Genomic DNA, 57671 nt, shown 5'->3' on the forward strand with positions numbered 1-57671 from the left:
CTTTACCGCCTTTGTTTTTCTCAAGGAATTGCGCACCGATTTGTGCAGCCATACGACCAGCTACTTCACTCATAGGTGCAAGTAATGGTAAAGAACGGTTTTCTAATTGTACTGTTTCATATGCGATAGCAACAACTTTCTTTTCAATTAACGCTTTTGTTAATTCTGGTTCTGGAGCTAAGTGTAAGTATGTGAATAAGATTAAACCTTCGCTGAAGTGTTTGTATTCGCTTTCAACTGGTTCCTTAACTTTCATAACCATTTCCATGTTCCAAGCTTCTTCAGCCGTATCAACAATTTTCGCTCCCGCTTCAACATACTGAGCATCTGTGAAACCAGATCCTACACCTGCGTCCTTTTGAATGAATACTTCGTGATTGTTACGAACTAAATGTACAACACCTGCTGGTGTCATTGCCACACGGTTTTCGTTGTTTTTAATTTCTGCTGGTACCCCAATACGCATAATGAAATGCCCCCTTATAATTAACAGAAAAAAGGAATTCTTTTTTCTTTTTTAAATAATTAATAACTTACGTCCTTATTCTAGCATAACTTAAAAGTTATGAAAACGCTAACATACTTTTTTTTTAAAGTTTATATATTTAGAATAGTGTAAATATATAAAACATTGATTTTATTGGGTTCTCCGTACCACTCCATCATCTATTACTCTATTTCTATTATATCCATTCAAAATGCATAGTAATTATTTATTATTTGACAATAATGTAACAATGTAAAAAAACTAAGCAATGACGTATACATATACACTTATTACTTTGTTCAATACTTTAGAAATATATTCTTTTCACAAAAAAACAGCTACTGGCATTTAGCCAGCAGCTGGATAACTTATAAATAACTTTGAAAATAGATCTTCTGTCGTCTCACTAATTTTATCAAACATATCACTTTCACGATCTTCTTGCTCTTTTAACATCTTAATTGTTTCACGTGCATCTTCAGGATAATCGGTAATGATACCATCTACGTTTAACTTATAATATCCCTTTAAACTTTCCATATCATTTACCGTCCATACGTAAATTGGCTTGTTTAACTTCCTTGCTTCTTTTACTAATTTCTTATTTAACATGTATTCTTCTGCTACATAAAAATCAGCCTTCACATTCTTTAAGTTAGCTCTACTCGCATACAGTATATATCCTACTTTTATATTTGGATTTGCACGTTTAAACTCTTTAATAAGCGGATAGTGTAACGTTTGAATGACACATTGCTTCTCAAATTCATTATCTTTAATCGCTTTTAATACTTTGTTTACGAAATCTTTTTCGCCACCATGAAGCTTCACTTCAATATTAAGTTTGATTTTTCCTTTTGCCAACTTAATGATCTCATCAAGTGTACTTATTTGTCCTGAAAAACCATCTTGACTAAGGGTAAGCTGTCTTAACTCCTCCATCGTTAAATCGGACACATGAACATTAGCATTAGCAAGACGTTTTAGCTTCAAATCATGTATAACTGCTAGTTCACCGTCTTTTGTTTGCAGTACATCAATTTCAGCGTAGTCTGCTTTGGCATCAATAGCCCCCTGCACAGCTTCTTTCGTATTCTCTACACCTTTTGAAATATAACCACGATGAGCCATAATAATTGGTTCTTTATATGAATTTGAAATAAACGTTACAATGAAGGCAACGACCATTCCGGCAGTAATAATTCCTACAATATATACACCAATAAATTTCCAACGATGTTTTTGGAAGAAACATTTATCTGCTTTTGTTTTCGAATAATCTAATCCTTCTTCTAATAAAACCTCTTCAACCGGAACCTTTTGTAAATACAATCGTGTTATTGCCATAATATAAAATGGCGTCACGATAAAACTAAATAAATACAATGTACTCGTTAAAAATACAGACATTGTTGATTCCGCTAATAATGCAAATGTTCCCTGTGGATTTGTAAATTCATACATGCCCCATAGACACAATAAATACATTCCAAAAAATACACCGTATACAATCCCTATTGAAATAAAAAATCCTACTAAAAAGAATAGTACTTTAAAAAAACTTTCTTTTACTAACGTTGCACTTTTACGTGCTGCTGTGCGAAACGGCTTTTGCTCTAAAACAACAATAGGTAGAACAAAAATCCAGCGAAGGTTCAAATACGCAACTACAGCAAAGAACGTGTAATAACCAACTTGTCCCATCGTTGTCTTAAACAGTTCTCCTGTAATAAAGTTAGGAATTTGAATTTGCGGAATTAATGCCGTTTCATATCCAATATTTAAAAGAGGTAACAATACGACAGCATATAAAATAAATCCTGGTAAGCAATATGTGAAAAGAGTAGGTAAATACGTTACGGTTTTATATAAAATCGGACGTAATTTCACCTTTTGTCTTTTATGAGCGAAGTACGAAATGATAATAAGCACCGCAAATTCCGTAAAGATAAGAAACAGTGCTAACAATGATAAAATTACGATTGCCAAAATGCCGTATGGTGTCTTTAAAAACGCTAATAATTCATCATTCGTCGCATTTGCATAACCACCAAAATACAATAACTTATTAAAAATGATCCCAAATAGCGGGACAAATACAATCGCTGCTAATAATTTATAAGCAAGTTGAAAGGTTAATACATTCCAAAAAGCAAATCTAACTGTTTGAAAGGAATGTCCCATTACCCCTGGTATAGATAGTCTTTTACGGTGTTGCATATATTCCTCCACATTCTAAAACGATATTTGAGATGGATTCCATATTTCCATTTCCAACCCATCTTTTTAATAATAATATATTCCACTTAACATGAACACTCTTATACATACAATGAAAAAGTGATGGCTACTTGCCATCACTTTTTCATTTACTCTATTTTTTCTCTAACCCTTGACCAAATGCTTTCAAGAAGCTAAAACCGAATGTAATTGCTCTATTGATATCTGGATCTTTTAACACTTTAAAGAAATCCATCACTTTTGTTTTTTTACCACTATTTAATTCCTCTGTTGCAAATTGTAATCCAGTGACTAAACTAGATGTTATTTGTTTCGTTATTTCTGGGTCCACTGAAGATAATGCCTCTCCTGCCCCCATCATATTGTTTAATGCGTTTTTTACTGGTTCACGATTCAATTGTTCAACAGCTATTTTGGAAACATCTTCTTTTGCAGCAAGTAAACTAATTGCTGCATCTAAAATTCCTGCTTTTTGCAACTGCGCTAATAGCCGCATCGTCTCTTCTACTGCTTCTCTATTCTCAGCTAGATCATTTAACAACTCATCTGTTACTTGCTGTTTTTTTTCTTCTTCTGTTACAATCTTCTTTTTAATTAAAGTAATCTCTTTTGCCATTATCTCCGCCCCCTAATTCTGGTCCACAAGTGATACGTATTGTTTTCTTTGCCACTTTCGCTCGATTTCAACACCATTTTGCGGATGACGTTTTTTATCTCTCGGGTTTGAAGATGGTAACGGACGATTTCCTTTTTCACGTAATACGCGCAGTTTCACCATTGTTTGTTTATAAGCTGGTGTACACGTATAAATGTCTGTTGCTGTTCCTGTTAAAATATTGATTGCCTCTTCATTTACTGTCGCATGCATCGGCAAATACAACTCATTTCCAGTTACACGATCTGTAACAAGCGCTTGTACTTTGATTTTTCCAAATGGTGATGCTAACTCTACAAGACCACCATCTTTCACATTGCGTTCTTTAGCAAGTTCAGGTGAAATTTCAACAAATACTTCAGACACTTTAGATAAAATACCAGCCGACTTATTCGTCATATTCCCTTCATGGAAATGCTCTAGCATACGGCCATTATTTAATAGTAAATCATACTCATCTGGTGCTATAACTGGCGGAACCCATTCATCTAGTGATAAACGTGCTAGTTTGTCTGGGAAGTTAAATCCATCTACATATAATAATGGCGTATCACTACCATCATGGCTACCCCAACATAAACTATTCCAGCCTTCTAGACGGTCGTACGTCGCTTGAGAGTATAACGGTGCAAGCGATGCAATTTCGTCCATAATTTCACTTGGACTTCCATAATTCCAGTCTCCGCCCAGTGCACGAGCTACTTTTTGTAAAATCCACCAATCTGGTTTTGAATCACCAAGCGGTTTCAATACTTCGTATAATCTTTGAATACGGCGCTCTGTATTCGTAAACGTTCCTTCTTTTTCTAAGCTTGGTGCTGCTGGTAAAATAACATCGGCGAAACGAGCTGTTTTCGATAAGAACATATCTTGAACAACAAGGAAGTCTAAATTCGCTAAAATATGTTGTACATGGTTGGCATTTGAATCTACTAAAGCCATTTCTTCTCCCATAACATACATACCACGTAGTTTTCCTTCTTCGGCCGCAAGTAACATTGCGATATTATTTAATCCCGGTTCTTTCGGAATGGTAGTACCGTATGCTTTTTCAAATTTCGCACGATGCACATCATCTGAAACAGCTTGGTAACCCGGAAGCCAGTTCGGTAATGTCGCCATATCACAAGCACCTTGTACGTTATTATGCCCGCGTAACGGATACGCACCGGCACCAGGACGACGGTAGTTACCTGTAACGAGAAGTAAATTTGAAATTGCTGCTGACGTTGTACTTCCTCCTGTATTTTGAGTTACACCCATTCCCCAAAGTACACAAGTACCATCTGCTTCATATACCATACGAGCCATTTCTTTTAACTGAGCTTTAGAAATCCCTGTAATTCCCTCAGTATAATCAAGCGTATATTTTTCTAGCATTTTGCTATATTCATCAAAATTCTTTACATTTTCAGCTATGAACTTTTTATCGTGCCAATCTTGATCAATAATGTATTTCGTTATCCCAGCAAGCCATACATAATCCGTCCCTTGACTCGGGTGAACAAATATATCAGCACGCTCCGCCATTTCATGTTTACGAAGGTCTGCGACAATTAGTTTTTGTTCATGTAATTTATGAGCACGCTTCACTCTAGTTGCAAGTACAGGATGTCCTTCTGTTGGATTTGCCCCAACAATAATAACAAGACCTGCCTCAGCAATATCTTTCACTGTTCCAGCATCTCCGCCCATACCGACAGTTTTAAATAAACCGTCTGTTGCTGGAGATTGGCAATAACGGGAACAGTTATCTACATTATTTGTTCCATATATTTGACGAGCTAGTTTTTGCATAAGATAGTTTTCTTCATTTGTTACTTTCGAAGAAGAAATAAACCCAAACGCATCGCTACCATACTCTGATTTAATATGTTGCATATTAGATGCAACAACTTCAAGAGCCTCTTCCCATGAAGCCTCAACAAACATATCCCCTTGGCGAATTAACGGCTTTGTAATACGCTCTTCACTGTTCACAAAGTCCCATCCGAATTTTCCTTTTACACATGTGGAAATACCATTAACCGGTGCATCTGAAACAGGTTGCACTTTTAAAATTTGACGATCTTTCGTCCATACTTCAAATGAACAACCTACACCACAAAATGTACAAACTGTTTTTGTCTTATTAATTTTCGTCTTACGCATCGCGGACTCTACTTCTGAAACTGCTAAAATACTGCTATATCCAGGCTCTACATCTTTTACAAAATCAATCATTGGATTTAGCACATCTGGTTTTAAACCAGTCATAAATCCAGCTTCTCCTAGCATCGTTTTTTCCATTAATGCATTACAAGGACAAACTGTTACACATTGCCCACAGCTAACACAAGACGAGTCATTTATACTCACACCATTGTCCCAAATAACACGTGGACGGTCTAAACTCCAATCAATCGATAAAGTTTCATTTACTTGTAAATTTTGGCATACTTCTACACACTGCCCACAAGCAATACATTGATTTGGATCGTATCGATAGAATGGATGCGACGTATCCACTTCGCATGCACTTACTTTCGGTTCATATGGATATTTCTGTTCTTCAATCTCCATCATATGTACTGTATTATGGACTTTACAGTTACCATTATTGTTATCACATACTGTACAATACAATAAATGATTCTCTAATATTCGATCCATCGCTTCAGTTTGTGCTTCCTTTGCACGTTCCGATTGCCTCTCAATATGCATGCCATCTTCCAACTTCGTCGAACAGGCACGTAGTAAACTTCCATTCACTTCTACAATACATGTATCACAAGTTTGAATAGGATCTACCTCTGGTACATGACAAATTTGAGGATGTTCTAAATTACTTTCGTTAAACAATTGGAGTATCGTCTTTTCACCTGATACGAAAAATTCTTTACCATCAACGGTTACACGGACTGTCTGTTCTGTCATAGTTTCCCCTCTCCTTACAACTAACTGTACAACACAATTATGAATCCGTTTTCATAATTGTGTTGTACATATTTTTGAAGCGCCCTGTTGAAATACTTTCCTTTGGAAGTCGATTCTAGATGTTATAAGGTATAACTACGAAAGCTTGAAAATGTCGCTATTTTACAAATCTATTATATCGTACATATACAATAATAACCAAAATAATCTGCCATCTTCTTGTTAGTAGATGCTTTTGTTTTTTCGATGTTTTATGATAAATATGGGGAAAAATACATATAAAGGGGAATTTAATATGGGGCCTATTCAAGAAACATATACAATTGTACGTTATCAATCTGGTACATTTTCAAAACAAACCGATGAGGTTGTTACGGAATCTCCCATTACAATTAAATTAAATAGCGAAGAATACGTAACAGTTGTATGCACTCCTAATTACATTGAAGATATGGTAACCGGTTTTTTAATTTCTGAAGGAATTATTTCTTCTTATAAAGATATTGAAGAATTATGGATCCAAAAAGAAAACGGAATTGTCCATGTAAAATCATCAAAAATTAATCCGCTCTATCAAACTTTATATAATAAAAGGTACGTAACTTCTTGTTGCGGGAAAAGTAGACAAGGTTTTGTTTTCGTCAACGATGCAGCAAAAGCAAAAAAGTTACATGATATACATATAACTATTACTCCGGAAGAATGTTTTCACCTAATGACTTCCTTACAACAATCTTCAACTACATTTCGCCAAACGGGTGGTGTGCATAATACCGCTTTATGTGATCGAAATAACATTCTTTTATCAAGAATGGATATCGGAAGACATAATGCGCTAGATAAAATATACGGTCATTGTTTACGAAACAATATCTCTGTTCAAGGGAAAATCATTGCGTTTAGCGGACGCATCTCATCTGAAATTTTGTTAAAGGTTTCAAAAATAGGTTGCGAAATTGTTCTATCTAAATCAGCTCCAACTAAACTAGCTCTGCAACTCGCCCACGATTTAGGTATTACCGTAGTAGGATTTATTCGAAATGGATCTTGCAATATTTATACACATCCGGAACGAATCGATGGCTACAAAATAAACGATTGAATACGTAAAAGAAAGTGAAAATTTAATCAGTGGAGGGTTTTTCCCTCCTCACTGATTATTAGCCCAACCAATCGGGCTTTTACGGGCAATCTGACTCCCACGAATAGTTGGATAAAAATGACTCCTTTACAAAGCGGAAATTTTAGTTATAAAAATGTAACATATTAAAACCTTGAATAGTTAATAAAGTTAATATATAATTTCATTACATAAAGTGAAACTATAATCAGTGGGGGGTGTTCATCCCCCACTGATTATTAGCCTTCACCAATCGGGCTTTTACGGGCAGCCCGACTCCCACCTAACTTCTTTGCTCCAGCCGAATTTCGAGGTAGGAGTTTTACTGCCCACAAATAGCGGGATAAATAAAATGAAAACATAGTAGCATAATCTTTTCATTCTTTTACAAATTAAGAAAGAATAGTCACAGAATACATTTAACTAAACTTAATCTTACAAAGTTAATGAATTAAATTTGAATCAATCTAGGAGGTTACAACTATGGAAATTCGCTTATTAACAACAGAGGACGCAGAAATTTATTTGAAAGTTTGTATGGAAGGTTTAACGAAAAACCCTGAGGCTTTTAGCTCTTCTTATGAAGATGTTCTTAAACATGAAAACCCTGTCGCTGCTATGGCAAAGCGATTAAGCAATCCGGATAAGTATACTCTAGGTGTCTTCAAAGATAATGATTTAGTCGGTATTGCTACTCTAGAAACAAAGCCATTTATTAAGCAAGAGCATAAGGCAAAAATCGGCTCCGTTTTTGTTTCTCCAAAAGCGCGTGGTCTCGGTGCAGGACGAGCTTTAATTAAAGCGATTATTGAAAATGCCGATAAATTACATGTAGAACAGCTCATGCTTGATGTTGTTGCTGATAACACTGCTGCAAAAAAATTATATGAGTCCCTCGGCTTCCAAACTTACGGCGTGCAAGAACGGTCCTTAAAACATAATGGCCAATATTGGGACGAAGAGCATATGGTTTTATTCTTAAATAATTAACATTTAAATATAATTTTTCAAAAGCATCTTCTTATTAATTAAGATGCTTTTTTCATTACAACAATGTAATCTTCATGTCACCTTTATCGATCGTTCCAATCCTTTCCATTCGTTATACTAAAAATATAAAGTGAAACTTTACTCAGCGAGGAGGATCCATCTCCCGCTAATTATTAAGTAAACGTATAGCTAGCAATTGATATGTAGAGGAGAATGTAACATGAAACAAAACAAACAAGCTATCTTTTTAATATTTGCTACAGCAATTGTAACTTCTGGATTAGCAATTTTACCTTGGTTTATTATATAGAATACATAAAAAAAGCTTATTGCTTCTTAAGAAGCAATAAGCTTTTTTTCTATTATAAAATCCCGAAAAATTTATTTACACAACTTATCATAATAAGCATAGATACCGCAACACACATTACAACCGCATTACGATCTTGCTTTTCTTTTTGTAAATGCTCTACTTTTTTACTCATGTGTACAATCCCCTTTTAAAAAAAGTGTGAGATAGGAAATTTTTCTTATCCGATGCGAGGTGAATACGAAAACCCTCTCTATCTCACATACACAATAGAATGGAATTGTCATTTTATAAATAAAATGACATGACGTTATGTCGCAACATAGGGTATTTGTGTCGCTACGTTTTCTATTATAAAAAATAGTTGTGCAAAACTAGTGCATTTTTTATGTCAATTGCCCTGATTGAAAAAATCAGCCATCCATTCAATCACATAAAAAGAGTTTTTTATTATTTTCATGTAAACTATACAAGTAGAATGAATAGTTTGGGGTGCACAAGATTATGGTGAAAATTTTATTAGTAGACGATGAAGAACGTATGTTACGATTGTTAGATCTGTTCTTAAGCCCTCGTGGCTATTTTTGTATGAAAGCTACTTCTGGCCTTGAAGCGCTAGAATTAATCGAACAAAAGGACTTCGATATTATTTTATTAGATGTTATGATGCCGAATATGGATGGGTGGGATACTTGCTATCAAATCCGTCAAATTTCCAACGTTCCAATTATTATGCTAACAGCTCGCAACCAAAATTATGATATGGTCAAAGGCCTGACCATGGGAGCAGATGACTATATTACAAAACCATTTGATGAGCATGTATTAGTTGCACGAATTGAGGCCATATTACGCCGTACGAAGAAAGACGGATTTGTTAGCTTCAATGGTATTGAGTGGGATAAAACGAAACATACTGTTACCGTTTATGGTGAAAGAATCTCACTAACTCCTATTGAATTCTCGTTACTTGGACTCTTTTTACAAAATACAAACCGTGCTTACAGCCGTGATGATTTAATTGAAAAAATTTGGGGATATCAAACAGACATCGAATACAGAACTATCGATTCACATATTCGTAATATCCGTGATAAATTACGCAAAAAAGAATTTCCAGTTGAAGATTACTTAGAAACCGTCTATAAAGTCGGATATAAATGGAAAAGTGAATAATTACTTTAATCAGTGGGGATGGATAAAACCCCACTGATTAAAGTTTCACTCTATATGAAATAAGGTATGGTGAGAAAATGAGCAAACTTTCCCTTAAAGTTGGGACATACTTTTTAATATTAGCTTTATGTATTGAGACAATCGCTTTCGTATCTTTTTATAAGAACCTTTCAAACATACGCATTGAAGAGGAAACTCTTGCTCTTTTAGAGAAAGGAAATCGCTATAGTAAAATGATTAAAAACCGCGCGAAGTGGGGTGCATATTCTAAAGAAAAGAAACTCACAGAAAGCGCTGAACACAGTAAACGGCCTAAACGTGCTGTGTACCCCGAGTTTGATATCAACACTGCGGCTGAACACTTAGTTGAATCAGAATTAATTGCTAACTCTGATATAGCTATCATTATAACAGACAATAACGGCAAAATTATTTCTACCTCAGAACCCGTAACGAAAGAAATGCAAAAACAACTTACTTGTAAAACTGAGACTATCCCAGAAGGTGGATTAATCGTTGAAAAAAACTGGAAAAAATCAAAATTCATCTCAACAGTAAGCCCGCTGGAAATTCAAGGATTTCAAGGTAAGTTATATATGTTATTAAAGACATCTTTCTTAGAAAATATGTTACTTAAACTCATGAATCAATTTCTTATCATTAGTGTTTTGACAATTATTTTAACTACTATTTCTGTCTTTGTTTTTTCTCGTGTTATTACAGAACCGCTTATAAAAATGAAGCGGGCGACAGAAAAAATGTCAAAATTAAATAAGCCGATTCAATTAGGAATTAAACGAAATGATGAACTTGGAAGCTTAGCAAAAACGATTGAAGATTTATCTAGTGAACTTACGTATATGAAAAAAGAACGAAACGAATTTCTCGCTAGTGTAGCGCATGAATTACTAACTCCATTAACCTATATGAAAGGTTATGCAAAGGTAGCAAAAAGAGATTCTCTAACGAAAGAAGAACGTGAAGAATACTTACAAATCATTGAAGACGAAACGGATAGTGTAACCGATCTCGTACAAGATTTATTTATGCTTGTACAATTAGAGCAACACCAGTTTGTTATAAAAAAACAAAAAGTAATTCTTAAACCATTTTTAGAACGAATGGTTGAAAAAACAAAAACAACATTAAAAAACAAACAAATGCAACTCCATGTACATTGCAAAGATGATTTAGAAGTTTGCATAGACGAAAGACGTATGGAACAAGTTATGTTAAATTTATTACACAATGCTTATCAACATTCACCAGAAAACACTTCTATAATAATACGTGTACTAACCAGTGCGAATACTTTTACAATAAGTGTACAAGATGAAGGTGAAGGTATTCCAAAAGAAGATATCCCACATGTTTTTGATCGCTTTTACCGTGTCGATAAATCCAGAACACGAGCTACAGGTGGAAAAGGTATCGGACTGGCTGTTGCAAAAGAAATTGTAGAACTTCATAATGGTTCTATTGAAGTTAAAAGCGAATTAGAAGTCGGAACAGAATTTATAATTGAATTACCATTTGTATAATATATGCGTGAAATCACCAGTAGTAGTCAACACTACTGGTGCTATTTTATTTATAAAACCAACTATTATAAGCTAAGCTTTTGAAATTATTCTTATTTCAATATAAAATATAGGTACAACTGTCAAAGATTTGGAGGGTGATATAATTGGATATCCATGTATTAACAAAAGACGAAGCAGAAATTTACTTAGAACTTCGAGTAGAAGGGTTAAAACAAAACCCGGAAGCTTTCAGCTCTTCTTATGAAGATATTATTAATAAAGAGTGTGCTATTGAATATAAAGCCCAAAAATTAGCACAAGATGAGAACTATACACTAGGTGCATTTAAAGATGGAGAATTAATCGGAGTTGCAACACTGGAAACGAAACCATATGTAAAACAAGAACATAAAGCGAAAATTGGTTCAGTATACGTGTCTCCAAAAGCACGCGGACTTGGAGCGGGAAAAGCACTTATTAAAGAATGTCTTGAGCTTGCTAAATCTTTAGAAGTAGAGCAAGTTATGCTTGATGTTGTTGTTGGCAACGATGGTGCAAAAAAACTTTACGAGTCATTAGGGTTTAAAACATTTGGTGTGCAAGAACGTTCATTAAAATATAACGGACAATATTGGGATGAAGAGCATATGGTTCTTTTCCTAGATGAAGAAAAATAATAAAAAACATCCTCGCATTTATGAGGATGTTTTTTACTTTTTTATAAACCATGCCTTATTTAATAATTGAATCGCTTTCGCAATTTCTTCTTCTGATAAAATCGCAAATCCAAGTAGCACTATATTTTCAGGTGCAGTACCGTCTTTATAGTACGTAGACACAGGGTATATTTTGATACTATGTTTCGCAGCTTCTTTAATTAATTCTTCTTCCCGCATTCCATTATGCACCTTTAATAAAATGTGCAATCCTGAATCTTCTCCTATCACTTCAACACGATTTGAGAAGTACTTTTCTAGTTCAAAAACAAGTCGATCTCTCTTCTTTCGATAGACGACACGCATTTTATGAATATGTTTTTCCCAATACCCTTCACTTAAAAACCTTCTAATCACTTCTTGATCCATTCTTGAAACACTTTGTGTATAAAATAAATATTGTTGTTGATACTTTTTAATCAATTTCTTTGGTAACACCATATAGCTCATCCGTAATGATGGCAACAATGCTTTAGATAGCGTCCCCATATAAATTACTTTCCCGTCTGTATCTAACCCTTGCAGTGCCGGTATAGGTTTTCCCGAATAACGAAATTCACTATCGTAATCATCTTCAATAATATACCTACCTTCTTCTTTCTTCGCCCATTGTAAAAGCTGCATCCTTCTCGTGATAGGCATAATCATTCCGTACGGAAACTGATGGGAAGGAGTAACAAATACAACGTTCGCATCACTATTCTCTAAATCTACAATACAAATTCCATCTCTATCCAAAGATAACATTTGAACTCTTTTTTCTCCCTGTTCAAAAACAACCATTTTTCTATGATATCCTGGATTTTCAACTGCATAATTACTTCCCTTTAATAATTGAAACAGTAGTTTCACTAATATTTGTGTTCCCGCTCCTAATACGATTTGACTAGCTGCACAACGCACACCTCTAGATTCATACAAATAGTTCGCAATTTCTTCTCTTAAGCTCCATTCTCCTTGTGGGTGACCAAGAAAGAGCAACTCATTATTATGAGGCTGCCATACGTCATTTATAATTTTCCGATACATATTGAACGGAAAAGCATTTGTATCGACTCCTGTTTGTGTGAAATCAAATTTATAATCCCTCTCCTGAAAGGATACTTCTTCTATTCTCTCTTCGTTTTCTTCTACATGAACCATTTGCTCAACCTTACATACAAAATAACCTTTTCTTGAAATTGACTCAATATAACCTTCTGCAAGTAATTGCTCGTAAGCCGCCTCTACTGTATTTTTACTTACTTGTAAATGTGTTGCTAACTTTCGCTTAGCCGGTAATTTCGTAAAAGATAGAATCGTTCCATCTTTAATTTCTTTTTTTATATACTCATACAACTGCACATACAATGCCTTCTTACTATTCATATTTAAATTAGGCGTTAATTCTAACATAATATCTGACCCCTTAATAAAACTAAAATCTGATACTTTTTACAGTACCAGATTTTATATATAATTCCTTTTATCATGTCACACATAAAAAATCAAATACTAAAGAGGAGATGCATGATCATGAACAAAAGTAGACGTATCGGACTCATTATGATTATTACAGGAGCCACATTATGGGGATTATCTGGACCGATGATTCAATGGCTATTTCAACATACGAACGTATCATCAATTGATTTTTTAACAATTCGCTTGTTGCTTGCAGGAGTATTTATTTTGTCTTTCTTACTAATAAAGAAACAAAACATATTTCAAATTTGGAAACACCCTAGACATTCTATACAGCTTATTATTTTCTCTATTCTTGGCATGCTCGGTGCGCAATACGCCTTTATCGAAACAGTTCATATTAGTAATGCCGTAACGGCAACACTATTTCAATTTCTAGGTCCTGTTCTTATTACAATTTACGTTGCGTTTGAGCAAAAGAAATTCCCTGCTTCTATGCAAATACTCGCAATTATAACTGCTCTAACAGGGACATACTTTATTATTACAAACGGTTCAATTGAAAATATTGTTTTATCTAAAGCAGCTATTACTTTCGGCCTATTAACAGCGATTGGTTTTGCGTTTTATACCCTTCATCCGGCTTCCCTTATTAAAGAATGCGGAACAACTATAGTAATTGGCTGGGGGATGTTAATTGGAGGGATTGCACTGCTTATTTGTAATCGTTCTTTTGGGTGGAGTCAGATTTCGCAAACTTTCACACTTCAAACTTTTTCTATGCTTATTCTTATCATTATAAGTGGCACTCTTTCTTTCCTTCTTTATATCGGGAGTCTTAAATATTTAGCAGCAACAGAAACAAGTATTTTATCTAGCATTGAACCACTTGTAGCTGCCATCGTTTCAATCGCTTGGCTTAATGAATCTTTTGGAGCATATCAATTATTAGGCGGAGTATGTATCGTCCTTTCTGTTATTTTCTTAACAATGCCTCAAAAAGAGAGAGAACCAACCTTTTCAACTGAACAAATATAAAGTGAAACTTTAATCAGTGGGGGGTTCCATCCCCCACTGATTATTAGCCCTCACCAATTGGGATAGAAAATGTCAAAAGAGGTCGTACAAAACTTACGACCTCTTTTTATGATTTAAAGGAATTGTCTCGTCTTCTAGCAAATACAATTACACTAACAATAAAAATTAGGAGTGTGGCACCATGAAAAAAATCGGAACTATGCTACTTTTCTCCTTCCTCATTACTGGCTGCGCGCAATCGCAACCCGATTCAAATGTACCTAAAAAAGAAGTAATAGAAACGTCATCCTCTCAAATTAACGTACCTTCCTTTTTTCACCTTAGTGTCTTAAAAGATGTAAATTGGGAAGAAGCACCATCATTCGTAGAAGGAAAAATACCGTTAAAAGGCATTGAAAGAAAAATTGCAATGGCTGATAGCTCTATTATCGCAAATGAGCAAAATGAAATAATGTGGTTCTTCCTGGATCCTGAAATGCCAACTGGAAAACTATCTATTATCGCGTTAAAACAAGGAACTACAACTCCAACACCAGTACTCTTTCAAAAAGAAACCTCCAAACAAACTTGGACTACTTCAAATACAGTCGGTACAACCGTAAAGGAACTCCCTCTCGTAATGTCACTACCTTCATCTGGATTATGGGTATTAAACATATATGTGAATGAAAGATATTATGATCAATTTGTAATCAATGCCGAATAAAGTGACAAAACTGAAACACTTCCTTACAACAATGTAATTTCTACGTCACGTACTTCGATAGGTGGATTATCTCTCTTCTCTTATACTTAAAGTAAGAAATGACGCGAGGAGAGATGAGAGATGAAAAAAATGATAGAAGTGATCGTAGCAGTAACTGAGGTTTTAATAAATGGTAAACAAGTTGCAATGGAGTTAAATAAATAATGAACGGGGCTTGAATAAATTTACACTTCTTCATTATTTTGATTTCTTATCTCAAAAAAAGCAGTGCCTTTTTAAGGCGCTGCTTTTGACTATTTATAACTTGGCATTTTCGTAATCTGTGCCACACCTGAATCAATGGCTGCTTTCGCTACTACTTCTGCAACACTTGGAACAACTCTTTTATCTAATGGATTGGGAATTACATAATTCGCATTACGCTCTTCGTCCGTAATTATGTTAGCGATCCCATATGCTGCTGCTAATTTCATCTCTTCTGTAATATCAGTCGCGCGTACGTCTAATGCACCACGGAATATACCAGGGAACGCTAATACATTATTTACTTGATTTGAATAATCAGAACGACCAGTTCCAACTACAGCAGCTCCAGCTTCTAATGCATCTTCTGGGAATATTTCTGGAATTGGATTCGCCATTGCAAACACAATCGCTTTCTCATTCATCGTCTGTACAAGTTCTTTCGTTAATACGTTAGGAGCAGATACGCCAATGAAAATATCAGCCTGATGAATCGCTTCTTTTAATGTTCCACGCACATATTCACGATTTGTCTTCTTTGAAACTTCGATTTGTGCTTCGTTCATCCATGTTTCACCTTCACAAACAATACCTTCTAAGCTAACTAACGTAATATGTTTTGCGCCAGCTTTTAATAATAATTTCCCAATTGCAATTCCTGCCGAACCCGCACCGTTAATAACAATTTTCACATCATCCATTTGTTTACTTACAACTTTTAATGCATTAATAACAGCTGCTAAAACGACAATAGCCGTCCCATGCTGATCATCATGAAATACAGGAATATTCGTTTCTTCTTTTAATCGTTTTTCAATTTCAAAGCAACGTGGCGCTGCAATATCTTCTAAATTAATACCTGCAAATGTAGGTTCTAAATTTTTCACAAGGGTAACGATTTCATCCACATCAGTCGTACCTAAACATAGCGGGAAAGCATCTACATTCGCAAACTTCTTAAATAAAATACTTTTCCCTTCCATAACAGGCATAGCCGCTTTCGGTCCAATATTCCCTAAACCAAGTACTGCAGTTCCATCTGAAACAACTGCAACCATATTCCCTCGTGCTGTATAGTCATAAGCTGTTTCCTCATCTGCCGCAATTGCTTTGCAAGACTCCGCTACACCTGGTGTATAAGTCAAACTTAAATCATCCGCTGTATTCACTTCTACTTTACTTGTAATCTCAATTTTCCCTACTAACTCTTTATGCAATAACAATGATCTTTCATTAATTTGATTTTCTAACATACTTATAATCTCCCCTTAATTTGACAAGCTAGCTATATGAATATAGCTAGCTTGTTTGATCATGAAAACATTTTTAATAAAATTGTCGCTGTTACGACCATTGCAGCCCCACCTAAACGCGTTGAAATTTGTGCGAACGGCATTAATTCCATACGATTTGAAGCTGATAAAATAGCAACATCTCCAGTTCCACCTAAGCCACTATGACATCCAGTTACAATCGCTGATTCAACTGGATACATTTTCATCACTTTCCCTACAAGAAAACCTGACGCTACCATTGTAAGAACAACCGATGCGCACACAACAACATATCCTACCGAAAGAACTGCTGCTACGTCTTTTAACGGAATATATAGCAATCCTAACCCGACCATTAACGGCCAAGTTAAATTCTTTGAAATAAATTTATATAAATGGAATGCTCCTTGCTCCATTTTTGCTGGCATTAATTTAAAGTATTTCACAAGTGCTGCTGAGAAAATCATAATGATTGCCCCAGGAATACCGATGAACTTAGAAGCAAATCCTCCGAAGATGAAGAACGTACATGCAATTAATAAACCTGCTCCCATTAATGAGAAGTCAATTGGCTTCTCTGTATTTTGTTCTTTTAATAAATCTGCTTGATTGTCTGTTTTCACTAATACACCGTTACCACTAAGCTCCGGTTTCTTCTCACCTAAACGCTTCATATACCCTGCACTCACGATTGCAAACATATTCCCAATAATAGCTGCCGGAATAAGCTGTGATACAAATGTTGCTGATGATTCATTTAAAATATCACTATAAGCTAGCGACAATGGTAAAATCCCTTCCCCGATACCACCACTCACAATTGGTACGATGATAAAGAAGAATGTCTGCTTCATTTCAAATCCAAATAGTGAACCGACTAATAAGCCCACTGCTACAGAAGCTAACGTCCCTACTACTAAAGGAATAAACATACGAACGAAACCCTGCACTAACACTTTACGGTTCATTCCTAAAATACTTCCAACTACTAAACAAGAAATATATAAATATAAAAAGTTCGATTTTTTCATTAACATAGTCGCAGCTTCCATTGAAGCTGGATTCATCCAGTTAAAAAATACAAGTAACGATGGAATAAATAATGAGAGAATTGCTGGACCACCGATATTTTTTAATATCGGAATTCTCATTCCAATATCACCTAAGAAAATACCCATGATCATAATAACTGCAAAACCACCAATCATATCTGCTGGTAATTTATTATATACAGATGCTCCATAAATAATAGCAGCCAATACTACGTATAACGGTAAAGGTATAACACCGATTTTAACGTTCATAATTTTAGAAGCGAAAGATTCACTTTTCAATTCATTGCCTTCAGAAAATGATACCGCTTCCACATTCTTTTGAATTCCCATATGGCACCCCCTTGTTTTCTTAATAACAATATTAAAACGCTTTCAATAGTAAAAATAGTTTTTGTAAGTTTTGTAATTGGTTTTGTAATTAAAAAAAGTATAAGCGACCTATAATAAGTCGCTTATACGTAAAAGTCTATTTTATTCCGGTCAATACACCTTAATTTACTCACCGGTCTTCCCACATTTTGATACACCATTTCATTCTCTAATACTCCGATTTCAGTCAAAAACATTACATACTTTCGAATAGAAACTCTCGAAACCCCTACTAATTGCGCCATTTCATCAGTTGTAAATGCTTGTCCATTAAGCGATGCGATTTTCTGCCAAATGAGTTGCAATGTTTGCTTTGTTAATCCTTTCGGAAGCTCTTTAGTGACAGTTGGCTCTCTTCTTTCTTTTTGCAAAATTAATGAATCTAATTCCGATTGACTAATTTTTTGTTGTTCTTTCATGAAAGTAAATTTTTCTCGATATACAGTTAACGCCTCTTTAAATCGTTCAAATGTAAAGGGTTTAATTAAATAATCTACAACCCCGTATTGTAATGCTTTTTTGATACTTCCCATATCATGTACAGCTGAAATCATCATAATATCAATTTCTTTTTCTTGATTTCGAATATACATTAACAGCTCAAATCCAGTCTCCTCAGGCATAAAAATATCAAGTAATATGAAGTCTACCCGTGACTTCTCTAATCCTTCTATCGCTTCTTTAACTGAGTTAACTGCATGAACAAGTTCAAATCCTCCCACTTGCTCTAAATAATGTGTATTTAACATTGCCACCATCGGATCATCTTCTACAATTAAAACTTTAATCATCTTTACCTCTCATCCCTACTATTAGGTATTTCAATTGTTATCGTTGTTCCTTCTCCTACCAATGAATGAATATGAATTTCCCCATTTATTCGCTGTATACTTTCTTTTACAAGATACAAACCATAACCGCGATTATCTCCCTTTGTGGAATAACCTTTTGTAAATAATGCATCCATCTCCTCTTCTTGTATACCTTTCCCCGCATCTTGTACTGTAATAGTTAATGTGTCTGTGTCCCCATACTGTATACCAACTTCAACTTGCTTCTTTTTACAATTCGCTACCGCATCTAACGCATTATCAATTAAGTTTCCGACAATCGTAATAAGTTCATGAATCATACTTTCATCATATATTTCTGGTAAATAAGAGCCTTCACTTATAATTAACTTTATATTTTTCTCTCTAGCATAGCTAAGTTTACCTAATAAAAAACCAGCAAATACTGGGCTTTGAATTTTTTTCATAATCCCCCCTATTTCATATTGATGCTCTGATACCATACTACTTACATATTTCTGCAATTCTTCATACTGTTTCATATGTGTTAGCCCTAATACGACATGCATTTTATTCATAAATTCATGAGATTGTGCCCGTAATGCTTCCGCATATAGCCTAATACCAGTTAATTCTTCTGCCAATTTTCTGATTTCTGTTTTATCACGAAATGTTGCAATCGCACCAACTATTTCTCCTTTTACATATAAAGGAACACGATTCGTAACAATCGTAATCCCATAAATTTTTTGTTCTTCGTTTAATTGTACCTCTCCTGTTTGCAACACTTCTTTTATACGTGAATTCGGCATATACAATTCAACATCTTTACCAATAAAGTCTTCTTCAAGTCCACTTTTCTTAAATAGCCGTTTTGCTTCATTATTAATTAACGTTACTTTCGCTTCTTTATCTACAGCAATAATACCTTCTTTGACCGATTGTAACATCGTATTTCTTTCTTCAAGAATTTTCGCTATCCTGTGCGGTTCCAGACCAAACAGACTCTTCTTTATATGTCTAGCTAGCAATATCGCTCCTATAATGCCAATTAACAATCCAACTCCGACACCAATATAAATAATATGTCTACTTTCCTTAACTCTTTCTTTTACATTATCTGCTGAAATACCAACAGCAACCGCACCAAGCTGTTCACCTGTGTCAGCAAAAACAGGAACGAATACTCGCATTGAAATCCCTAAAGTTCCTTCTGCTAAAGATACGTGTTCCTTTCCCTTCAATACCGTTCCTTCATCCCCTCCAACGAAATGAAGACCTATTTTTTGAGGATTTGGGTGAGACTTTCTTATCCCATCCATGTCCATAACGACAATAAATTGAACACCTGTATTTTTTAATATCCTATTTGTATACGTTTGGATGGCGGATGTATCTGCTTTCCCAATTAAACCATCGATTACTACTGAATCATTCGCCACAATATGTGCAATTGTTTTCGCTTTCTCTGCCTGGCTATCCTCCGTTGTCCGCTCTACATTATGACTAATTAATATATCTGTAACAAGTAAAGAAAAAATTACAACCGTACAAACTAACAATGTAATCGTTTTCCATAAATTCCATAGTCTTTTTCTTTTTTTCATCCCGTTAATGACTCCCCTAATTACTGAATATAAAAATAAGCAAGGTAATATTATTTTCACCTTACTTATTTGCTGTTATTATACTTTAAATTTACTAGTCATTGCTTGTAGTTCTTCGGCCATCTCAGCTAAGTTTTGCGAAGCCGAACTAATTTCTTCCATCGAATTTACTTGTTCTTCTGTTGAAGCTGCAACACTTTGCATACTAGCTGTATTTTCTTCTGCCGCCGCTGCAATTTCATCAATAGCATTTGTTACTTCGTTTGCATCTCCAGCTATACTCTTCGTTGTTTCTACCATTTGATTAACTTGAGAAACAATATGAGTAGTAGAACTTAAAATTTCTGTAAAACTTACTTTCGTTTTTGTTACAACATCTAAGCCTTGTTGAACTTCCCCACTCACATTATCCATTGCCTTAACAGTATGTTCAATATCAGCCTTAATTTCCGTAATTAAATTCGCGATTTCTCCGGATGACTCTCCTGATTGCTCTGCTAACTTTCTTACTTCATCTGCTACAATAGCAAAGCCTCGGCCCTGTTCCCCTGCTCTTGCCGCTTCAATAGCTGCATTTAAAGCTAATAAGTTCGTTTGAGTAGCAATGTTTTGAATTGCTTCAGAAATAGCTCCTACCTGCTTTGATTTCTCATCAAGAAGTTTAATAATAGCATCTGACTGGGATACCGACCTAGAAATAGACTGCATTTGTTTTGCGGTTTGTTCAACTAAATCTTCTCCCTCTTCAGCTCTTTCTCGCGCATGTAATGAGGAAATAGAAATTGACTCTGCGCTTCCAGTTACATCTTGAATTGCTGTATTTACTTGTTGTAATGTAGCCGCGCCTTCTTCAACACCTTGGCTTTGTGATTCAGCCCCACCTGATACTTGTTCCATTGCAATTGTAATTTGATCTGTCGCATCATTCGCTTGCTGTACGCTCGCTGTTAACTCTTCTGCCGATGCTGCAACATGTTCTGCTGAAAAGCTAATTTGGGTGATCACATCTTGTAAAGACGTAGACATTTCATTAAATGCATTCCCTAGTTTCCCTATATCATCCTTGGAATGGATTGTAATTTTTTCTGTTAAATCTCCCTTACTAATTTTATGTGCCGATTCAGCTATTTGTCGTAATGGCCTTGTAATAGAATTTGTAATGAAATAAATTAATACACTACCAAATGCAATAGCGATAGCTATGACAATCAAAGTCTTATAAAACACTGGACTGGCAGCTTGCATAATTTCTTCGTCAAACATAACTCCAACTATTTTCCATCCTGTTTTCTCATTTGTTGTAAAGATTAAATTCTTTTTATCATCTTGTTCTGTATAAGATACATTTCCTTGTTTGTCTTCATAAATTGGTTTAATCCAAGTATCAGTAACCTTTGAACCTGGCTTTCTAGACGGATGACTAACAATTTGCTTATTTTGATCTAAAATAACTGCATAGCCTTTTTCACCAATGTTAATCATTTTTGAAACCTTTAGGATGTTATCCAAATTCAAGTTAATGCCTATAACACCTTTACCATCTTTTACTTCCTTAGCAATTGTCACTACCATATTTTTTGTAGATGCTGATTGATACGGTGCAGTAACAATTACCTTTCCTTTATTTTCATGCGCTTCTTTATACCACGATCTATCTGTTGGATTATAGCCATCAGACATTTGAATAAATGGTTCTCTTATAAACTTCCCCGTCTGCGTTCCAATATAAATACCTTCTACTTCTGGATGAAGCTTTATATATTGTGCTAACTTCGTTCTTACTATTTCTTCTTGTCCATTTGGATATGTATCCTCTGTTAAGATTTCTGCAAAGTACGTCGCATCAACAAATTTCTCTTCTATATTTTGAGAAATAACAGTATTTAAAACTGAAATATTCTCCTTTGCTTTATCGGTCATTTGATGTTCAAAATTTGTTTTGGCAGTTTGATATGAAACACCACCGATAATAAGTCCTGGTATAGTTAAAATAATAAAAAATGAAATGATTAATTTTTTCTTGATACTCATACTTTTAACCCAGTTAAATATATTTTGCATAATAAGCCTCCTTTATGTAATAGAACACTTGTGTAATTTTATACAATCAACATGTATAAAACAATATATAATGATAACATGTAATTTTTTCGTCAATTATGCATTTTTACATATCCACTTCTCCTAAACATTTTAATCCTAAAAAACAAGAGAACTTTATAAAATATTAAATTTTACATATCTATTTCTCCTTAACATTTTAATCCTAAAAAACAAGAGAACTTTAGCATATATAATAAGCTAAAGTTCTCTTGTTTTTTAACAGCTTCTCTTACAATTCCTTAAATCTTTATCCTTCACCTTATAGTTATATAGTTCATGCTCTTCTTCCTAATTTATTTGGAGTTATTTACATAGCTAATTGCCTGACTCCCCATCTGCACCCATGCCTGTTCAAATTTTCCTCTTGGCACTTTTACATCTAAGCTATCATCGAGGGGATCTCGAATATATACAGATTCCTTATCGTACCCAACAAGTACAACACAATGTTCATTATACGTAATAGAAACATCCCCACTATTTGTTTCCCATGTAGTAAATTCATCTTCATCTAAAGAAGCATATGTTGCATTCGTAATCATGACTACCGGGTGCCCTGCTTTTACACTCTTATAAATTTCTTCTATACTCTTCCCTGTTAAGTCCACAGCTTTATTCGGTAAATATTTTTTTGCTAACTGAAAAAGTGGTCCGTGATATACACCGTATCCGGATTCAGAAAAGGTATAAATATTCCCTACAAATCCTTCATTCGGATTCCCACGTACACCATCTTCCATAAAATTAACTTTTTTTATTTCATTTGCTAATTTCATCTTATCTACAGAAACACCTGCGTATTGTAACATCATCGCTAAACTTGTTACTTCGCAGCCTCTATCTAACTCTGGTAATTGCTGAATTAAAGGCACATTTGATAACATGACTTTTTCATCGTTATTACTAAACTCTATTCGTTTTTGACTTTGTACACTTGAAAATAGTACCCCCTTTACTTTCTCCACATACTTTGTAATTCCATTTGTATATGCACCCCATACCCCTATACATAGTAAGGCCATACATATATACCACTTCCATTTTCGTATCATTCTCACGCCCTTTTTAATTCGTTAAATACGAATAAAACGCATCAGCATCTGTTTGAACCATAGGAACAAACTTAAGCTCTTTTCCCTTTTCAGGTTGTTCAAGATTTATCTTCTCCGCTAAATCTTGAATCTTCAAATTCGTTCTATCCATACCTAGCTCATCTGCTATTTCTATTACCTTTTGCTCATTTATTTCTCTTAATACTTGATATATATCTTTGCCATATAAATCAATATGATATTTTTTTGCTTCTTCCTGTACTTTTTGTTCGTACACTTCTTGTGCTAACCCTTCCATCTCTTTTCCTTGTTGAGCAATACCTAGCTTTTCTGCTTCTTCTCTAACTTTCGTTCCGTAGATTTCTTCCTCAATCTCTTCTATTTCTTTTCCTTCAGTTGAAACACCAAGCTTTTCTGCTTCATTATTAATTTTAATCTTATTAATTTGATCAATTAAACTTACAATCGACGTATTCTCTATAGATATTCCTAGTTTCAACGCTTCTTTCCTCACTTTTGTTTCATAAATTTCTTCTGAAAGAATTCCAACATCTTTCCCTTCTGCCGAGATACCTAATTGATTAGCTTCTCTTCCTACTTCCGTCTCATGAATTTCTTTTTCTAACGTAATTTGTTCTTTCCCATCCGTTTCAATGCCTAACTTTTCCGCTTTTTCTTCCGTATGCATTGCATGTATTTTCCCATCATTTAATTGTTCTTTACTACGCTGCGTGTAATCTGTCTTTCCTTTTGTCATTCCAGAAGGGGAGGCACCCCCTAATATACTTAAACTCATTACTCCAATAGTGAATACCATCATCATTTTCTTTTTCAAGACTTCTTCCTCCCTCTCACGCTTTCTTTTTCCAGCTTTCCCATAATTTTTTTTTATACTATACATAAACTTCATCTCTGTTAGAAATAACCTTATGATTTATCCAGTTCATTCAAAAAAACTTACATCTTTTCTTTCCATCACAAGTTTCCATTATGTAATACATGCTACAAGTTATTCCTTAACTTTCCCTTAAAAAAGACGACCTTGTAAAAACAAGGTCGTCTTCTCACTTATAATCTTTGATTTTTTGGGAAAATCACTTCAAAACAAGTTCCTTCTCCCCATTTGCTCTCTACCGATATTTTTCCATAATGCTTTTCTACAATCCAATTAGCGATTGAAAGACCTAACCCAGCTCCTTCTGACATACTTCTTGCTTTGTCTCCTTGATAAAAACGATCAAATAAATTTGGAATATCTTCTTCTTTAACTCCTATCCCATTATCTTTCACCCGTATACGAATTGAATTACTCGTTTGTGTGCAATCAATTTGAATATGCCCATCTTCATTCGTATACTTCATCGCATTATCTAACAATATGACCATCATTTGATGGATTCTCTCTCTATCACCCATAAACGTTATATCATGTTCTACTTTTAATATCATCGCTTTTTCTTGATAAGAGGCAATTTCTTTATATGGATTTATAATTTCTTCTAACAACTTATCCAGTTCAAATGTTTTCTTATCCATCTCAATTTGATTAGAATCCGAACGTGCTAACAACAATAAATTGCTAACGAGTTTCGATAGCCGCCTACATTCTTTTGAAATTGTAGAGATATCCACGGCTTTTTCTTCTATCGTAGCGGATGGGGACTGGAATAATACATCCGTTTTTGATTGAATAACTGCAAGCGGTGTTCTTAATTCATGTGATGCATCGGAAACGAATTGCTGCTGTTTCTCCCATGAATTTTGAATAGGTATCAGTGCCCTGCCAGCTAGGAAAAAACCGATACCTATTGCACATAGACTGCCTATGCTACAACCTATTATGAGAATTAAAAATAAAGTATTTAGCATTTCTTCTTCAGCTGTTGTATCACGTACAATTTGAACTATTTTTCCATCTTCTTGAAACGCAAACATTCTAAAATATCGTCCTTGCACTTCAATATCTTGCAAATCCCCTACCTTTTTTGGAGAAAACTTTTCCAAATCCCCTTCAAAGTTAGAGCGAAATTTATGGTTATCGCCTTCTATCTCCACTATTTTTCCATTCCAAGTTATTATAGTTATCCGTGGGTCTCGAATTTTGATATTCTCTATACGTTTTCTTGGTGGTGGCATTTTAACATCAAATTTTTCTCTATACTGAGTTATCATTTTTATAGATTGATCCACTTCATTATAAGTACGCTTGTATGTGTACGAATAAATAATACTACCTAATACACCTATTAATAGGATAAATACTAACGAATTCAATATAGTTAGACGAATACGTGTCTTTTGAAACATGCTTCCCTTTCTCATTGTTCTTTTAATATATATCCAATACCACGAACGGTTTGAATATCTTTCTGATAACCGAATGGTTCTAATTTTTTACGTAAATGATGTACATACACTTCTACAATTGCTACTGTCGTATCAGAATCAAATCCCCAAACACGATCAAAAATTTGTTCACGCATTAAAATCTTCCCGCTATTTTGAATGAGATACTCTAGTAGCTCATATTGTTTTAATGTCAGCTTAATACCTTGTCCATCTACTTGAATGTCTTTATCTTTTCCGAACAATTCAATCCCTTTATAGCGAATGGTCTGCTGTGTTGTTAAACTACCACTTCTGCGTAGTAATGCACGAATTCTCGCTTTTAATTCAGGGGCCTGAAACGGTTTAACAATATAATCATCTCCACCAAAGTCCAATCCTTTCACTCGATCTTCTAAAGAATCCCTCGCTGTCAAAAACAGGACTGGCGTTTCAATCTTTTCATCACGTATTTTTTGAATCACTTCAAATCCGTCCATTTCTGGCATCATCACATCAAGCAAAATTGCATCATAAATGTTTTGCAGCGCCAAAAACAAGCCGTCTTCCCCATTCATTGCCGTATCCACTTCAAATTCATCACGTAAAATTTGTACGATAGACTCTAATAACGAGGCATTATCTTCTACTACAAGTAAGCGCATATTCTCACCTTCCACAATCTATTTCAACTTTCTTTATTATTGCATCTCTTCTCTTCATAACGAAATAATGTAATCATATTATGTAATTTCATTTTCAACTATTTCCTTCTAAAGTTTTGCTCGATATAAAATTTTGAACCTTTATTATAAAGGCTCTTTCTTAAATTTTGCTTAATAAAAAATTGAAAGAAATAAGATTCCTCTTATCTCTTTCAATTTTTTACTACATATACCTTTTTACTTGGCAACTCCAAACAATTTAACTGACCACCATACACAGCCCCACCATCAATTCCAATAATACGATTACTACCAAAATACACTCCGCAATTCTCACTACCATGAAGCATTTTTGTTTCCGTATGGCCAAATACAACAACCTTTTCGCCGCTATATCCATTATGAAATTCATTACGGATCCACATTAATGTATATGGTTCAGATTCAGAAACTCGGTTCATCGGCTCAACACCAGCATGTACAAAGATATACTCTTCTGTTTCAATGTAATGATCTAATTCTTGAATAAACGTTACATGTTCCTCTAATATATGAGATTGTAAAATCGGTTTTTGGAAGTTTTCCTCATTAACCGCAATGTCTTCTTCTACAAATCCATAGCTATATAACGTTTTATCTCCACCATTCCTTTTTACCCAATGGTTCCATGAACGTTCCTTATCAGTCGTTAACGCCTTGATCATCATATCTTCATGATTGCCCTTTAGAACGAGGGCTCCCGCTTCTTTTAACTCTTTTACCTTTTCAATTACTGCACGCGCATTTGGACCACGATCTATATAATCCCCTAATAAAATCAATTGATCCTGTCCTGCATCGTATTGAGCTTCTTCCAATAACTGTTCGAACTTTTCTATTTCTCCATGAATATCACTAATAACAAGTATTCTCTTCATTTCTTCCCCTTCTTTCTAAACCATTCTCTTTCTAATTATAGATTAAAACGACAGAAATTTCTGAATCATAATTCGAAATAGCATTTATTACAAATAAAACTATTATCCTTACAACACTGTAAGTCTCTTGTCATCCAATTCGATAGTTGCAATTACTATATTTCTTTATACTAAAAGTAAGAAATGAAACAAAAAACAAGGAGAGATGAGATATGAAAAAAGTGATGGAAGTTGTAGTAGCAGTGGCAGAGGTTTTCGTAAATGGTAAACAAGTTGCAATGGAGTTAAACAAATAATGAAAAGGACAATATTCTTTCTAGACCCTTTACTCATATAAAAGAGATAAGACTTCATCATTTCTTTGATCCCTTATCTCCCAATAGAGAAAGCCGCATCCTGAAAAAGGATGCGGCTTTCTCTTATTTTTGACTCGTACGAGCTGAAATACTAATTGCTCTATCTGTTGTTTTTGCAGCTTCATCTAACGCTTCTTTACTATTTTTCCCGTCATACATTGCTTCTAATGCTTTTACGACTGCATCTCTTGATTCTGGGAATACACTAATTAATGCACCTTGAGTTGCTGGAGATTGCTTCGTTGCTTGTAATTGCTCTACCGTTACTTTTAACTGCGGATACTTTTCATACTGCTCTTTTACTAACGGCTCATTATATGCATCTGGATTAATTGAGAAATATCCTGTTGCAGTATGCCATTTTGCTTGTACATCTGGCTTCGTTAAATATTTCATAAAGTCCCAAGCACCTTGCTGCGTTTCTTCTGAAACCATATTCGTCATCCATAATGAAGCACCGCCAATAACAACACCATTTTGTTTCGAATCTTCTGGATACGGAATATACGAAACGCCTACATTAAACTTAGATGCATCAATTAAATCACGAACACCAGCTGAAGAATCTAAATACATAGCAACTTGTCCAGACTGGAACGCAGCACGAATATCATCCCAACTTGCTCCATACTTTCCAAGTGCACCAGCTTTATTTAATTCATCTAACATCCCAAATACTTTTTGACCTTCTTTTCCGTTAAATACCGCTTTCTTTGCAGCATCTTTACGGCCGTTTTCGTTGTCTACATATAAAGCACCTTGTGTCGCTAACAACTCTTCAAAGAACCAACCATAATTCAGCATTGAAAATCCATACTGCTTTACATTTCCGCCTTCTTTAATCGTTAACTTTTTCGCCGCTTCTTTTAACTCATCATATGTTTGCGGAGCTTTCTCTGGATCTAATCCAGCCTTCGCGAAAGCATCCTTATTATAAATTAATACTGGTGTAGATGAATTAAACGGCATAGAATACATTTTTTCATCAACTGAATAATAGTTCGTAATTGCTTTTTCTAATTTTGATGTATCGTACTTATCTTTTTTAATCCAGCTATCGATAGGCGTAATCTTTTTGCTATCAATCATATACTTCGTTGTAATTTCACTCGATTGAACAAGAGCTGGCGCTTCTTTCGTTGCAGACATCGTTTTAAATTTCGTTAAAGACTCTTCGTATGTTCCTTGGAACTCTGCCTTTATCTCGTATTTATTCTGCGACTTATTATAGTCTGCAACAAGCCCATCTAGTACACCTTGTGTTTTTCCACCCATTGCATGCCAGAAACGAATTACAGTTTTATCACCATTCTTTTCAACTGGAGCTACCTTTGCCTGTGCTTCAGGTTTCCCCTCTGTTTTACTATTTGAACAAGCTGCGCCGGTTAATGCCATTGTGGCTGCCATTAAAAGAGCAGCACTTTTTTTCAATAAACTCATCTCAATCCCACCTTTTCCTATGTATGCTTATTTAATTGCACCTTTTGTTAATCCTTTTTGTAATTGCTTTTGCCCTAAAAATAGTAAAATCAACGTTGGAATGACGATAACCGTAACACCGGCCATTACACTGCCCCAATCAGTTGCAACTTCTTGAGATTGAAGCTGCTTTACACCAATTTGAACCGTTCTTACTTTTTCATCAGTGGTTACTAAGAGCGGCCACAAATACATATTCCACGTTGTTAAAAAGCTATATACTCCAAGCGTAATAAAACTCGTTTTACAATACGGAATTACAACACTGAATAAAAACCTTACATTTCCAATCCCTTCAATAAAAGCAGCTTCTTTCAGTTCATTCGGAAGTGTCATAAAATGTTGACGTAGTAAGAAAATACCGAAAGCTGTTGCAAAAAACGGCACCGTCATCCCAGCAAAACTATTAATCCATCCGAAGTTTTGAATCGTTAAAAAGTTCGGTACCATCGTTGCTTCCCACGGAATAAGCATTGTTGAAATAAACAAAAAGAAAATTAAGTTTCTACCTTTAAACTGAAGAAAAACAAAAGCATAAGCTGCTAAACTGGATACGATAAGTTGTCCAAGCATAACAACTGTCGATACAATTAAACTGTTATATAAGTATGTAAAAAGAGGTACTTTTTGAAAAATATTAATGAAATTATCAAAAGTAAATTGAGTTGGAAATAACCTTCTCATTTGAATATCGTCTGGTGTCATAAAGCTTATTAAAAACGCATACAGTACAGGAAAAAACACCATTACTGCACTAATAATGAGCAGCATGTATAATAGGAAATTTTGTTTCCACTGTTTAACGATCATTTATAATGCACCTTTCTCTCAGCAAACTTAAATTGAATCAATGTAGCAATAAAAATGAAAATAAATAATACCATCGCTTGTGCACTTGCTGTTCCAAATTGATGATTTACAAATGCCTCTTTATAAATCGAGTACACAATTAAATTCGTTGCATCATTCGGTCCACCGTGCGTTAAAATATCAATTTGTCCAAAGCTTTGGAATGCACTAATTAACGTTACTGTCACGATAAAAAATAAAGTTGGTGATAGCATCGGTAATGTGACGCGGCGAAGCTTATGTAAATAACTAGCACCATCTATAGATGCACTCTCATATAAAGACGTATCAATATTTTGTAAACCACCTAATATAACTAAAAATGCAAATCCTGTATTCACCCAAACCGTTGTAACCGATACAGAAAACAGTGCCCAGTCCGGACTCGTTAACCATGCGATTGCCGGAAGATTCATAGAGGCTAATATATTATTAAATAACCCTACACTTGGATGAAATAAAAATAGCCAAATCACTGCACTAGCAGCTACTGATATTCCCATCGTTGAAGAAAACAGTACTCGGAATAACCCGATCCCTCTTACTTTTTCATTTGCAATTAATGCAAGAAATAAGGCGAATACAATACTAGTAGGCACTGTATATAAAACAAATAATAAAGTTGACTTTATACTTTTATAGAAAGCAGGATCCGAAAATAAATATTGATAATTTTCTAAGCCAACGAAAAGATTAGCTTCTCCGTGTATATCTGTTAAATAAAAGCTATAGTAGATCGTCCTAAACAATGGATAGAAAAGAAAAATTGAAAATAACAAAATAGATGGCGCCAAAAACAATAATCCTATTCTTAAATCTTTCGTTCTGCCCCATAAACTCTTCTTTTTTGACACTGTTGTTTGAACTGGTAACTTACCTACTTCAATCATTATTTCGCCACCACTTTCAACTCTTCTTCAGCCACCACTTTTAATCGTTCATTCGTATTTTGGTGAAAGAAGCATAGTTTTTCTTGCGAGAATAATAATTTTACTTTGTCACCTTTGTTCAGGAGTAACTGTCCGATGACTTTCGCACTCCAAGTTGTTCCATTTACCGCAAAGTTTAATATAGATTCATTCCCTAATACTTCTACAGATTGCAGCGTAACTTCTTGTCCTTCCTCAGACAATGCAATATGCTCAGGACGCATGCCGATTCGAATTATTCCTTCTGGTAATTGCTTTAACTGTCCAATAGATAATGGAATTTGCAATTGCCCTATATGTAATATGCCTTTTTCTTTATCCACTTCCCCATCATTTATATTCATAGAAGGAGAACCTATAAAACTTGCAACAAATTCGTTTGCTGGTTCGTTATATATATCAAGCGGTGTTCCAACTTGTTGTATACTTCCTTTATTTAAAACCATAATACGATCTCCCATAGTCATTGCTTCTATTTGATCGTGAGTAACGTAAATCATCGTAATTCCTAATCGTTGCTGAATTTCTCTAATTTCAATCCTCATCTGTGCACGTAATTTCGCATCTAAATTCGAAAGTGGTTCATCCATTAAACAAATCGGTGCTTGACTGACGATGGCCCTAGCAAGTGCAACACGCTGTCTTTGTCCACCTGATAGTTGCCCAGGCTTCATTTTGACATATTCCTTCAACCCTACCATCTCAACAGCTTCCATCAATCGTTTTTGTCGTTCTTCTTTCTGTACTTTTCTTACCTTAAGTCCAAATAAAATATTTTCTTCTACAGATAAATGTGGGTATAGCGCATAATTTTGAAATACCATTGATAGATTACGATCTTTTGGCTCTAAATCATTTGCAACATGTTCATTAATAATTAAATCTCCCGAAGAAATTTCTTCTAAACCAGCCAGCATTCGTAATAATGTACTTTTTCCACATCCCGAAGGTCCAACTAAAACAAAAAATTCTCCTCTTTTAATATGAACTGATACGTCTTTAACTGCTGTCTCTTCCGCATTTTTATATACCTTTGAAACATTTTTCAATTCAATCACAAGGTTGCACTCCTTTTTTCTTCTTGTATCCACACTTCATAATGACTCGTTGAAATTGCACTTGCTCCTGCACGAATTGCGATTTCTGCATCCTCTCGCGTTTGAATCAGCCCACCTGCAATAATAGGGAATTTTATTTCCTCCGCTAGCTGTTTAATAATAGAAGGCATAATGCCAGGCATAATCTCTACTGCATTCGGTTTAGTCGTTTTACAATTTTCAATTGATTTTGTAAGAGATAAAGTATCAACAATAAAAATGCGTTGAATCGTTTTCAATCCAATTTTATTGGCATTTCGAATTGTCGATCCCTTTGTCGAAATAATACCTTGTGCTCCGATAACATCTTGAATATATAAAAGTGCTTCCTCTGTGTTCGTATTTAAGCCTTGTATAAAATCACAATGAAGAAATACATCGTGTCCATGTTTCTGTAGTTCATATACACGCTCTGGTAACTCCAGCATTGAACCAGTCATAAGAAAAACTGTTTTCGGTAATTTTTTGTATGTTTTGTACCCTTCCCAATCCTTTATCATCGCAATATAAGGTTCTTTAAACATTTATTCCACCTAGCTTTTCTATTTTTATCCAAACTAAAAACACCTACTTACATAGAACACCTTTCTCCTTATTTGAACTCTAGGGAATAGAGCACACTTAAGAAAGCGGCACGTTATATGTAAGCGGGTGTTCTCAAATGTTCTCTACCCTAGTTATTTTGTTACCTTTACTATATTACGCATTTATTAAGTCAGTTTTGATAAATTGTTAATTAGATGTTAATCGAATGTTAATATTCACCATATTACTTTTACAATAATCTAGATATACGAATAAACCCCAACAGAACACAACAATGTTTAAAATTCAATCAATATGTAAATTCATTCCATAGTTAATGAGTTTTAGTTTTCTCGCCACTGCTTGCGAAGCAAAGTTATCCCAAGAAGTACTATAAAGCGGAATGCGCTTTTCCTCTTGTATTGATAGTGCCCAGGCTGTAACGACATCAGCACCATATCCATTCCCTTGAAACTCCACTAAAGTTTCCACACTTGCCTCAGCAGCTACGGGCGTACTTCTGGCACTGCAACATATAGAAACTACCTTTTCATTTTTTACAATTGCAAAATAAGGTCGCCTCCATTCCATCTGTTCTATTAGATTAGAAAAATTTTCTCGCAAAAGCTCTTTATTCTTCTCTGTTATTTGTATTGTTCTAGTTGGCTTATGTAAATTATTAGGAAACATGAAAGCAGGACCCACCCAAATATTCTCCACCGTTCTCTCTTCATTTAATACTTTAATGATCTTTGCTATCTCAATGTGATTTGAGCATTCTCGAATTAATTTCTCAATCTTACTTATCATTTCACCATGCAGTTTATAATGATACCTCGTTATATTGCCTTCACGAGTTCTGCTAAGAAAAAAACGTGGTGCTTTCAGATTTCCATTTTCATTTACACACTTTATTCTTCCTACTTGATTATGAACAAATAAAACTTCTGCCTGAATTGCTATTAACTCAAGTTCTGAAAATCGCATTTATACCCTCCTTAATTACTATTTGTAGCCTTCTCGATATAGCATCCATCCATTTTTCAAAACAAAAATCCCATTTAAATACACATTACTGAATCCATCATACTAAAATGACTTCTTCATTCTGTCTATCTAAATGGGATTATTTCGTGCTTTTTATTTCTTCAGCTTGTTATTCCGCCAGTTGTGGTTGCGGCTGTACTACTTCATTCGCTCCAGCTATCCTCAACATATTCGCAATATCTTTAAAACCTCTTTTTTCAGCATATTGCAGCGGCGTAATATTTTCCTTATTGGCCATATTTACATCTGCCCCGTGGTCAATAAGCATTTGAATTACTTTCTTATGACTTTCACTACCATTTCCTAATACAATTACTTCTAATAAAGCTGTTCCACCACGTTCATTCTTATAATTCACATCAATATCTGTATGCTCTAATAATTCTTTAACAACCTCTACATGGCCACGCTCAGATGCAGAAATAAGTGCTGTTCCACCTGACTTAGTCGTTTCCTTCGTATTAACTCCTGCATTAATTAATACTTTTACAATATCCGTATATCCTTCTCTACTTGCATAAAGAAATGGATTACTTTGTTTTTCGTCTTGAATTTCAATATCAGCACCCGCCTCAATTAATGCTTTAACTGTCTCTACATGATTTTGATACGTCGCTGCAAGGACAGGCGTTTCTCCGTTGTCACCTTCTACATTGATATTCGCTCCATCTTGGATCAGCTTCATAGCTGTTTCTGTGTCTCCAAGCGTCGCAGAAAGTAGCAACTGTTTGTCCATTAAATTTATACTTTTTTCTTCTTTAGATTCTTCCTGTTCTTTATGCTTTTCTTTTTTCTTTTCGTTTTTCACATGAACCGGTTTTGATTCTGGCTCCTCTTGCTTATCGCAAGCCACTACCGTCATTAAAAGTCCTAATAACATACATAATAAAATTTTTTGTTTTCTCACAACTACAGCTCCTATGAAAGATAATGTTTTCTTAACCATTCCTCCATCACATACAATAACTCTTCTTGAGTACATTTATCCATAAGCCCTTTAGATTCCTTCTTTAATCGGATTATCTTAAACTTATACTATGTTTCTCAACCTATTGGAATGATACGCCTGATGGCCTCATCATTAACATTATGAAGCAATTAGTTTAGCACGTTTTTACCGCATTTGTATATATTTCTAAAAAGTACATAAATGATTGCTTTAGGTTACTATATTCCATTGTAACCGTTCTTCTAAAATTTTTACACCTTTTCTATATTTGCACCTGAGTAATAATAGAAAAAGACAACTATATAGTTGTCTTTTTCTATTATTAATGATGCCCACCGTGATTCCCTGTTTTCGGTTTTCCCATCATCTCTTTATTCATTTCCCATTTATGCTCTGATAGCTCTTTATACGAAAGAACTTTCCCCTTATAGTTAGATACAAAACTCTCTGCATCTTTTTTATTTTTAAATGAAATGACATTATAAGCCATCGGTGTCGTTATTGTTTTATCATATACGTAAGTAGCATCTTCTAACGAAACCCAATCTTTCGAATCATAATCTCGAACAAATTTTTCTTTCGTCTTTTCACCTGAATTGATCTCCATCCATTTATACATGCAGCCAATATCATCAAATTTTAATGCTTTTCCACTCTCCAAAATAATTTCTGTTGTGAATTGATTATCCATTACCCCTATTTGACAAATATCACACTTATCGTTTTTCTCATCAACTGCAACAACTTCTGTTTCCTTTTTTCCACACCCTACTATTGTAAATACGAAACATAAACATATAACAAGTACGACATATTTTATCCTCATCAATATTCCTCCCTAAAAACCGTTTACTCCACGAAAAGAATATCAAAAGGTTGTGTGAGATTTGTGAAAAAACAATGTTTTTTTTGTAATATATGGAACAAAAAAGAGATGTGCAGTTACTTCTACACATCTCTCATCATTCACAACCAGTAATTAATAAATCATCTTCTAACTTAACTAATAATGTGTCCGCATCAATGTTCTGTCCAACTTCTACATTTACTAATCTTATATTTCCACTGATGCCTACTGCGATTTTTTCAATCTCACCGTCATTTTTTCGGATCATCATTAATTTCTCCCATTCATATACGTAAGAGGATTCATTAATACAAATCTCTTCTACTATTCCTGTACATGAACTATAAATCTCTTCTATTCTTGTTTCCATTCAAAATCTACTCCCTACTTCACGCGCTTCTCTATTTCACCTTATTCTACCATTCTTGTATACAGGTATTTATCTTTTTAAAAATTCAAAATTACCTCATGAACAAAATGATCAAAATAAAGATTATGTTTCTAATGATGTTATTTCTTTAATTATTTACCATTCGAATTGAACCTTTTATTATAAATAAAAAACCTTTTATCTGAATTTTCGTTTTATATTGAAAGCGCAATCATTTTTTGAGGGGGAGATTACATGGTAGCATTACTTGGATTTGCAATGGTATTCGTCTTTATGTTTTTGATTATGACTAAACGTATGTCAGCCTTAGTAGCATTAATATTAATTCCAATTACTTTCGCATTAATTGGTGGCTTTTATGCCAATATGGGCCCGATGATGTTAGAAGGAATTCAAAAGCTAGCACCTACTGGTATTATGCTTATGTTCGCCATTTTATATTTCGGAATTATGATTGATAGCGGTTTATTCGATCCTGTTATTAGTAAAATTTTAAAATTTGTAAAAGGTGATCCTTTAAAAATTGTTGTTGGTACAGCTATTCTTACTATTATCGTTTCATTAGATGGTGACGGAACAACAACATATATGATTACAGTTTCCGCAATGTATCCACTATATAAACGTCTTGGAATGAATCCACTTATATTAGCTGGGGTTGTTATGTTAGGAGCAGGTGTGACAAATCTTACACCTTGGGGTGGACCAACTGCCCGGGTTATGAGTGCTCTTGGACTTGATGCCTCAGAACTCTTCACACCACTTATACCAGGAATGATTGCTGGTGCAATTTGGGTAGTTTTCGTTGCCTATTATCTTGGAAAAAAAGAAAGAAAACGTTTAGGAATTATGGATGTACAATATTTAAAACAAATGCAAACAATGGATGAGCAAGCTGCAACAGTAGAAGCTGCCGTGCATAAACGCCCTAAACTTCTATGGATTAACTTTTTATTGACCGCTACATTACTTGTCTGTCTCATACTAGAAATTATGCCGCTACCTGTTCTATTTACAGTCGCTTTTGCTATTGCCGTTATGATTAACTATCCAAACTTAGAGCAACAGAAAGAACGTATTGCTTCTCATGCTGGAAACGTATTAGCGGTTGTTTCTCTCGTCTTTGCTGCTGGAATTTTCACAGGTATTCTATCTGGAACAAAAATGGTAGATGCGATGGCTCAAAGTGTTGTTACTCTTATACCAGATGCACTTGGCCCACAGCTTCCAATTATTACAGCTTTACTAAGTATGCCGTTCACATTTTTCATGTCTAATGATGCTTTTTACTTCGGCGTATTACCTATTTTAACGAAAGCTGCTGCCGCTTACGGAATTAGTGCCGCAGAAATGGGACGTGCTTCGTTACTCGGTCAACCTGTTCACTTACTGAGTCCCCTCGTTGCTTCCACTTATTTATTAGTCGGAATGGCCAAGGTTGATTTTGGTGAACACCAACGATTTACTTTACTTTGGGCTGTTGGAACAACAATGGTTATGTTGATTACTGGAATTGTAATTGGAATTATTCCAATATAAGATGCAACTAGGAAAAACAGTAGAGGAAATGTAATCCTCTACTGTTTTTATTGTTGTGAAAGTCCCCTATGAAGAAACGCGGAAATACCTTCTTTCTGGTCTCCCCACACTTCCATATATAAGCTCCGCATGCACTTTCTTTCCAGAGATCAAATACTCTAAATAGCGCCTCGCAGTTGATCGGCTTACACCTACCATTGAACTTAGCATCTCTGCAGTAATTCCCTCCTCATTAACAGCTAACATATGCTTTTTTATTTTTGCTAACGTTAAAGGATCGATTCCTTTTGGCGCATATTCTATTGGATTTGCCTGCACCCCTCTTTGGGACCATAGATGTTCAATCTGTTCTGAAGATAATTGAGCATTTTTCTTTAACTTCGTAATCTTCTTTTGATAACCTTCTAAACTTGTTTTAAACCGATCAAATGTAAGTGGCTTTACAATATAATCTGTTACCCCGCCTCGTAAAGCATGCCACACTACATCCGTCTCTGATGCGGCTGTAATCATAATAATATCTGTATCATGCAAATTATGCCTAATATATGTGACGAGTTCTGTCCCTTGCATGTCAGGTAAATATACATCTAATAAAACGAGTTGTGGCTTTACAAACTCTAGCCATTCTTTCGCCTGTTCCCCAGTCGTTGCTGTTCCAATTACTTTAAACCCCTCAATTTTTTCAGTAAAACGACGATGAATTTCCGCAATCCGAATATCATCTTCTACAATCAATACTTCAATCCCCTCATTCATTACAATTCGCCTCTCTCTTTCGGTAATGCAATGATAAATAAAGCACCACCTAAATCCCCTTTTTCAATCGCAATACTTCCATTTAAATCTTCCACTAACTCTTTCACTTTCGCTAATCCATATCCACGTTTTTCGCCCGCCTTCGTCGAAAAACCTTTATAGAATATGCTTGTAATTATTTCATCATGAACACCTTGTCCTGAATCTTCCACTTCAATTAATATTTCTTCGCCAATGTCTGTTACAAACATTCTTACTTTCTTATTATGCTCGTGATTTCTTTCAATTGCTTCAAATGCATTCGTAATCAAATTCCCTAAAATAGAAACAACGTAATTACTCTCAATATGCGGACTTAACTCTTCTAAACTACTTTCCCGATCTAACATAAAATCAATCTTCAACTCTCGCGCCCTATTATAAAATCCAATTAAAATCCCACCTAACCATGGATTTTGAATTCGTTTCATAATAAATTGAACGAACTCTTGATATACTGCCGTTTCCTTATGAATAAGCTCTAAAGCATCTTCATAAGACTCTAATTGAATAAGACCTGAAAGCGTATACAATAAATTGTTATATTCGTGTGTTTGCGCCCGTAATGCCTCTGTATATTGCCGTGTTTGAGATAATTCCGCTGTTAATTGATCCATCTCAGATTTCAAGCGCAAGCTGGATACTACACCAGTTACTTTATTATTAACTTTAATAGGTAGGCGATTGGCAATAACATCCTGCCCCTTTATATTTAATTGGCGATCAAATTGTTCTTCTCCAGTTTGAAGTACATCCAGTATCGATGAATTAGGAATAACATCTAAAATAAATTTCCCTATTATATTTTGTTGTTTATCTAAAGAAAGGATATCGTATGCCGCTTGATTTACTAAACTAACCATACCATTTTTATCGATTACTACAATTCCTTCACGTACAGATTGAATAACTGTACTATGCTCCTCGTATAAAGATGAAATTTCTTCTGGCTCCATTCCAAACATCATCCGCTTAATACTTTTAGCTAAATATACAGAGCCAATTATCCCAATTAACAGACCTGTTATTGTAATCCAAAACACACGCTTTCCATACACTTCTATCGCTCCATGAATATCATCCATTGAAAAACCGACAGATACTACACCAATAATTTCATTATCCTGATTACGAATCGGGACTTTTCCGCGTAGTGAAGGCCCTAATGATCCCGTTGCTTTCGAAACATAAGATTCCCCTTCTAATAGAACCCCTTCATTATCTCCGCCAACCATTCTCTCTCCTATTTTATCTCGCTTAGGATGCGCATAACGAATACCATCTTTATTTCCAACTACAATAAAATCAGCATCTGTTTCGATTCGAATTTTTTCTGCAATTGGCTGAATAATAGAAGCTGGATTTTCTTTTTGAAAAGCTTCCCCGATTTCCGGTATAGCAGCAACTGTTTTCGCAACATACAGCGCTCTTTTTCCGATTTGGTCTTCTACTGTTTCAGATAATATGTAGTAAAATAAATAACTCGTTAACAGCAGTACAACAAGAATAAGTGTACTAATAGTTAATGTAATTCTCGGTTGCAGTTTCAATTTCTTCAATTTCAAAATCATTCCCCTAACATCAATGAAGATAGAATTTAAAGAAAATACAGTCTTTTGTTTTCGTATTTAATCATAACACGATTACTATATATTTCTTCACTTTATCTCATTACCGTTGCCATAAAAAAGAAACGAAGTAAAATGATTACCTCGTTTCTTAACACTTGCCTCTTATACTTTAAACTTGCCAATCATCCCTTGTAATTCTTCCGCCATTTGCGATAGATGAACTGCTGCTGCATTTATTTCATCTACTGAAGCTAATTGCTCTTCAGAAGAGCCCGCGATATTTTGGACGCTTGCTGCGTTTTCTTCAATCGTTGCTGCAATTTCATTAATAGATGCACTTACTTGTTTTGCATCTACCGTCATTTGCTTCGCTACTTCTACCATACTATCAATTTGTACTACTGTATCATTTGTAGATTTCAATATTTCTACAAAGCTTTTCTTCGTTTCATTTGCAACTACAAGCCCTGATTGTACCTCTGTCCCAACTTGATTCATAGAGCTTACTGTTTCTTTTATATCAAATTGTATCTCTTTCACTAGCTTATCAATTTCCGTAGAAGATTGTCCCGATTGTTCTGCTAATTTCCGTACTTCATCGGCTACAATTGCAAAACCTCTTCCTTGTTCCCCAGCTCTTGCAGCCTCAATTGCAGCATTTAATGCTAATAAGTTTGTCTGCTCTGCAATATGTTGAATCATTTCAAGGATTGCTCCAATTTGTTTCGACTTATCATCTAATAAAACAATGACTTTATCTGACTTTGAAACAGACTCATGAATTAATTGCATTTGATTCACAGTTTGCTCAACTAACTTTCCACCATCTTCAGCTTTTTTCTTCGTATACATAGAGGCTGTAGATACTAATGAAGAACTATCTGCAACACGCTGAACTCCTTCTGTAACTTCTTCTAATAATGTTGCTCCTTCTTCAACTTCTCTCGTTTGTATTTCAGCCCCACTCGATACTTGCTCTATCGCCTGTGTAATTTGTTCCGTTGCTTCACTTGTCTGCTTCATGCTAGCTGTTAATTCTTCTGAAGATGCTGCTACATGACTTGCTGAAATATTTATATTTGAAATGACATTATGTAATGATAATGCCATCTCATTAAAGCTTTCTCCTAACTGCCCAATTTCATCTTTAGAATGAACTGTAATTGATTCTGTTAAATCACCTTCACTAATTTTTTTCGATGATATTACAAGTTGTTTTAACGGTTTAATAATAGAAGCAATTATAAAGTAAATTAAAACCCCGCCGATCATTAATGAAATACCAATAACAGTTATCGTTTTATAGAAAATAGGCTCCGCCGCTTGAATAATTTCTTTTGAAGGCATAATTCCTGCTATTTTCCATCCAGTTTTCTTACTCGTTTTAAAAGTAATATTACGATCTTCACCATCTAATGAATAATGAAAATCACCAGCTTCCTGTTTATAAAATTCCTTACTAAGTTTCTCTTCTAATTTCTCTCCTGGCTTCAGTGTCGGGTGTGCGACTACATTTTTATCTTGATCAAATATCGCTACATACCCTTCCTTACCGATATTAACCATCTTAGAAGTAGTTACAATATCATTGATAATTAAATCAATCCCGAGAACACCACTTTTATCTTCGTTTTGTTTTGCTAGTGTAATAACAATATTCCCTGTCGTTTTTGACTTATATGGAGCAGTTACAATCACTTCTCCGCTTTTTTTCACTGCCTCTTTATACCAATCTCTTTCTGTAGGATTATATCCTTCGGGCATTTGAATAGCTGGTGATTGAATAAATTGTCCATTACTAGATCCTGTATAGATCGCTTCCATTTCTGGATGTAATTTATTATATTCTTCTAGTTTATTTTGGATGTTTTGAATTTGATCCGCTTGGTAACTTGATTGTGTAAATAATTTCGTAAAATAAGTTGCATCTACTTTTTTACTATCCAATTCCTTATTAATTACATTATCCAAAATTTTTATATTATCTTTCGCCGATTTTAAAATCGTTTCATTAAAATTTGTTTTCGCCTGCTGATAAGACGTCCAACCAATTACAATACTTGGAAGAATTAAAATAATAATAAATGACACAAGTAACTTTGTTTTTAAACTACTACTCCTTAATTTCCTTTGAAACATATTCCTACCCCTTCATACCGTTTTACATGCAATAACTTACGATTAATCTATTTATAAAAATTATAAGATGTAAATACGTTAATGAGACTCTTTATTTCTCCTTTACTCATCTTTCTAAATTTAAAAGATTATTGCATACATACTTCATTCTATAAAAATTTAATAATTAAAACAATGTATAAAAATGTATATTATTCGAAATATTATAATTCACAGAAGAACCTCTAGTATCCCACTTACTAGAGGTTCTTTCCATCTTACTATTCTTTAGTTTTTTCTACTTCTTTTTCCTTATCTTCTACTACAGATACAACAGGTTTATCATTTGCTAATTGTTGTACTGCCCCTTTTCCTGCAAACCCTTCTAATAACTCTTTTAAATCAATACCAGAAGAAGCTTTTAGTGTTTCCTGCATTGTTGCCATTAAATCAGTCGCATAGCCTGCAACCTTCCCCGCACCGCTATTCTTACCACCGCCGCCTGTATCAACAACTGTAATTTTATCAATATTGCTAAGTGGACTTGCAATTTCTTTCGCATAACTTGGAAGCATTTTTAGAACCATATCCATAATTGCCGCTTGCCCATATAATTCAAATGCTTCTGCAATTTTTTGTTTCGCTTCTGCTTCTGCTAAACCTTTTAACCTAATAACATCTGCTTCCGCTGTACCTTGCGCTTTTTGTACTTCCGCTTTCGCTTGACCTTGCGCTTTTTCAATTTCTGCTTTTGCTAAACCTTCTACACGTACTTCTTCTGCACGTGCTCTTGCTTCTGCTTCAATTTTATATTGATCCGCATCTGCTTTTTTCATTTGTTTTACTTTTTCCGCTTCGGCTGATTGTTCAACAGCATAGCGATCTGCATCTGCCTTTTTCTTTACTTCTGCATCGTATTGCTTTTCACGACGCGCAATCTCTTTTTCTTCTAACTCAATTTGCTTTTCACGCTCAATGATTTTAACTCGCATTTGCTCTTCTGTAACACCTTGTTGCGCTTTCGCTTGTTGTAATTCGTAAGAAAGATCTGCATCTGCACGAGCTTGTTCTTGGTCTCTCTTATAAGATTGTACTTTTAATTCCTTATGTTTTTCAGCTTCAGCGATTTGTGCATCACGCTGGTACTCTGCTTCTTTCGCTTCTTTCTCAGCACGAGCTTTTTCAATTCGTGCCTCTTTTTCACGCTCTGCATTCGCAACTGTTGCATCACGCTTAACCATTGCAATTTGCGGCTGACCAAGTGCATCTAAGTAGCCGTTTTTATCCATTATTTCTTTAATTGTAAAGGAAACGATACGAAGACCCATCTTCTTCAGATCAGTAGAAGCTACTTCATGTACCTTTTGTGCGAATTGCTCTCTATTACTATACGCATCTTCTACTGTCATAGAAGATAAAATAGCACGTAAATGCCCTTCTAAAACTTCTTTTGCTTCTATTTTCAACTCTTCTGTTTCTTTTCCTAAATATTGTTCAGCCGCTGTAGAAACTTCTTCAATTGTCGATCCTACTTTAATAATAGAAACACCGTTTACTGTAATCGGTACACCCTGCTTCGTATACGTATCACGTGTACCAACTTCTAATTTGTAGTTTAGTAAGCTAAGAGGTTCTCCCCTTTGCATAATTGGAACTACAAAAGTACCGCCACCGCGAATAATCTTAATCTTCTTTCCGTCATCAGTGATAACAACATTCTTTCCACCACCAAGCCAGTTCCCTGTCACAATTAATGCTTCATCTGGGCCAACTGTTCGATACTTCGTAATGAATACTAAAATAAGTAGAATTAAAATTGCGAGTAAAACTCCACCGATAATTAATGGAATCGTCATGTAAATTCCCCCTTATAATTTTGGTTTTTTTAAAGAATAAGCGATGTTCTGTACAAGTAAAACACCATCTTGAACTCCCTCAATAATGACCTCGGTTCCTTGTGAAATATCTTTCTTTCCAATTGTTTTCGCTGGTATTGCATTACTTCCAAATGGAGAGGAGATTAACACTTCTCCAAATCCTTCTGTAGGAATTGTCGTAATGACTTCTCCCTTGCGACCAATGAATTCATCCATACGTTGCACCGTATTTTGTTCTGCTTCTGCAATCGGTTTTAAAATTAATATTTTCATTATGAAAACACCGATAAAGGATATAGCAAATGAGCCACCAAAAATAATAATGCTATTAAAGGAAAATAAATATTCTCCTATATAACTAAATCCACATAACATTGCAAAAAAACTAAGTAATAAAGTTAAAATGGATACAGATCCTCCACCAAAGCTAAATATTGATTCAAATATATCTCCAAAGAAGATATAAATGACAGTAAGTATAGTTGCAATTATAAATCCGTATAAATAAATTGTTTCAAGTGGATAACCAAACAAGACCATTTCTTATCCCCCTTTCTTAAACAATCCCTTTTTTGTTATGTGTATGCCCCACCTCTTTCAAAAATCATTAATCTTAATTTTCAGTTATTTACTTTTTAAAGAAAAACCTATAGACAGGTCTCTAAAAAAGAACAGGAGAAACCTATTGTGACAGGCTCCTCCTAGTAAATAACCGATATATTGTATATCTATATAATATACTATTTTCCACAAAAAGTAAAGTTAAACATACATTGGAAAAGCACTTATTTTACTGATAATGCGTACGCTCCATCGCCATTATCATATTTATATACATACAAGTAATACTTACCTGGTTTTGCATTAAATTTTGCTTCTATATGATTTCCATTAGCTTGACCGTAAGCTGCGTAATTTTGCATATTTGATTCATGGTGAAGTACCCATGTCATCCCGATTCCATGCTCATTTAAAACAGAAATATCGATATCTTTCGCTGATGCCACATTAAATGTATAAACATCGGTGTGATCCCCGCCGATAAGGCTACCTTTTATAGTAGTATTTAGCCCGATACGATTTGCTTCTTCTGGACGATTATTTGGTTCTGATTCTGTTACACTTCCATCTTTAATTGTAACAGTTGTTTCGCTTCTACTCTCTTTTCCTTTATCATCTTTTACTACTAACGCTACTTTATAAGTTCCTTCTCTTTCATATGCATGTACTGGATTAACTTCTTTACTTGTTCTTCCATCCCCGAAGTCCCATAAATAAGAAACGATTTTTCCATCTTCATCGTTTGATCCATCACTTTTGAATTGAATTCCTTCTTTTACAAGCCCGTTATAAGGTCCGTTTACATTAACCGTCGGGGCTTTATTTTCTCCGTCATCTTTTGCGATACCGTGGAAAACTACATCATATTCAAATTGATTAGAGCTATTCACACGGTAATTGACGAAATATGCTGTAACCGTTTTGTAGCCACTCCATTCTTTTTGCGTCAATTGTTCTAAAGTCTCATTTACTCTTTTACTCATTGCTTTCCAGTCTTCTGACTCACCTTTTGTTACACTACCTGTAAACGTGCCTTCTAATGTAAATGTATTAAAGAATTGAGATGTATGCTTTGTCATTTTTGTATCTTTCATAGACAACGTTTCACTAATTTCTTTCTTCACTTCTGTTAATGCTTTTGGTGCATGTTCAGCTAAATAATCATCTGCTACTTCCGGCACATTGTACTTATCTTGATTATCAATTAACTGCTGCATATACTCTTGATACTCTTTATTTAACTTAGAATCTTTACTTAAAGTCTCACGATACGTATCATAATTTCCCACATCATTCGCACGAATTAAATCTTGAATTTTATCAAACGTTTCAAATTGATGAGTATATAAGTAAGACTGCAATGCGAACGAGTAGTTATAGAAATCCCAAGAACCATATTTAGCAAATAGTGTACGCTCTGCTGTATAACGGCTTGCAGGATCAGATGATAATCCACTAATGATGCTCTTTCTTGGTACAACGTTATTTGTACGAGTAGATCCTGCGAAAAATTCTGCATTCCCTTCTTGGAACCAAGTTAATCTTTCATTTTGATACATATCTCCTCTTCCAAATAAACCGGGAACTTCATATCTCCCTTGAAGATAATGAGTAAACTCATGACGGAATAACTCTTCTAAACTATAAATACTTTGCTCTGGCGTACGCTCATATGTAAAGAATGTCCCTGTCTCTTCAATATAAATTCCACCGTTGTTTGTTTCATATCCATACAATTGTCTATTTAACTGGTATTCGTCTGGAGTATTATAGATTACTATCGTTAATACGTCGTCTGCATTACCTTGTTCTAAAGCTTTGTCATTTCCGATCACACGGTGATATTGCGCTTTTACTTCCTTCGCAGCCCAATATAATCTCTTAATTTTTTCTTCTGACACTTTATCCCCAGTTTTAAATACAATAGATCCATCATCGAATGTATACGTTTTTGGTAAGTATTGCTCTTTTCCTTCTTTACGTATCTTCTCTAAATCTACCGTATTCCCGCTATAATCTTTCCCATTATAGTTTGTTGTAATTTGTTCTACTGCAACAAAATACGACTCACTTAAACGCGGGTACATATGCATTGCCTGTGTAACAACTTCTAATCCTTTATTTGGATTACTATGAAACTTACCTAAACGACTAGCAAAATAAATTCCATTATTAACGAGCCACTTATTTTCTGGTGTTACTTGATTTAAAAGAGCAATACGATTTATTTCATTAATAAACCCATCTACTTTTCCATACCACATCGTTTCATTCGCTTCTTTACGAGCCTCATTTAAGTAAGACTGTATATCATAATCAATGCCTTGCATCATATCGTATACAGCTTGTCCCTTCATACGATCGTCTACATATGCATTAAAATTATCATTATATTGTTTTAAAATATTCGATGCGTATTGCACCGTTTCAACATCACTTGATGCATTACTAATTAATTTTCCGTATGCAGATACGACTGTATCTTGCTCATTTGTTCCAAGCTTAAAGTTGGGATTTTTCGCAATAGCTTTTAACGCTGGTAAACATTTGTCCTGGAAGCTTCTTTCATTTAAGTCGCTTAATTCATTATTATAAAATGCAAGATAAAAAGCTGAACGTAACACTTCAGTAAACGTTTGAATTCCTTTTGAATCATCTTTCGTAAATGTACTACCTCTATGAGCTAATTCGTCTATAATTACTTGCATTTTTCCGTTATCTTTATAAAAGGCTTTTGCATCTTCATTAAACTGGAATAAGTCTGTAATTTGGTGCCACTTAATACTGCCTAACGTTTCAATTAATTCTTGATCATTCATTTTGTTTAAATCAGCCATTGAATAGCTTTCTTTAGCTTGCTTTACTGCCGAGTTCTTCGTAATAGATGCTGGTCGCTGTGAAAAATCTCCTACTTTTAAACGTTCTTGAAATGATAATGTTTCCTCGGCTTTAGAAGCGTGTCCGATCTCATCTACTGGTTTTTCAATTCCAACTGGTTTCGAATGCAATACATTATACGGTACCTTTTCTTCTGCTGATACATTCGTTTGAATTGCTCCGAGCGATAGCGCCATTGTACTAATACTAAGCAACACTTTATTGATCTTTGATTTCTTGTTCATATTATTGCCCCCCTATTTATATATTCCATTCAAAAAATTAACATATTATCTGGATAAAATGATATAAAATGCAATATTTCATATTATTTCTTCATACATTTTGAACATATAGTGAACGAAAGGGACTTACAGTTTCCGCTACAGTTGCTCCATTATTTAAGCAATCGAAACATCCTCGTATTAATATCCTTCCCCTATTCAAAAAGCCCTTATCATAAGCATATTTCAACATGAAATTGCTATAATAAGGGCTTCTCAAAAACTTATATAATCACTTTATATAATAATAAGATAAAACGTTATTCACTTCTTAAATAATCTCTTTCTAAATACAAACATACTTAATGCTGAAAGAACAAGTGCTAATCCAGAAAGTAAGGTCGGTGTGTTAGCTTGACCACCAGTTGCTGCTAAAGACTTCTGATTTTCCTCTTGCTTATTAGCATGTTGTTTATTTGAATCTTTTTCTTTCGCACTCTCTTGTCCTACCACTTTTACTGGACCAACTTGATTATTCCCTTTTGGCTCTTGATCCAATCCAGTTGCTGATTCTTTTACCTCTTCTTTTGTACCTGCAACTTCTTTCGCCGGCTCTTTTACTTCTTCTTTTGTTTCTTCAACTTCTTTTACCGGCTCTTTTACTTCTTCTTTTATTTCTTCAATACCGGCTCTTTTACTTCTTCTTTTGTTTCTTCAACTTCTTTTACCGGCTCTTTTACTTCTTCTTTTCTTTTTTTTCTTTTTTTTTTTCTTCAACTTCTTTTATCGGCTCTTTTACTTCTTCTTTTATTTCTTCAACTTCTTTTACCGGCTCTTTTACTTCTTCTTTTGTTTCTTCAATTTCTTTTACCGGCTCTTTTACTTCTTCTTTTTCAACTATATTCTGGATAACTGTTCCGTTAAAGCTTATACTAGTTTCATCCGAATCTAAATCAAATTTATATACCTTTTCACCTGGAGTACTCCATTTCATTACTCCGTTATTAAACGTTCCACCCTCACTTGTTAGTTTAATATTCTCAATAGTTTCTCCTTCTAAGTCATATACCGGAACTTGAATTTCTTCATTTACTTTCGCTTCATTTAAAATGATTTTTTGTCTTCCGGCATCAATTGAAAACCATTGACCTAATTGTATTAACGGCCTTACATCACGAATCTCATTTCCAGCTAATTTTAAACTGAGTAGGTCTAACATTGAGCCAAGAACTGATACATCTTTAATATGATTATCCGCAAGGTTTAACCACTGTAAATTTTCCAGTGAAGATAACGGCGTTATATCTTCAATTTTATTATGAGATACATTCACGTCTTTCAATTGTTTCAAGTTTGAAATGAACTCAATATTTTTCAACCCTACTCCTTCTAAAGTGAGATTTTCTAAGTTCGTCATGTATTCTAAACCAGTTAGATCTTTTATCTCTTTTCCTTTTTCTTTAAGTATCTCTAATGTTTTAATCTGTAATAAATCTTCTTTTGTTATAGGGGCATTTAGATTCTCTCTACCAAAATTCTTTTTATTAATATGTTGTTTTAAATTTTTATCAAGAATTACATTTTTACTTTCTGTTTGTTTTTCAACTATACTTTGTATAACCGTCCCATTAAATCTTATTTTACTTTCAGCAGGATTCGTATCTAGTTTAAATTCATATATTTTTTCTCCAGGACTATTCCATTTTATAAATCCGTTACTCAGCGTAGCCCCCTCACTTTTCAATTTAATATTTTGAAGTGGCTCTCCTTTAAAATTGTATACTGGAATTTTTATTTCTTCATCTACGCTTGCTTCATCTAAAAAGATTTTTTGTCTTTGAATATCTATTGAAGTTCGCTTACCCAATTCCTCAACAGACTTTATGTCAGAAATTTCATTCGCTCCAAGATTTATCTCATGTAAATTTGTTAAATTACTCAGTGGCGATATATCAGAGATATAATTCTCTTCTAAATTCAATACTTGTATTTTTACTAATTTAGATAATGATGATATATCTTTTATTTCACTATCAGCAATTTCTAGTTCAATAAGATTACTCATTTTACTAATAGGCTCAACATCACTAATTTTATTATTTCCTATCCATAATAGATTCACATTCTTTAACTTCTCAATACCCGAAAGATTACTAATTTGATTATTTGCTAAGTATACTTCTTCTAACGATAACACTGTAAATAATGGTGTAAGATCCTTTATATTATTACCAATTAAATCTAATATTTTAATCTTTTTCATTTGACTTAACGGTGTAAGATCTGCAATTTTGTTATCTCTTAAAAAGAGCATGTCAAGATTCTCTAGCTTAGAAACGGGTTGAATGCTTTCAATTGGACTAGAGGATAAATCTAAATATTTCAAATGTCTCAATCCCGAGATAACAGATATGTCTGTTACATTAGACTCTCTTAATGTCAACTTCTCTAAGTTTGTCATATATTCTAAACCAGCTATTTCATTTATCCCCTCACCTGAGTATATGGATAATGTTTTAATTTGTAATAAATCTTCCTTCGTTATAGGTTCATTTATATTTTTTCTCTCTAAGTTATATTTATTAATATGCATTTGCAATTGCTTATCTACTATTACATTTCCATCTTGTTGATCCACTGTATCCTCTTTATTTTCCTTTTGATCTTTTGGAACATTGTTTTCTAGATTTAACGCATTTACTTCAAACTGCACCTGGTACTTATTATCATAGGCCATTGTCGGAATATAAATATGCATTTGCATATTATATCTTTTTCCTAATTCTCCAACTTCAAATTGAATAACCTTCGTCCCATTTTTCTTTTTATCCTCTGATATGACTTTTACATCATGGAATACACCAGGAGTATCAATATCCTCTGTTTTCAAGTATTCGAAGAAATCACTATCACTTAACGTTGCCGTTACAATTTTCTTCCCATTCTCAATAGTTAATTTAGGATCTTTTATATAAACAGCTGCCATAGACTCTTCATTCGTTTTATCTTTATACGCTTTAATAACAGCATCATATGTACCATCTTCTAAAGCATGTCCAGTTTTGTTCGCCTCAATTGCTACAGCTGCTAAAGCAGACGTTGAATACGTAGCAAATGGAAGTGATAACGCCGCAGCGATAATCATCGCATTTATATGTTTTCTTTTAGTTTTTTTCAACTTTACATCTCCTCCAAAATATATAAATCGAAATGTAATCATTTCTCGAATAAATGATAATGATTTTCATTATCGTTGTCAACTAAAAAAATAAAAAGTTTACAAAAAAATAACCCCTTTACAAGGGGTTATGCCATTTTTTCTCCTGATTCTTCTTTAAAAAAGCTCTTCATCGCATGAAATACATCTGCTTTTTGCTTTAAAATATAATATCTGAAATTCTCGTCTTTAATATTTTTATATGCTGACATAAGCGTACTGTGGCGGTTGTACTGATTCACTTCCCCATACCCAAACATATTACATTTTTTCATCAACTCTTCCACAAGCTTTACGCATCTAGCATTATCCGAAGTTAAATTATCACCGTCTGAAAAATGGAATGGATAAATATTATAACGGTCTGGTGAATATTTATTATCGATTAACTCAAGTGCTTTTTTGTATACGGAAGAACAGATCGTTCCACCACTTTCCCCTTTTGAGAAAAACTCTTCTTCTGTGACGACCTTCGCTTCCGTATGGTGAGCAATAAACTCAATGTCTACGGTTTCATACTTTGTGCGTAAAAATCTTGTCATCCAGAAAAAGAAGCTACGTGCCATATACTTCTCCCATATCCCCATCGATCCACTCGTATCCATCATCGCTAATACAACAGCTTTTGAATCTGGCTTTAACACTTCATTCCAAGTACGGAACTTTAAATCTTCTTGGTGAATTGGATGGAAAGATGCTTTACCACGCATTGCATTTCGTTTATATGCAGATATCATCGTCCGTTTCTTATCAATATTTCCCCATAATCCTGTTTTTCTAATATCATTAAATTCAATATGTTCAATCCGGTTTTCATCCATTTCTTTTCTCTTTAAATTAGGCAGCTCTAACTCTTTGAAAAACGCTTGCTCCAATTCTAAAATTGAGACTTCTGCTTCATAATAATCTTCTCCAGCTGCATCTCCTGCCCCTTGCCCTTTTCCTGGTCCCTTCTGCTTTTGACCACCTGATCCATCTCTTGCAACAACATCACCAACTTTGCTGTCACCGTTTCCTTGCCCAACGTGTTTGTTTTTATCATAATTGTATCTAATCTTATATTCATCTAAAGAACGAATCGGTATTTTCACAACATCCTTGCCATTAGACATAACTATACTTTCTTCTGTTACAAGGTCTGGTAAATTATTTTTGATTGCCTCCTGCACTTTTTCTTGATGGCGTTGTTGGTCGTCATATCCTTTGCGATGGAGGGACCAGTTTTCCTGTGAAATCGTGTAATTTGGTTGGTTTTCTTCGCTCATTCCTTTCCCTCCTTACTGTAATTGTCTTCCCCTATGAACAGCAATCTATAATTTTGTTTTCTAGTGTGCGTAACTAGAATATTTGAAAAATAACTGTTCATCGAAAATCATCCCATAAACATATATAGCGTTTTTCATACAATACTCCGAGCATCCTAAACAAAATTTTGCCACTCACATAATAGAAAGAAACATTCAGCCGTTGATAAGAAAGAAACACAATGCATTGTTGCACACATTTTCGTTTTGCAACATATTGTATTGTGTTGGCTTTTTTGTATGAATGGTTGGTTACTCTATCATATGCATATTGTAAAAATAATTGACAAGAAATTCATAAAATCGCATCTTAATTTATTATATTCGGACAAGCTATGACATTTTTTACAAATATCAATAGATAACAAAACGCCGCCCCAAGAATAAGAGACAGCGTTTTGTTATCAAACTATCGATTTAACAAACTACCTACATATCGTAACAATTCATTCGCAGATGAAGAATTATAGCCATGCTCATCAATTAAGCGTGCAACAACATCATTGATTTTCTTAAGCTGATTTTCGTCTGGTGTTTTCGTTGATGTTGTAATTTTCACTATATCTTTTAAATCGGCAAATAATTTTTTCTGAATCGCTTCACGAAGACGTTCGTGTGAATTATAATCAAAGCGTTTCCCTTTACGTGCGTAAGCAGAAATGCGAATTAAAATTTCTTCACGGAATGCCTTTTTAGCATTTTCTGAAATTCCAATTTGCTCTTCAATCGAACGCATAAGTTTTTCATCTGGGCTCATTTCTTCACCAGTTAACGGATCACGTAATTTTGATTTATTGCAGTATGCTTCGACGTTATCTAAGTAATTATCCATAAGTGTCTTAGCTGATTCTTCGTATGAATAAACAAATGCTTTTTGTACTTCTTTCTTAGCAATTTCATCGTATTCTTTTCTCGCTAATGAGATGAAATTCATATAGCGCTCTCGGTCCTCACTACTAATTGACGGGTGCTGATCCAATCCGTCTTTTAACGATCTCAGTACATCTAGTGCATTAATAGATGGTACCTCTTTTCGAATAATTGTAGAAGAAATTCGGTTAATGACATAACGAGGATCAATCCCCTTCATACCTTCATCTTGATATTCGCGTTGCAGTTCCTCTACATCAATCGTATTATATCCTTCTACCGTTTCTCCATCATATAAACGCATCTTTTTAATTAAATCAATATCTGGACGCTTCGGGTCTTTTAAACGAGTTAAAATAGTGAACATTGCTGCAACGCGAAGTGTATGCGGTGCAATATGAACATTGGACACATCACTTTCACGAATCATTTTTTCATAAATATGTTCTTCTTCACTAACCCGTAAATTATATGGAACCGGCATTACAATAATTCGTGAATGCAATGCTTCATTTTTCTTATTTGCTATGAAGGAACGATACTCTGTTTCATTTGTATGCGCTACAATTAATTCATCTGCTGAAATAAGCGCAAATCTTCCTGCTTTAAAATTCCCTTCTTGTGTAAGCGATAGTAAATGCCATAAAAATTTCTCATCACATTTTAACATCTCTTGGAATTCCATCATGCCGCGGTTCGCCTTATTTAATTCTCCATCAAATCGATATGCACGAGGATCTGATTCCGAACCGTATTCTGCAATTGTAGAAAAGTCTAGACTACCTGTTAAATCGGCAATATCTTGTGATTTTGGATCAGAAGGACTAAATGTACCAATTCCTGTACGGCGATCTTCAGAGAAGAAAATACGCTCTACAACTACATCCTCAATTCTTGCCCCATATTCTTGCTCTAGACGCATAACATTTAATGGTGATAAATTCCCTTCAATCCTTACTCCATATTCATCAAAGAAATCATTCCGTAAATGTTGCGGAATTAAATGAAGTGGATCTTCATGCATTGGGCATCCTTTTATTGCAAAAATCGCTCCACGATCTGTTCGTGAATATGTTTCTAATCCTCGTTTCAACATCGTAACTAATGTTGATTTCCCCCCACTAACAGGCCCCATTAATAACAAAATACGTTTCCTAACATCTAATCGTTTTGCAGATGGATGAAAATATTCTTCCACAAGGCGTTCTAAAGCATCCTCTAATCCAAATAGCTGATTACTAAAGAAGTTATATTTTCTTCTACCATCAACTTCTTCAATTCCAGCATCTTTTATCATATTGTAAATGCGAGAGTGTGCTGTTTGAGCCACCCATGGTCTTTCTTTCACAAGCTCCAAATACTCCGCAAACGTACCTTCCCATTGTAAACGTTCTTCTGCTTCCCGATATTGTTCAATTTTCTTTAGAATATCCATTATAGCTCCTCCCCCATCTCCTTGTTCAATCGGATTATTATAAAAGGTATGCTAGGATGTCCTTAAACATTCTTTAAATCAAAACGAAATATATAATAGCGCTATAAAATTCTCTCCAAAATTCAAAGAAAATTCTGTATAATAAAGGTATTAAAGTTTTCACGCTGCTATTCATTGTAAATAAATTCTTTTCTTCTGGGAACCTTACATACATTTCGATTCACAAATAGGATTCGTAAACCGAAAAAGTAAGGGGGAAATTAGTATGAAGTTATTATTAATTTTAGGTGTATCACTCACATTTCTTACAGCTATTTTTACATCTGGTTATAACGATAAGTCAGGTACACAAAAAAAGTGATGTGCTTTTCAGCACATCACTTTTTTTCTTGTTTTTTATACACTATTTAAAATAAATATTTTCCACATCGTATATCGATAAAGGGCGATTATAAAAATAACCTTGTACGATTTTCACATTCTTTTCCTTTAAGAACTGTATTTGTTCCGCCTTTTCTACTCCTTCTGCAATTACATTTAACCCTAGAGTATGTGCTAAATGAATAATTGCAGCCGTAATATTCGTATCTCTTTCATCTTTATATATACCTTCCATAAAAGAACGATCAATTTTTAACGTATCAATCGGATATGTTTTTAAATAACTTAAAGATGAATATCCCGTTCCAAAGTCATCTAAATGAATCTTTAAATTTTGTTCTTTTAACTGCAGTAACACTCTTTTTGATACATCTTTATGTATAAGAGCCCCTTCTGTAACTTCTATTGCTAATAAATGAGGGGGAACGTTGTACTTATTTAAAGCACGTGTAATCATCTCTATTAATGTAATAGAACGAAAATGTCTAGCTGAAATATTAACTGCGATTGGTACAACCTCATATCCTTTATTTAACCATTCACGTATCTGTTCACAAACTTGATGTACTACCCATTCATCAAGTTTAATAATAAACCCTGTTCTTTCAGCAAGTGGGATAAATTGATTTGGCGAGACAAAACCTAGCTCCTTATTCTCCCACCTTATTAAGGCTTCCATACTGGCCATCTTTCCCGTTTCAATATTAATTTGAGGTTGATAATAGAGGGAAAATTCATTTTTCTCTATAGCACGATGTAACTGATTTTCTATTATAAACCTTTGTTCACGTTCACAATCTAATCCACTACAATAAAAATGATAATACCCTTTTCCTTTTTCCTTTGCTTTTTCCAAAGCTGCGTCGACTCTTTGGAAAAGCATTTTTTCATCCATTCCATCTTCTGGGGCCATTACAATCCCAATTGATGCACTCAAATAAACATCCTCTTCTTCTATTACAAAATGCCCACTAATTTTTTTTAATATTGTTTGTGCAACTTCCTCTACGTATTCTCTCGTTATATTTTCTATTAACATAACAAATTGATCATCATGTTCTCTAAATAAATGCATATCTTCTATTTTTAGGTCTCGTAAGCATTCAGTAACTTTTTTTAAGACTTGATCCCCTTCTTTATGACCAAATGTATCATTAATAAGGTGAAATTCATCCAAATCTATAAAAACCAATGCGAATTCTTTATTCTCAGCTAAAAATTCATTTAGCTTATTTGTACATGATATTCTATTCATTAACCCCGTTAACTGATCAAAGTAAGCTAAATATTCTGTTTTCATCTCATTTAATACTTGCCTCGTAACATCCCTCGTAACAATGTACACCCCGACGATTTCACTATTCACAATAATGGGGATTGTCCTCACGGAAATATAAAGTTCATATCCTTCTTTATGAATATATTTCTTTGCAACAATTTGTTTTGCTCTTCCCTGTAAAGCATTTTTAAATATAATTTGAAAAGTTTTTTCATATTCTTTATTTATAAACTGACAAATAAATTGGTCCTTTAACTCTTCATATCGATACCCAAAAATTTCATAAGTCGCTGGATTTGCATATGTAATTCTTCCAATAGAATCTACAGATATAATGGAATCATTATTATATTCTAGTAATGACTTAAATAACATTTGTTTTTCTTCTACTTCCACTTTTTTCTTAACCTGTGCTGTAATATCTCTAGTAATACAAATAATAAACTGACATGTTCCATTTACATCGCATACTGGATTAAGTGAAGATTCATAATGTATATCACCAGTTGGCAAACTAATTACATCACAAAATGTAATTGCTCTCGCTTCTCTCATTACTTTTGCATAGTGTCCTTGCAATAACCTTGCCGTATCTTCTGGTAATACTTCTGCAAAAGTTTTCCCATAACATTCTTTCCCTAGCCTGGCGTGATTCATTCCTATTTTATTCACATAAATATATTTAAAAGTTTCATCATCAATAACTTTCACAATAAACACTAAATCTTGAATAGCATGTAACAATCCCTGTCTTACTAAATCCATATCTATCATACTTAAAAAGGTATTTTGATTATTATATTGTTCCTTCATATTTATCTCAACCCGTCTTATCTATTTTTATTCATATATCTCATTCTATATGAATATGTACCTTTTTTAAAATGTATGATTATATATTTTTTTAAAAAATAAAAAAGCCGCCAAATGGCGACTTTTAATACACGATTTCTAAATCTAATCCTGGATAATTTTGTTGACGGAACGCTTCATAAATTAAAATTGCTGCTGTATTAGATAAATTTAATGAACGTACTTTATCCGTCATTGGAATACGTAAACAATGATCGAAGTTTTCTTCAATTACATTAGCTGGTAATCCATTTGTTTCTCTTCCAAATACGAAATAGTAATCCTTCTCACGTTTGCTATAATCAAATGCTGTATGAGCTTTCTCGCCATACTTTGTTAAATAAAAGAATTCACCATCTTTATTTTTTTCATAAAATTCTTCGATTGAATCATAATACGTAACTTTTACGTGCTGCCAATAATCTAATCCTGCACGCTTTAACATTTTGTCATCCGTTGAAAATCCAAGCGGTCTAATCAAATGTAATTCTGTTCCAGTTGCTGCACAAGTACGTGCAATATTTCCTGTATTTGCTGGAATTTCTGGTTGATATAAAACAACATGTACTCCCACGCGATATTCACCTCTATTTTTTATCTACTACGTATTATACCA

43 protein-coding genes and 3 pseudogenes (1 of these 46 cut by a window edge) are annotated in these 57671 nt (G+C 34.3%); 8 read left to right on the forward strand and 38 right to left on the reverse strand.

Translation table 11 applies throughout. The annotated features are described in order from the left end of the window. The 4 genes from ald to fdhF form a co-directional block, all read right to left on the reverse strand. Positions 1 to 466, reverse strand: the beginning of a protein-coding gene (gene ald / locus DN408_RS19320; RefSeq protein ID WP_002010453.1) for an alanine dehydrogenase. Its footprint begins 668 nt before the window's first position; 466 of the gene's 1134 nt are visible here — the first part of the coding sequence; it begins with the start codon at positions 464 to 466; its stop codon lies beyond the left edge, outside the window. Positions 467 to 835: 369 nt separating this feature from the next. Next, on the reverse strand, positions 836 to 2707 hold the full coding sequence (locus tag DN408_RS19325) for a glycerophosphoryl diester phosphodiesterase membrane domain-containing protein (protein WP_002188257.1): 1872 nt from the start codon (positions 2705 to 2707) through the stop codon (positions 836 to 838). 154 nt (positions 2708 to 2861) lie between these two features. Continuing rightward, positions 2862 to 3344, reverse strand: coding sequence for a helical membrane plugin domain-containing protein (locus tag DN408_RS19330; RefSeq protein ID WP_002169188.1), 483 nt, complete (start codon positions 3342 to 3344; stop codon positions 2862 to 2864). 12 nt (positions 3345 to 3356) lie between these two features. Continuing rightward, complete coding sequence (fdhF, locus tag DN408_RS19335; protein ID WP_002010447.1) at positions 3357 to 6299, reverse strand: formate dehydrogenase subunit alpha; 2943 nt, start codon at positions 6297 to 6299, stop codon at positions 3357 to 3359. Positions 6300 to 6594: 295 nt separating this feature from the next. Between fdhF and fdhD the strand changes: the two genes are divergently transcribed. Together fdhD and DN408_RS19345 are read left to right on the forward strand one after the other, a co-directional pair. After that, positions 6595 to 7401, forward strand: coding sequence for a formate dehydrogenase accessory sulfurtransferase FdhD (gene fdhD / locus DN408_RS19340; RefSeq protein WP_002125147.1), 807 nt, complete (start codon positions 6595 to 6597; stop codon positions 7399 to 7401). A 501-nt stretch (positions 7402 to 7902) separates the two neighbouring features. After that, on the forward strand, positions 7903 to 8409 hold the full coding sequence (locus tag DN408_RS19345; RefSeq protein ID WP_000405886.1) for a GNAT family N-acetyltransferase: 507 nt from the start codon (positions 7903 to 7905) through the stop codon (positions 8407 to 8409). Between the two features lie 362 nt (positions 8410 to 8771). On the opposite strand, the gene DN408_RS32110 is transcribed toward DN408_RS19345, so the two are convergent. Next, positions 8772 to 8894 (reverse strand): hypothetical protein, encoded by a 123-nt coding sequence (locus DN408_RS32110; RefSeq protein WP_002125145.1) that lies wholly within the window; start codon positions 8892 to 8894, stop codon positions 8772 to 8774. A 329-nt stretch (positions 8895 to 9223) separates the two neighbouring features. On the opposite strand from DN408_RS32110, the gene DN408_RS19350 reads away from it, so the two are divergent. The 3 genes from DN408_RS19350 to DN408_RS19360 all read left to right on the forward strand — a co-directional run bounded on the left by DN408_RS19350 (position 9224) and on the right by DN408_RS19360 (position 12095). After that, positions 9224 to 9895: a response regulator transcription factor gene (locus DN408_RS19350; protein WP_002010439.1), complete on the forward strand. Its 672-nt coding sequence runs from the start codon at positions 9224 to 9226 to the stop codon at positions 9893 to 9895. Positions 9896 to 9972: 77 nt separating this feature from the next. Then, complete coding sequence (locus tag DN408_RS19355; protein ID WP_147740301.1) at positions 9973 to 11436, forward strand: sensor histidine kinase; 1464 nt, start codon at positions 9973 to 9975, stop codon at positions 11434 to 11436. Positions 11437 to 11582: 146 nt separating this feature from the next. Continuing rightward, the gene (locus tag DN408_RS19360) at positions 11583 to 12095 is read left to right on the forward strand and encodes a GNAT family N-acetyltransferase (RefSeq protein WP_000351210.1); all 513 of its coding nucleotides are present in this window, start codon (positions 11583 to 11585) and stop codon (positions 12093 to 12095) included. A gap of 33 nt (positions 12096 to 12128) precedes the next feature. Here the strand turns inward: DN408_RS19360 and pdxR are convergent, their stop codons facing one another. Further along, the gene (pdxR, locus tag DN408_RS19365) at positions 12129 to 13529 is read right to left on the reverse strand and encodes a MocR-like pyridoxine biosynthesis transcription factor PdxR (RefSeq protein WP_002169190.1); all 1401 of its coding nucleotides are present in this window, start codon (positions 13527 to 13529) and stop codon (positions 12129 to 12131) included. A 120-nt stretch (positions 13530 to 13649) separates the two neighbouring features. Between pdxR and DN408_RS19370 the strand changes: the two genes are divergently transcribed. Continuing rightward, a complete protein-coding gene (locus DN408_RS19370) occupies positions 13650 to 14576 on the forward strand; it encodes a DMT family transporter (protein ID WP_002125137.1) in 927 nt (308 codons plus the stop codon). 181 nt (positions 14577 to 14757) lie between these two features. Continuing rightward, positions 14758 to 15282, forward strand: coding sequence for a DUF4871 domain-containing protein (locus DN408_RS19375; RefSeq protein ID WP_147740302.1), 525 nt, complete (start codon positions 14758 to 14760; stop codon positions 15280 to 15282). A 293-nt stretch (positions 15283 to 15575) separates the two neighbouring features. Here the strand turns inward: DN408_RS19375 and DN408_RS19380 are convergent, their stop codons facing one another. From DN408_RS19380 to DN408_RS19470, 20 genes and pseudogenes are all read right to left on the reverse strand, one after another. Then, positions 15576 to 16778, reverse strand: coding sequence for an NAD(P)-dependent malic enzyme (locus DN408_RS19380; RefSeq protein ID WP_002010426.1), 1203 nt, complete (start codon positions 16776 to 16778; stop codon positions 15576 to 15578). Positions 16779 to 16837: 59 nt separating this feature from the next. Continuing rightward, entirely contained in the window at positions 16838 to 18184 is a 1347-nt protein-coding gene (locus DN408_RS19385; RefSeq protein WP_002063728.1) for a 2-hydroxycarboxylate transporter family protein, read from the reverse strand. A gap of 122 nt (positions 18185 to 18306) precedes the next feature. Further along, complete coding sequence (locus DN408_RS19390) at positions 18307 to 19014, reverse strand: response regulator (protein WP_147740303.1); 708 nt, start codon at positions 19012 to 19014, stop codon at positions 18307 to 18309. A 2-nt stretch (positions 19015 to 19016) separates the two neighbouring features. Beyond that, positions 19017 to 20621, reverse strand: a complete 1605-nt coding sequence (locus tag DN408_RS19395; RefSeq protein ID WP_078178075.1) for a sensor histidine kinase — start codon at positions 20619 to 20621, stop codon at positions 19017 to 19019. 78 nt (positions 20622 to 20699) lie between these two features. After that, positions 20700 to 21647 (reverse strand): methyl-accepting chemotaxis protein, encoded by a 948-nt coding sequence (locus DN408_RS32630; RefSeq protein WP_435575409.1) that lies wholly within the window; start codon positions 21645 to 21647, stop codon positions 20700 to 20702. Then, positions 21639 to 22682, reverse strand: a pseudogene (locus DN408_RS32635) (HAMP domain-containing protein); the annotation flags it as partial. The pseudogene DN408_RS32635 and the gene DN408_RS32630, both read right to left, overlap by 9 nt. 335 nt (positions 22683 to 23017) lie before the next feature. Further along, positions 23018 to 23746 carry a C39 family peptidase gene (locus tag DN408_RS19405; protein WP_147740305.1) on the reverse strand — a complete coding sequence of 243 codons (729 nt, stop codon included), beginning with the start codon at positions 23744 to 23746 and terminating at the stop codon, positions 23018 to 23020. Positions 23747 to 23789: 43 nt separating this feature from the next. After that, positions 23790 to 24611, reverse strand: coding sequence for a hypothetical protein (locus tag DN408_RS19410; protein ID WP_033731025.1), 822 nt, complete (start codon positions 24609 to 24611; stop codon positions 23790 to 23792). A 233-nt stretch (positions 24612 to 24844) separates the two neighbouring features. After that, a complete protein-coding gene (locus DN408_RS19415) occupies positions 24845 to 26083 on the reverse strand; it encodes a sensor histidine kinase (RefSeq protein WP_002125123.1) in 1239 nt (412 codons plus the stop codon). Between the two features lie 11 nt (positions 26084 to 26094). Continuing rightward, positions 26095 to 26766 carry a response regulator transcription factor gene (locus DN408_RS19420; RefSeq protein WP_002091066.1) on the reverse strand — a complete coding sequence of 224 codons (672 nt, stop codon included), beginning with the start codon at positions 26764 to 26766 and terminating at the stop codon, positions 26095 to 26097. 212 nt (positions 26767 to 26978) lie between these two features. Further along, entirely contained in the window at positions 26979 to 27683 is a 705-nt protein-coding gene (locus tag DN408_RS19425) for a metallophosphoesterase family protein (protein ID WP_033730987.1), read from the reverse strand. Between the two features lie 419 nt (positions 27684 to 28102). Then, positions 28103 to 29479 (reverse strand): ABC transporter substrate-binding protein, encoded by a 1377-nt coding sequence (locus DN408_RS19430; RefSeq protein WP_002134301.1) that lies wholly within the window; start codon positions 29477 to 29479, stop codon positions 28103 to 28105. A 27-nt stretch (positions 29480 to 29506) separates the two neighbouring features. Then, the gene (locus DN408_RS19435) at positions 29507 to 30328 is read right to left on the reverse strand and encodes a carbohydrate ABC transporter permease (RefSeq protein ID WP_002125118.1); all 822 of its coding nucleotides are present in this window, start codon (positions 30326 to 30328) and stop codon (positions 29507 to 29509) included. Then, entirely contained in the window at positions 30325 to 31257 is a 933-nt protein-coding gene (locus DN408_RS19440; RefSeq protein WP_002125116.1) for a carbohydrate ABC transporter permease, read from the reverse strand. The genes DN408_RS19435 and DN408_RS19440 overlap by 4 nt, the downstream gene beginning before the upstream one ends. Further along, positions 31257 to 32354: an ABC transporter ATP-binding protein gene (locus DN408_RS19445; RefSeq protein WP_002169198.1), complete on the reverse strand. Its 1098-nt coding sequence runs from the start codon at positions 32352 to 32354 to the stop codon at positions 31257 to 31259. The genes DN408_RS19440 and DN408_RS19445 overlap by 1 nt, the downstream gene beginning before the upstream one ends. Next, complete coding sequence (locus DN408_RS19450) at positions 32351 to 32917, reverse strand: glycerol-3-phosphate responsive antiterminator (RefSeq protein ID WP_002169199.1); 567 nt, start codon at positions 32915 to 32917, stop codon at positions 32351 to 32353. The genes DN408_RS19445 and DN408_RS19450 overlap by 4 nt, the downstream gene beginning before the upstream one ends. A gap of 307 nt (positions 32918 to 33224) precedes the next feature. Further along, positions 33225 to 33905: a GNAT family N-acetyltransferase gene (locus DN408_RS19455; protein ID WP_002125110.1), complete on the reverse strand. Its 681-nt coding sequence runs from the start codon at positions 33903 to 33905 to the stop codon at positions 33225 to 33227. A 169-nt stretch (positions 33906 to 34074) separates the two neighbouring features. After that, on the reverse strand, positions 34075 to 34947 hold the full coding sequence (locus DN408_RS19460) for an ankyrin repeat domain-containing protein (protein ID WP_147740306.1): 873 nt from the start codon (positions 34945 to 34947) through the stop codon (positions 34075 to 34077). 289 nt (positions 34948 to 35236) lie between these two features. Continuing rightward, entirely contained in the window at positions 35237 to 35740 is a 504-nt protein-coding gene (locus tag DN408_RS19465) for a nitrous oxide reductase accessory protein NosL (RefSeq protein ID WP_147740307.1), read from the reverse strand. 136 nt (positions 35741 to 35876) lie between these two features. Beyond that, on the reverse strand, positions 35877 to 36131 hold the full coding sequence (locus tag DN408_RS19470) for a hypothetical protein (protein ID WP_002169200.1): 255 nt from the start codon (positions 36129 to 36131) through the stop codon (positions 35877 to 35879). Positions 36132 to 36386: 255 nt separating this feature from the next. On the opposite strand from DN408_RS19470, the gene DN408_RS19475 reads away from it, so the two are divergent. Next, the gene (locus DN408_RS19475) at positions 36387 to 37691 is read left to right on the forward strand and encodes a CitMHS family transporter (RefSeq protein ID WP_078178081.1); all 1305 of its coding nucleotides are present in this window, start codon (positions 36387 to 36389) and stop codon (positions 37689 to 37691) included. A gap of 66 nt (positions 37692 to 37757) precedes the next feature. Here the strand turns inward: DN408_RS19475 and DN408_RS19480 are convergent, their stop codons facing one another. From DN408_RS19480 to trmL, 12 genes and pseudogenes are all read right to left on the reverse strand, one after another. Beyond that, the gene (locus DN408_RS19480; protein ID WP_002169202.1) at positions 37758 to 38450 is read right to left on the reverse strand and encodes a response regulator; all 693 of its coding nucleotides are present in this window, start codon (positions 38448 to 38450) and stop codon (positions 37758 to 37760) included. Next, complete coding sequence (locus DN408_RS19485) at positions 38450 to 40060, reverse strand: ATP-binding protein (RefSeq protein ID WP_003187227.1); 1611 nt, start codon at positions 40058 to 40060, stop codon at positions 38450 to 38452. The genes DN408_RS19480 and DN408_RS19485 overlap by 1 nt, the downstream gene beginning before the upstream one ends. 162 nt (positions 40061 to 40222) lie before the next feature. Then, the gene (locus DN408_RS32530) at positions 40223 to 41170 is read right to left on the reverse strand and encodes a methyl-accepting chemotaxis protein (protein WP_370458395.1); all 948 of its coding nucleotides are present in this window, start codon (positions 41168 to 41170) and stop codon (positions 40223 to 40225) included. After that, positions 41165 to 42199 (reverse strand): annotated as a pseudogene (locus DN408_RS32535) (HAMP domain-containing protein); the annotation flags it as partial. The gene DN408_RS32530 and the pseudogene DN408_RS32535, both read right to left, overlap by 6 nt. 260 nt (positions 42200 to 42459) lie before the next feature. Then, on the reverse strand, positions 42460 to 44034 hold the full coding sequence (locus DN408_RS19495) for a flotillin family protein (RefSeq protein ID WP_002169205.1): 1575 nt from the start codon (positions 44032 to 44034) through the stop codon (positions 42460 to 42462). Between the two features lie 12 nt (positions 44035 to 44046). Continuing rightward, positions 44047 to 44595, reverse strand: coding sequence for an NfeD family protein (locus DN408_RS19500; RefSeq protein ID WP_078178083.1), 549 nt, complete (start codon positions 44593 to 44595; stop codon positions 44047 to 44049). A 245-nt stretch (positions 44596 to 44840) separates the two neighbouring features. Continuing rightward, positions 44841 to 47738, reverse strand: a complete 2898-nt coding sequence (gene colA, locus DN408_RS19505; RefSeq protein ID WP_078178084.1) for a collagenase ColA — start codon at positions 47736 to 47738, stop codon at positions 44841 to 44843. 303 nt (positions 47739 to 48041) lie between these two features. Further along, positions 48042 to 50895 (reverse strand): annotated as a pseudogene (locus DN408_RS19510) (leucine-rich repeat domain-containing protein). Positions 50896 to 51023: 128 nt separating this feature from the next. Further along, entirely contained in the window at positions 51024 to 52199 is a 1176-nt protein-coding gene (gene yhbH / locus DN408_RS19515) for a sporulation protein YhbH (RefSeq protein WP_002010376.1), read from the reverse strand. 448 nt (positions 52200 to 52647) lie between these two features. Then, positions 52648 to 54543: a PrkA family serine protein kinase gene (locus tag DN408_RS19520; RefSeq protein ID WP_002125087.1), complete on the reverse strand. Its 1896-nt coding sequence runs from the start codon at positions 54541 to 54543 to the stop codon at positions 52648 to 52650. A 403-nt stretch (positions 54544 to 54946) separates the two neighbouring features. Then, the gene (locus DN408_RS19525) at positions 54947 to 57016 is read right to left on the reverse strand and encodes a sensor domain-containing protein (protein WP_002125085.1); all 2070 of its coding nucleotides are present in this window, start codon (positions 57014 to 57016) and stop codon (positions 54947 to 54949) included. 124 nt (positions 57017 to 57140) lie between these two features. Beyond that, complete coding sequence (trmL, locus tag DN408_RS19530) at positions 57141 to 57629, reverse strand: tRNA (uridine(34)/cytosine(34)/5-carboxymethylaminomethyluridine(34)-2'-O)-methyltransferase TrmL (RefSeq protein WP_000538149.1); 489 nt, start codon at positions 57627 to 57629, stop codon at positions 57141 to 57143. Between the last annotated feature and the right edge of the window lie 42 nt (positions 57630 to 57671).

Source organism: Bacillus sp. AR13-1, from assembly GCF_008042285.1.
In the GTDB taxonomy this organism is placed as follows: Bacteria; Bacillota; Bacilli; order Bacillales; family Bacillaceae_G; genus Bacillus_A; species Bacillus_A mycoides.

Coding starts and splice junctions, on each gene's coding strand:
- colA (WP_078178084.1), bottom strand. CDS start 47,738: ATGAACAAGAAATCAAAGATCAATAAAGTGTTGCTTAGTATTAGTACA.
- DN408_RS19375 (WP_147740302.1), top strand. CDS start 14,758: ATGAAAAAAATCGGAACTATGCTACTTTTCTCCTTCCTCATTACTGGC.
- DN408_RS19500 (WP_078178083.1), bottom strand. CDS start 44,595: ATGGTCTTGTTTGGTTATCCACTTGAAACAATTTATTTATACGGATTT.
- DN408_RS19485 (WP_003187227.1), bottom strand. CDS start 40,060: ATGATTTTGAAATTGAAGAAATTGAAACTGCAACCGAGAATTACATTA.
- DN408_RS19425 (WP_033730987.1), bottom strand. CDS start 27,683: ATGAAGAGAATACTTGTTATTAGTGATATTCATGGAGAAATAGAAAAG.
- DN408_RS19325 (WP_002188257.1), bottom strand. CDS start 2,707: ATGCAACACCGTAAAAGACTATCTATACCAGGGGTAATGGGACATTCC.
- DN408_RS19380 (WP_002010426.1), bottom strand. CDS start 16,778: ATGTTAGAAAATCAAATTAATGAAAGATCATTGTTATTGCATAAAGAG.
- DN408_RS19470 (WP_002169200.1), bottom strand. CDS start 36,131: ATGGAAACAAGAATAGAAGAGATTTATAGTTCATGTACAGGAATAGTA.
- DN408_RS19415 (WP_002125123.1), bottom strand. CDS start 26,083: ATGTTTCAAAAGACACGTATTCGTCTAACTATATTGAATTCGTTAGTA.
- DN408_RS19330 (WP_002169188.1), bottom strand. CDS start 3,344: ATGGCAAAAGAGATTACTTTAATTAAAAAGAAGATTGTAACAGAAGAA.
- DN408_RS32110 (WP_002125145.1), bottom strand. CDS start 8,894: ATGAGTAAAAAAGTAGAGCATTTACAAAAAGAAAAGCAAGATCGTAAT.
- DN408_RS32630 (WP_435575409.1), bottom strand. CDS start 21,647: ATGTCTACGTCTTTACAAGATGTGATCACCCAAATTAGCTTTTCAGCA.
- DN408_RS19475 (WP_078178081.1), top strand. CDS start 36,387: ATGGTAGCATTACTTGGATTTGCAATGGTATTCGTCTTTATGTTTTTG.
- DN408_RS19495 (WP_002169205.1), bottom strand. CDS start 44,034: ATGACGATTCCATTAATTATCGGTGGAGTTTTACTCGCAATTTTAATT.
- DN408_RS19430 (WP_002134301.1), bottom strand. CDS start 29,479: ATGAGTTTATTGAAAAAAAGTGCTGCTCTTTTAATGGCAGCCACAATG.
- DN408_RS19525 (WP_002125085.1), bottom strand. CDS start 57,016: ATGAAGGAACAATATAATAATCAAAATACCTTTTTAAGTATGATAGAT.
- DN408_RS19350 (WP_002010439.1), top strand. CDS start 9,224: ATGGTGAAAATTTTATTAGTAGACGATGAAGAACGTATGTTACGATTG.
- DN408_RS19435 (WP_002125118.1), bottom strand. CDS start 30,328: ATGATCGTTAAACAGTGGAAACAAAATTTCCTATTATACATGCTGCTC.
- DN408_RS19455 (WP_002125110.1), bottom strand. CDS start 33,905: ATGCGATTTTCAGAACTTGAGTTAATAGCAATTCAGGCAGAAGTTTTA.
- DN408_RS19420 (WP_002091066.1), bottom strand. CDS start 26,766: ATGCGCTTACTTGTAGTAGAAGATAATGCCTCGTTATTAGAGTCTATC.
- DN408_RS19405 (WP_147740305.1), bottom strand. CDS start 23,746: ATGGCCTTACTATGTATAGGGGTATGGGGTGCATATACAAATGGAATT.
- DN408_RS19345 (WP_000405886.1), top strand. CDS start 7,903: ATGGAAATTCGCTTATTAACAACAGAGGACGCAGAAATTTATTTGAAA.
- DN408_RS19465 (WP_147740307.1), bottom strand. CDS start 35,740: ATGAGGATAAAATATGTCGTACTTGTTATATGTTTATGTTTCGTATTT.
- pdxR (WP_002169190.1), bottom strand. CDS start 13,529: ATGTTAGAATTAACGCCTAATTTAAATATGAATAGTAAGAAGGCATTG.
- DN408_RS19520 (WP_002125087.1), bottom strand. CDS start 54,543: ATGGATATTCTAAAGAAAATTGAACAATATCGGGAAGCAGAAGAACGT.
- DN408_RS19390 (WP_147740303.1), bottom strand. CDS start 19,014: ATGATTAAAGTTTTAATTGTAGAAGATGATCCGATGGTGGCAATGTTA.
- DN408_RS19440 (WP_002125116.1), bottom strand. CDS start 31,257: ATGATTGAAGTAGGTAAGTTACCAGTTCAAACAACAGTGTCAAAAAAG.
- DN408_RS32530 (WP_370458395.1), bottom strand. CDS start 41,170: ATGGCATTATCATTACATAATGTCATTTCAAATATAAATATTTCAGCA.
- fdhD (WP_002125147.1), top strand. CDS start 6,595: ATGGGGCCTATTCAAGAAACATATACAATTGTACGTTATCAATCTGGT.
- DN408_RS19385 (WP_002063728.1), bottom strand. CDS start 18,184: ATGGGAATTCAAAAGAATGTGGAAGCGGTATCATTTTCTGAAGGCAAT.
- DN408_RS19480 (WP_002169202.1), bottom strand. CDS start 38,450: ATGAATGAGGGGATTGAAGTATTGATTGTAGAAGATGATATTCGGATT.
- DN408_RS19355 (WP_147740301.1), top strand. CDS start 9,973: ATGAGCAAACTTTCCCTTAAAGTTGGGACATACTTTTTAATATTAGCT.
- DN408_RS19460 (WP_147740306.1), bottom strand. CDS start 34,947: ATGTACTCAAGAAGAGTTATTGTATGTGATGGAGGAATGGTTAAGAAA.
- DN408_RS19370 (WP_002125137.1), top strand. CDS start 13,650: ATGAACAAAAGTAGACGTATCGGACTCATTATGATTATTACAGGAGCC.
- DN408_RS19395 (WP_078178075.1), bottom strand. CDS start 20,621: ATGAAAAAAAGAAAAAGACTATGGAATTTATGGAAAACGATTACATTG.
- yhbH (WP_002010376.1), bottom strand. CDS start 52,199: ATGAGCGAAGAAAACCAACCAAATTACACGATTTCACAGGAAAACTGG.
- DN408_RS19450 (WP_002169199.1), bottom strand. CDS start 32,917: ATGTTTAAAGAACCTTATATTGCGATGATAAAGGATTGGGAAGGGTAC.
- fdhF (WP_002010447.1), bottom strand. CDS start 6,299: ATGACAGAACAGACAGTCCGTGTAACCGTTGATGGTAAAGAATTTTTC.